Origin of the sequence: Pseudomonas sp. NBRC 111132 (assembly GCF_001320565.1) — a bacterium.
GTDB classification, from domain to species: Bacteria; Pseudomonadota; Gammaproteobacteria; order Pseudomonadales; family Pseudomonadaceae; genus Aquipseudomonas; species Aquipseudomonas putida_P.
The window spans coordinates 1-46730 of the sequence record NZ_BCBI01000052.1; the positions used below are offsets into that span (position 1 = coordinate 1).

The 46730-nt window shown below is 63.3% G+C and carries 40 protein-coding genes and 1 riboswitch; of the genes, 22 read left to right on the forward strand and 18 right to left on the reverse strand.

The window, feature by feature from the left end; genetic code table 11:
* The 5 genes from APH35_RS21515 to trhA form a co-directional block, all read left to right on the forward strand.
* Positions 1-450 (forward strand): chemotaxis protein CheW (locus APH35_RS21515; RefSeq protein WP_060515454.1); only part of this gene is annotated, 450 nt, incomplete at its 5' end.
* A gap of 47 nt (positions 451-497) precedes the next feature.
* Positions 498-2522, forward strand: a complete 2025-nt coding sequence (locus tag APH35_RS21520; RefSeq protein ID WP_223296421.1) for a methyl-accepting chemotaxis protein — start codon at positions 498-500, stop codon at positions 2520-2522.
* Positions 2523-2544: 22 nt separating this feature from the next.
* Positions 2545-7488: a hybrid sensor histidine kinase/response regulator gene (locus APH35_RS21525; protein ID WP_060515455.1), complete on the forward strand. Its 4944-nt coding sequence runs from the start codon at positions 2545-2547 to the stop codon at positions 7486-7488.
* Entirely contained in the window at positions 7481-7954 is a 474-nt protein-coding gene (locus tag APH35_RS21530; RefSeq protein ID WP_012274547.1) for a chemotaxis protein CheW, read from the forward strand. The genes APH35_RS21525 and APH35_RS21530 overlap by 8 nt, the downstream gene beginning before the upstream one ends.
* A gap of 61 nt (positions 7955-8015) precedes the next feature.
* Positions 8016-8633 (forward strand): PAQR family membrane homeostasis protein TrhA, encoded by a 618-nt coding sequence (gene trhA, locus APH35_RS21535; RefSeq protein WP_012274546.1) that lies wholly within the window; start codon positions 8016-8018, stop codon positions 8631-8633.
* On the opposite strand, the gene APH35_RS21540 is transcribed toward trhA, so the two are convergent.
* The 3 genes from APH35_RS21540 to APH35_RS21550 all read right to left on the reverse strand — a co-directional run bounded on the left by APH35_RS21540 (position 8634) and on the right by APH35_RS21550 (position 11503).
* Positions 8634-9353: a 16S rRNA (uracil(1498)-N(3))-methyltransferase gene (locus APH35_RS21540; RefSeq protein ID WP_012274545.1), complete on the reverse strand. Its 720-nt coding sequence runs from the start codon at positions 9351-9353 to the stop codon at positions 8634-8636.
* Between the two features lie 172 nt (positions 9354-9525).
* The gene (locus tag APH35_RS21545; protein WP_012274544.1) at positions 9526-10932 is read right to left on the reverse strand and encodes an adenosylmethionine--8-amino-7-oxononanoate transaminase; all 1407 of its coding nucleotides are present in this window, start codon (positions 10930-10932) and stop codon (positions 9526-9528) included.
* A gap of 79 nt (positions 10933-11011) precedes the next feature.
* Positions 11012-11503 (reverse strand): hypothetical protein, encoded by a 492-nt coding sequence (locus APH35_RS21550; protein ID WP_060515456.1) that lies wholly within the window; start codon positions 11501-11503, stop codon positions 11012-11014.
* A gap of 210 nt (positions 11504-11713) precedes the next feature.
* Between APH35_RS21550 and APH35_RS21555 the strand changes: the two genes are divergently transcribed.
* From APH35_RS21555 to APH35_RS21565, 3 genes are all read left to right on the forward strand, one after another.
* Positions 11714-13564, forward strand: coding sequence for a flavin monoamine oxidase family protein (locus APH35_RS21555; protein WP_060515457.1), 1851 nt, complete (start codon positions 11714-11716; stop codon positions 13562-13564).
* 201 nt (positions 13565-13765) lie between these two features.
* Positions 13766-14317, forward strand: a complete 552-nt coding sequence (locus tag APH35_RS21560) for a cytochrome b (protein WP_060515458.1) — start codon at positions 13766-13768, stop codon at positions 14315-14317.
* A 32-nt stretch (positions 14318-14349) separates the two neighbouring features.
* Positions 14350-14928: a YceI family protein gene (locus APH35_RS21565; protein ID WP_012274540.1), complete on the forward strand. Its 579-nt coding sequence runs from the start codon at positions 14350-14352 to the stop codon at positions 14926-14928.
* Positions 14929-15013: 85 nt separating this feature from the next.
* Here APH35_RS21565 and APH35_RS21570 read toward each other — a convergent pair whose 3' ends face one another.
* The 5 genes from APH35_RS21570 to ahcY all read right to left on the reverse strand — a co-directional run bounded on the left by APH35_RS21570 (position 15014) and on the right by ahcY (position 21511).
* Positions 15014-16906 carry a DEAD/DEAH box helicase gene (locus tag APH35_RS21570; RefSeq protein ID WP_060515459.1) on the reverse strand — a complete coding sequence of 631 codons (1893 nt, stop codon included), beginning with the start codon at positions 16904-16906 and terminating at the stop codon, positions 15014-15016.
* Between the two features lie 217 nt (positions 16907-17123).
* A complete protein-coding gene (locus APH35_RS21575) occupies positions 17124-17912 on the reverse strand; it encodes a substrate-binding periplasmic protein (protein ID WP_012274538.1) in 789 nt (262 codons plus the stop codon).
* A gap of 51 nt (positions 17913-17963) precedes the next feature.
* On the reverse strand, positions 17964-19040 hold the full coding sequence (locus tag APH35_RS21580) for a hypothetical protein (protein ID WP_060515460.1): 1077 nt from the start codon (positions 19038-19040) through the stop codon (positions 17964-17966).
* Positions 19041-19133: 93 nt separating this feature from the next.
* A complete protein-coding gene (gene metF / locus APH35_RS21585; RefSeq protein WP_012274536.1) occupies positions 19134-19979 on the reverse strand; it encodes a methylenetetrahydrofolate reductase [NAD(P)H] in 846 nt (281 codons plus the stop codon).
* A 122-nt stretch (positions 19980-20101) separates the two neighbouring features.
* Positions 20102-21511, reverse strand: a complete 1410-nt coding sequence (ahcY, locus tag APH35_RS21590) for an adenosylhomocysteinase (protein ID WP_012274535.1) — start codon at positions 21509-21511, stop codon at positions 20102-20104.
* 20 nt (positions 21512-21531) lie between these two features.
* Positions 21532-21628, reverse strand: a riboswitch (S-adenosyl-L-homocysteine riboswitch).
* Between the two features lie 179 nt (positions 21629-21807).
* On the opposite strand from ahcY, the gene APH35_RS21595 reads away from it, so the two are divergent.
* Positions 21808-22209: an acyl-CoA thioesterase gene (locus tag APH35_RS21595; RefSeq protein ID WP_012274534.1), complete on the forward strand. Its 402-nt coding sequence runs from the start codon at positions 21808-21810 to the stop codon at positions 22207-22209.
* A 32-nt stretch (positions 22210-22241) separates the two neighbouring features.
* Here APH35_RS21595 and APH35_RS21600 read toward each other — a convergent pair whose 3' ends face one another.
* Entirely contained in the window at positions 22242-23477 is a 1236-nt protein-coding gene (locus tag APH35_RS21600; protein WP_060515461.1) for a cation:proton antiporter, read from the reverse strand.
* A gap of 180 nt (positions 23478-23657) precedes the next feature.
* Between APH35_RS21600 and APH35_RS21605 the strand changes: the two genes are divergently transcribed.
* Positions 23658-24491, forward strand: a complete 834-nt coding sequence (locus tag APH35_RS21605) for an EamA family transporter (RefSeq protein ID WP_012274532.1) — start codon at positions 23658-23660, stop codon at positions 24489-24491.
* Between the two features lie 27 nt (positions 24492-24518).
* Positions 24519-24905, forward strand: a complete 387-nt coding sequence (locus tag APH35_RS21610) for an MAPEG family protein (RefSeq protein ID WP_012274531.1) — start codon at positions 24519-24521, stop codon at positions 24903-24905.
* Positions 24906-24955: 50 nt separating this feature from the next.
* Here APH35_RS21610 and mltA read toward each other — a convergent pair whose 3' ends face one another.
* Positions 24956-26107 (reverse strand): murein transglycosylase A, encoded by a 1152-nt coding sequence (mltA, locus tag APH35_RS21615; protein WP_012274530.1) that lies wholly within the window; start codon positions 26105-26107, stop codon positions 24956-24958.
* A 119-nt stretch (positions 26108-26226) separates the two neighbouring features.
* Between mltA and APH35_RS21620 the strand changes: the two genes are divergently transcribed.
* Complete coding sequence (locus tag APH35_RS21620; RefSeq protein ID WP_012274529.1) at positions 26227-26685, forward strand: c-type cytochrome; 459 nt, start codon at positions 26227-26229, stop codon at positions 26683-26685.
* 70 nt (positions 26686-26755) lie between these two features.
* Here the strand turns inward: APH35_RS21620 and APH35_RS21625 are convergent, their stop codons facing one another.
* From APH35_RS21625 to APH35_RS21640, 4 genes are all read right to left on the reverse strand, one after another.
* Positions 26756-27148, reverse strand: a complete 393-nt coding sequence (locus APH35_RS21625; RefSeq protein ID WP_012274528.1) for a DUF1090 domain-containing protein — start codon at positions 27146-27148, stop codon at positions 26756-26758.
* A gap of 131 nt (positions 27149-27279) precedes the next feature.
* On the reverse strand, positions 27280-28980 hold the full coding sequence (gene ligB, locus APH35_RS21630) for an NAD-dependent DNA ligase LigB (protein ID WP_060515462.1): 1701 nt from the start codon (positions 28978-28980) through the stop codon (positions 27280-27282).
* 145 nt (positions 28981-29125) lie between these two features.
* Positions 29126-30316 (reverse strand): methionine adenosyltransferase, encoded by a 1191-nt coding sequence (gene metK / locus APH35_RS21635; RefSeq protein ID WP_003249375.1) that lies wholly within the window; start codon positions 30314-30316, stop codon positions 29126-29128.
* A gap of 18 nt (positions 30317-30334) precedes the next feature.
* Positions 30335-31327: an ArsR/SmtB family transcription factor gene (locus APH35_RS21640; protein ID WP_012274526.1), complete on the reverse strand. Its 993-nt coding sequence runs from the start codon at positions 31325-31327 to the stop codon at positions 30335-30337.
* 227 nt (positions 31328-31554) lie between these two features.
* On the opposite strand from APH35_RS21640, the gene tkt reads away from it, so the two are divergent.
* The 9 genes from tkt (at position 31555) to APH35_RS21685 (ending at position 40977) form a co-directional block, all read left to right on the forward strand.
* Positions 31555-33552, forward strand: coding sequence for a transketolase (gene tkt, locus APH35_RS21645; RefSeq protein WP_060515463.1), 1998 nt, complete (start codon positions 31555-31557; stop codon positions 33550-33552).
* 190 nt (positions 33553-33742) lie between these two features.
* On the forward strand, positions 33743-34804 hold the full coding sequence (gene epd, locus APH35_RS21650; protein ID WP_012274524.1) for an erythrose-4-phosphate dehydrogenase: 1062 nt from the start codon (positions 33743-33745) through the stop codon (positions 34802-34804).
* 12 nt (positions 34805-34816) lie between these two features.
* A complete protein-coding gene (locus APH35_RS21655; protein WP_012274523.1) occupies positions 34817-35980 on the forward strand; it encodes a phosphoglycerate kinase in 1164 nt (387 codons plus the stop codon).
* Positions 35980-36231 carry a hypothetical protein gene (locus APH35_RS21660; RefSeq protein WP_016489511.1) on the forward strand — a complete coding sequence of 84 codons (252 nt, stop codon included), beginning with the start codon at positions 35980-35982 and terminating at the stop codon, positions 36229-36231. Before APH35_RS21655 ends, APH35_RS21660 begins: the two co-directional genes overlap by 1 nt.
* A gap of 63 nt (positions 36232-36294) precedes the next feature.
* A complete protein-coding gene (locus APH35_RS21665) occupies positions 36295-36624 on the forward strand; it encodes an MliC family protein (protein WP_012274521.1) in 330 nt (109 codons plus the stop codon).
* Between the two features lie 100 nt (positions 36625-36724).
* On the forward strand, positions 36725-37789 hold the full coding sequence (gene fba / locus APH35_RS21670; RefSeq protein WP_012274520.1) for a class II fructose-bisphosphate aldolase: 1065 nt from the start codon (positions 36725-36727) through the stop codon (positions 37787-37789).
* Positions 37790-38001: 212 nt separating this feature from the next.
* Entirely contained in the window at positions 38002-40128 is a 2127-nt protein-coding gene (locus APH35_RS21675) for a putative bifunctional diguanylate cyclase/phosphodiesterase (RefSeq protein ID WP_060515464.1), read from the forward strand.
* Between the two features lie 39 nt (positions 40129-40167).
* Positions 40168-40668, forward strand: a complete 501-nt coding sequence (locus APH35_RS21680) for a M48 metallopeptidase family protein (RefSeq protein ID WP_041166610.1) — start codon at positions 40168-40170, stop codon at positions 40666-40668.
* 12 nt (positions 40669-40680) lie between these two features.
* Positions 40681-40977 carry a winged helix-turn-helix domain-containing protein gene (locus APH35_RS21685; RefSeq protein ID WP_012274517.1) on the forward strand — a complete coding sequence of 99 codons (297 nt, stop codon included), beginning with the start codon at positions 40681-40683 and terminating at the stop codon, positions 40975-40977.
* 71 nt (positions 40978-41048) lie between these two features.
* Here APH35_RS21685 and APH35_RS21690 read toward each other — a convergent pair whose 3' ends face one another.
* On the reverse strand, positions 41049-41501 hold the full coding sequence (locus tag APH35_RS21690) for a GNAT family N-acetyltransferase (RefSeq protein WP_012274516.1): 453 nt from the start codon (positions 41499-41501) through the stop codon (positions 41049-41051).
* Between the two features lie 153 nt (positions 41502-41654).
* Between APH35_RS21690 and APH35_RS21695 the strand changes: the two genes are divergently transcribed.
* A complete protein-coding gene (locus APH35_RS21695) occupies positions 41655-42392 on the forward strand; it encodes a substrate-binding periplasmic protein (RefSeq protein WP_060494362.1) in 738 nt (245 codons plus the stop codon).
* A gap of 33 nt (positions 42393-42425) precedes the next feature.
* Here APH35_RS21695 and yccS read toward each other — a convergent pair whose 3' ends face one another.
* From yccS to APH35_RS21710, 3 genes are all read right to left on the reverse strand, one after another.
* Positions 42426-44609, reverse strand: a complete 2184-nt coding sequence (gene yccS, locus APH35_RS21700; protein ID WP_060515465.1) for a YccS family putative transporter — start codon at positions 44607-44609, stop codon at positions 42426-42428.
* Positions 44610-44692: 83 nt separating this feature from the next.
* Complete coding sequence (locus APH35_RS21705; RefSeq protein WP_060515466.1) at positions 44693-45874, reverse strand: NAD(P)/FAD-dependent oxidoreductase; 1182 nt, start codon at positions 45872-45874, stop codon at positions 44693-44695.
* Between the two features lie 128 nt (positions 45875-46002).
* Positions 46003-46730: DbpA RNA binding domain-containing protein (locus tag APH35_RS21710; RefSeq protein ID WP_177335384.1), on the reverse strand; the 728-nt coding region annotated here is incomplete at its 5' end.

Genomic DNA, 46730 nt, shown 5'->3' on the forward strand with positions numbered 1-46730 from the left:
TGCCTGCAGCAGTGGAGCGGCATCGGTTTTCGCATTGCCGGGCAGTGGTTCGTCGCGCCCATGGGCGAAGTGGCCGAGGTGTTGCGCGAACCGCGCAGTAGCCGTGTTCCCGGCGTGCAGCCGTGGGTGTGCGGGGTGGCCAACCTGCGTGGCCGGCTGTTGCCGGTGATGGACCTGAGCAGCTTCTTCGGCCTGGGCCACGCCGCCCCAGGCAAGCAGCGGCGGGTGCTGGTGCTGGACCACGATGACCTGTTCGTCGGCCTGCTGGTGGACGAGGTACTGGGCCTGCAGCACTTTGCCCTCGACAGCTTGCAACTGTCGCCACCGCAACCACTGATCCGGGCCGCTGCACGCTTTGTGCAGGGGCACTTCCCGCGTGAACGCAACTGGGCGATCTTCAGCCCCTTCGCCCTGGCCCAGGCGCCGGGCTTTCTCGATGTGGCGTTATAGGACCTGCGAACGTGAACAAGCCTGCCACCCCCGTCACTGCCACCACCGTGACCCCACGTACCCGCAGCATCGCGCAGATCACCGTGCTGTTCCTGATCCTGATCCTGTCGATCATCCTGCTGTTCGCCAACTTCGCCTACCTCAATACCCAGTCCAACTACGACAAGCAGTACATCGGCCATGCCGGCGAGCTGCGTGTGCTGTCGCAACGCATTGCCAAGAACGCCACCGAAGCGGCCACCGGCAAGGCGTTGGCGTTCAAGCTGCTGTCGGATGCGCGCAACGATTTCGAGCGTCGCTGGGGCTACCTGCGTCAGGGTGACAAGTCCACCGGCCTGCCGCCTGCGCCACCCTCGGTGCGTGACGAGATGGAGTCGGTACGCCGTGACTGGGAAAACCTGCGTAAGAACACCGACATCATCCTGGCCAGCGAGCAGACCGTGCTGTCGTTGCACCAGGTGGCGGCGACCCTGGCCGAGACCGTGCCGCAGTTGCAGGTGGAATACGAAAAAGTGGTCGAGATCCTGCTGCAGAGCGGTGCCCCGGCCAATCAGGTGGCGGTGGCCCAGCGCCAGCTGTTGCTGGCCGAGCGTATTCTCGGCTCGGTCAACACGGTGTTGGCCGGTGACGACAGCGCAGCCCAGGCGGCCGATGCCTTTGGCCGCGACGCCGGGCGCTTTGGCCAGGTGCTGGAGGGCATGCTCAATGGCAATGCGACCATCCAGGTAACCCGCGTCGAGGACGCCGACGCCCGCGCACGGCTGGCCGAAATTGCCGAACTGTTCCAGTTCGTTGCAGGTTCGGTCGATGAAATTCTCGAAACTTCGCCCGAACTGTTCCGTGTGCGTGAAGCCGCAGGCAACATTTTCAGCCTTTCGCAAACCTTGCTCGACGAAGCCTCGCACTTGGCCAACGGTTTCGAGAACCTGGCCGGTGGGCGCACCCTCGACACCGTTGGCGGTTACGCCCTGGGCCTGCTGGCGCTGGCCTCGATCATCCTCATCGGCCTGGTCATGGTGCGTACCACCAACCGCCAGTTGCGCGAGACCGCAGAAAAGAACGAACGCAACCAGCAGGCGATCATGCGCCTGCTCGACGAAATCGAAGAGCTGGCCGACGGCGACCTGACCGTGACCGTGTCGGTGACCGAAGACTTCACCGGCGCCATTGCCGACTCGATCAACTATTCCGTGGACCAGCTGCGCGACCTGGTCGCCACCATCAACCACAGCGCCATGCAGGTTGCCGCCGCTGTGCAGGACACGCAGAACACCGCTCGCCAACTGGCCAAGGCCTCCGAGCACCAAGCCGCACAAATCAGCGAAGCGTCCGAGGCGGTTGGCGACATGGTCGAGTCGATCGATCGGGTGTCGGCGCATGCCTATGAATCGGCCAAGGTGGCCGAGCGCTCGGTGGCTATTGCCAACAAGGGCAACGAGGTGGTGCATAACACCATCAACGGCATGGACAACATTCGCGAGCAGATCCAGGACACCGCCAAGCGGATCAAGCGCCTGGGCGAGTCTTCCCAGGAAATCGGCGACATCGTCAGCCTGATCGACGACATTGCCGACCAAACCAACATTCTCGCACTCAACGCTGCGATCCAGGCCTCGCTGGCCGGTGAGGCCGGCCGCGGGTTTGCCGTGGTCGCCGACGAGGTACAGCGCCTGGCCGAACGCTCGTCGTCGGCTACCCGCCAGATCGAGGCACTGGTGCGCACCATTCAGGCCGACACCAACGAAGCGGTGATCTCCATGGAGCAGACCACCGCCGAAGTGGTGCGCGGCGCCCGCCTGGCCCAGGATGCCGGGGTGGCGCTGGCCGAGATCGAAGGGGTATCGCAGAACCTTGCCGACCTCATCCACAGCATTTCCGACGCTGCCCAGTTGCAGACTTCTTCGGCAGGGCAGATCTCCCATACCATGGCGGTGATCCAGCAGATTACCGCGCAAACCTCCGCAGGCTCGGGTGCCACCGCCGACAGTATTCGCCACCTGGCCCGCATGGCCAGCGAGATGCGCCGTTCGGTGTCCGGTTTCACCCTGCCGCCACCGGCAGAACCCAAGTGAAGCGCCGCGCAGAGGAGTGCCCATGGCTGTCGCTGCTGTAAGCCCCGAGCGCCACGAAACGGTGGCGCTGGCCTGGACCAAGGCCGCCATTCTCGATTGCCTGGGCCAGGCACGGCAGGCGCTGGAGCGCTTCGCCGGCGAACCGGGCGACTTGTCGATGCTGGCCTTCGTGGTCGACAACTTGCACCAGGTGCATGGCTGCCTGCGCATGCTCGAGCTGCGCGGCGCCACGCGCCTGGCAGAGGAACTGGAGCTGTTCGCCAAGGCGTTGGCCGATGGCCAGGTCAGCCCACGGGGCGATTGCCTGGGTGCGCTGTTCCGTGGTCTGGAGCAGTTGCCGTCGTACCTTGAGCGCTTGCGCGGCGCCCGCCACGATCTGCCGTTGGTGATGCTGCCACTGCTCAACCAGCTGCGCGCCTGCCGTGGCATCGAGCCGCTAGCCCAGGCAAGCCTGATAAGTGGTGCTGCGCAACGCTTTGCCGGGTCCGACGACCTGGCCAACCTCGACCTGTCGTTGGGCAACTGGCGCGATCAATTGCAGGCCGGGCCGGGCCGCGATGCCCTGCGCTCGGTGGTGACCGCGCTCTGCGACGACCTCATGCGCATCAAGGAGCGCCTGGACCAGTTCGTGCGCAGCGATCGTCAGCACAGCGAGCAGCTCGATGCCCTGCTGGCGCCGCTGCGCCACGTGGCCGATACCCTGGCTGTACTGGGCTTCCAACAACCACGGCGGGTGATCATCGACCAGGTGCTGGCGCTGCAGGCCTTGGCCCAGGGCGAGCGGTCGGTGGACGATGCGGTGCTTATGGATGTGGCGGGGGCCTTGCTGTACGTGGAGGCTTCGCTGAACGGCATGGTCGGCCCACTGGAGGAAAACGGCCAGGGTAGCCTGCCGGGTTCGGACCTGGCCGAGATACGCCAGCTGGTGCTGAGCGAGTCGCTGAATGTATTGCAGCAGGCCAAGGACCTGATCGGCGACTACCTGGAGTCCGACTGGCCTCGGCAGCGCCTGCAACCTTTGCCAGGGCTATTGCAGCAGGTTCGCGGGGCTTTGGCCATGTTGATGCTGCCCGCCGTGGCCGAGCTGTTTGCCGGCTGCGCAAGTTATGTGCAGCGTTGGTTGCAGCACCTGGACGAAGAGCCGCCCGCCGATGAGCTGACGCACCTGGCCGAGGCGCTGAGTGCTGCCGAGTGTTACCTGCAATGGCGGGTGGCCGACCCGTTGGCGGATGGCCAGCCCTTCATCGACAGGGCGCGTGCCAGCCTGGCGGCGCTGGGCGTGCACTGTGCGCAGGCTGACGCCCGAGCGGGCCTGGGAGCCGATGGCGATGGCATCGACGACGAACTGCGCGAAGTGTTTCTCGAGGAAGCTGGCGAGTTGCTTCCGGAAATCGAGCGTCACTGGCTGCGCTGGCGTGCGGACAACCAGCAGCGTGGGGCGCTGGGGGAAGTACGTCGTGCGTTGCATACCCTCAAAGGCAGCGGTCGCATGGTGCATGCCGAGGCGGTGGCTGAACTGGCTTGGGGCGCCGAGCACCTGCTGAACCGGGTACTGGAAGGCCGCAGCGTGCTCAGCCCGGAGGGCGTGGTGGCCCTGCAGCAGGTGTTTGTCCATCTGCCCGATTTGCTGGCCGACTTTGCCGCCGGCCAGCTGCCGCAACTGACCGAAATCGAGCAACTGGCTGGGCACCTGCACGCCCTGGCTGAAAACGACGCACCAGCCACGGCCAATATCGATGGCCTGGATCCGCAGTTACTGGATATTTTCCGCAGTGAAGCGCAGGGCCACTTGGCCAGCCTCGATGCCTTCCTGCAGGGCGCCGATGGTCACGATACGCCGGTCAGCGATGGCCTGCAGCGTGCCCTGCACACGCTCAAAGGCAGTGCCGCCATGGCCGGGGTGATGCCGGTCGCCGAACTCGCCACCGCCTTCGACCGCTTGGCCCGTGAGTACAAGGGGCATCAACTGCCGCTGCAAATGGCCGAGATGGAATGGTTGGAAGGCGCGCGCTCGCTGTTTCATCTGGGCCTGGCGCAACTTGACAGCACGCCGCTGGCTGCCATTCCCGGCGCTGCGGAGCTGATCGAGCAGGTTGGCCAGGCAGTGGACGGCCGCCTGGCCAGCTTGCATGACGACCCGCAGCACGCGCGGCGCAGCAAGCGCGACCCGCAGTTGGTCGCCAGTTTCCTGGCCCAGGCCATGGACATTCTGCTCAATGCCGAGTCGGTGCTGTCGCGCTGGCAGCAGCAGCCAGGTCAGCGTGACGCACTGGACACCCTGCTTGATGAAATGACCACCCTGGGCCATGCCGCTCACCTGGCTGACCTGTGGCAGATGGATGATGTGTGCGAGGCCTTGCTCGACCTGTACGGTGCAGTAGAAGAGGGCAGCCTGCCCGCCGATGCACGCTTCTTCGCCCAGGCGCAGCACGCCCATGAAGCCCTGCTGGACATGCTCGACGAAGTGGCGGCTGGACAGGATCTGGCGCCGCGCCCAGAACTGGTTGGCAGCCTGCGCAACCTGTTGGACCAGGCCCTGCCCCCGGATGCAACCGGCCTTGTGGGCATTGATACGGTCACACCGCTGCACCCGGACATGGACCTGACCGATACCTTGGGGCTGGGGCACCCGTCGTTGCTGCCGGGGGCCGCCGAGCCGCTGGTCGAGAAGCCGGAAAACCCCGGCGAAGAACTGCTGGAAGTGTTCCTCGAAGAAAGCTCGGACATCGTCGAAAGCGCCGCAGCAGCCCTGGCGCGCTGGCAGGCCGACCCGCGCAACAGCGTCGAGGTGGACAACCTGATGCGCGACCTGCACACCCTCAAGGGCGTGGCGCGCATGGTCGAAATCGCCCCGATCGGCGACCTGGCCCACGAACTGGAGTTTCTCTACGAACTGTTGGCCGCCGGCCGTTTGCCACCGAGCGCGCCGCTGTTCGCCCTGCTACAGAACTGCCACGACCGTCTGGCGCACATGCTCGATGCCGTGCGCCTGGGGCAGCCGCTGCATGCTGCCACGGCGCTGATCGACTACATTCGCAATTTCAGCAGCGCGGCACTGACCGACAGTGCCGCGGGCCAGGGAGCGCTGGAGGCTGCAACCGCCGAAGTGCCGGCAGCGGCGCCAGAGCGGGCGCCGGGCGACATGGTCAAGGTCGATGCCGAGCTGCTCGACGACCTGGGTAACCTGGCCGGCGAGCACTCGATCATTCGTGGGCGCATCGAGCAGCAGGTCAACGATGCGCAGTTCACCCTCAACGAGATGGAAACCACCCTCGAGCGCATGCGCGACCAGTTGCTGCGCCTGGACGTCGAGACCCAAGGGCGAATTTCCAGCCGTCAGCAGTTCGAAGGCGATGCCTATGACGATTTCGACCCGCTGGAAATGGACCGCCATTCGCAGCTGCAGCAACTGTCGAGGGCCCTGTTCGAGTCTGCCTCGGACCTGCTCGACCTGAAGGAAACCCTGGCCCAGCGCGCTCAGGAGGCGTATAGCCTGCTGCAGCAGCAGGCGCGGGTGAACAGCCAGTTGCAGGAAGGCCTGACCGCCACCCTGATGGTGCCGTTCGAACGCCTGGTGCCGCGCTTGCAGCGCGTGGTGCGGCAGGTGGCCAGCGAGCTGGGCAAACAGGTGGAGCTGGTGGTCGGCAATGCCGAGGGTGAGCTGGACCGCAGCGTGCTCGAACGCATGGTGGCGCCGCTGGAGCATATGCTGCGCAACGCCGTCGACCATGGCCTGGAAAGCCGCGAAATGCGCCTGGCTGCCGGCAAGCCGGAGCAGGGCACCATTCACCTGAATTTGTTGCACGAAGGTGCCGATATCGTCATCGAAATGACCGATGACGGTGCCGGCGTGCCACTGGAGGCGGTGCGGCGCAAGGCCATCAAACGCGGCCTGCTGGACCCGCAGGCCCAGTTGAGCGATCACGAGATCCTGCAGTTCATCCTGCGCCCGGGCTTTTCCACCGCCGAAAAGATCACCCAAATTTCCGGTCGCGGGCTGGGCATGGATGTGGTGCATGAGGAGGTCAAGCAACTGGGGGGCTCGATGAGCATCGAGTCGGCCCAGGGCAAAGGCGCGCGCTTCTTGATCCGCCTGCCGTTCACGGTGTCCATCAACCGCGCGTTGATGGTGCACCTGGGCGAAGAGCAGTACGCAATTGGGCTCAATACCATCGAAGGTATCGTTCGTGTGCCGCCGGCCGAGCTGGCGGCGTGCTACCAGTTGGACGCGCCACGTTATGTCTACGCCGGCCACGAATACGAGCTGCGCTACCTGGGCGAGTTGCTGCAAGGTGTGCCACGCCCGACGCTACTGGGGCAGAGCGTGCCATTGCCGGTGCTGCTGGTGCATGCCAAGGAGCAATCGTTCGCCATCCAGGCCGACGGCCTGTCGCCCAGCCGCGAGATCGTGGTGAAAAGCTTGGGGCCGCAGTTTGCCGCGGTTGCCGGGTTGTCGGGGGCAACGTTGCTGGGCGATGGTCGGGTGGTGTTGATTCTTGACCTGCTGGGCCAGCTGCGCGGCCAGCAGCGACGGCTGGCTCGCCTGCCCGCTGGTGGCAGCCAACGCCAACTGCTTGGCCCGGCACCACGCCGCCCCTTGCTGGTGATGGTGGTGGACGATTCGGTAACCGTGCGCAAGGTCACCAGCCGCCTGCTGGAGCGCCACGGCATGAGCGTGCTCACAGCCAAAGACGGTGTTGACGCCATGGCCTTGCTGGAAGAGCACCGGCCCGACGTGTTGCTACTGGACATCGAGATGCCACGTATGGATGGTTTCGAGGTGGCTACACGTATCCGCCGTGACGCCCGCCTGAAGGACCTGCCTATCATCATGATCACTTCGCGTACCGGGCAGAAGCACCGCGACCGCGCCATGGCCATCGGCGTCAACGAGTACCTGGGCAAGCCGTACCAGGAGTCGCTGTTGTTGCAGAGCATCGCCCATTGGAGCCAGACCCATGCTTGAACTGATTGCCGGCCAACGCAGCAGCCTGACCGGGCTGTTGCTGCCGTTGGGTGACCGCACCCTGGTGCTGCCCAACGTGGCGGTGGCCGAGTTGAGCGGGCAGCGCAACCTGGTGTGTCAGCACGGTGATCCCGCTTGGCACCTGGGCTGGATCGACTGGCGCCAGCAACGCTTGCCGCTGATTGGTTTCGAGGCGGCGTGCGGTGGCGAGACGCCGTGCGGTGAGCGGGCACGCGTAGTGGTGCTCAATGCCTTGGGCGATACCGGGCTGCGTTACCTGGCGCTGTTGCTGCAGGACATCCCGCGTTCATGCAAGCTCGACAGCCAGCTCAACTATGTGGACGTGGCACTGGGGCGCCTGGAGTTGGCGGCGGTGCAGGTGGGCGAGCAGGTGGCAAGGGTGCCGGACCTGGTTGCATTGGAAAGGCTGGTGCGTGACGCGGATCTGCAACCTGATCTTGGGTAGGATGTAAGGCCGAAAAAGACTGCTTCAGGAACCCAGCCCACCTCGGGAGGTCTGTGTTTGCATGTATTACGGTGAACGCTTCAACGCCTGGACTCACCTGGTCGGTGCTGTCCTCGCCTGTATCGGTGCCATCTGGCTGATCGTGGTCGCGGGCCTGCAAGGCGACCCGTGGAAGATCGTCAGTTTCTCCATCTACGGCAGCACGCTGCTGTTGCTGTACAGCATTTCCACCCTGTATCACAGCACCCGCGGGCGGGCGAAGGTGATCATGCGCAAGCTCGATCACCTGTCGATCTACCTGTTGATCGCCGGCAGCTACACGCCGTTTTGCCTGGTCAGCCTGCGCGGCCCGTGGGGCTGGAGCCTGTTCGGTGTGGTCTGGGGGCTGGCGGTGATCGGCATGTTGCAGGAGATCAAGCCGCGCTCCGAGGCGCGGATCCTGTCGATCATCATTTATGCCGTGATGGGCTGGATCGTGCTGGTTGCAGTCAAGCCATTGCTCAATACGCTGGGCACCGCAGGTTTTACCTGGCTGGCGGCCGGCGGGGTGTTCTACACCGTCGGCATCATCTTCTTCGCCTTCGATAGCCGTTTCCGCCACTGGCACGGCATCTGGCACCTCTTCGTAATTGCCGGCAGCCTCATGCACTTCGTGGCGGTGTCGTTCTATGTGCGTTAGTTAAAAGTCGCCCCACAGCTGCTGTGCCACCGACAGCGCCACCACCGGCGCGGTTTCGGTGCGCAGCACGCGTGGGCCAAGGCGTGCTGCGTGGAAACCGGCGGCTTTGGCCTGTTCGACTTCGGCTTCGCTAAGGCCGCCTTCGGGGCCGATCAGGAAGGCCAGGCCTGCAGGCTTGGCATGACTGGTGAGCGGTTCGGCCACCGGGTGCAGGACCAGCTTCAGGTCAGCCTGAGTGCTGCTCAGCCACTCGGTTAGGGGCACGGGTGGGTGGATGACCGGCAAGGTTGAGCGCCCGCATTGTTCGCAGGCACTGATCGCCACTTGGCGCCAGTGGGCCAGACGTTTGTCGGCACGTTCGTCCTTCAGGCGCACTTCGCAGCGTTCGCTGACGATCGGGGTGATTTCGTTGGCGCCCAGTTCGGTGGCCTTCTGGATCGCCCAGTCCATGCGTTCGCCGCGCGACAGGCCTTGGCCGAGGTGCACGTGCAGCGGTGAGTCGGCCTGGCCGGTGAGGGCTTGGTCGAGGCTGACACGCACGGTTTTCTTGCCCACTTCAAGCAGTTGGCCGAGGTATTCCTGGCCGCTGCCGTCGAACAGCTGCACGGCGTCGCCGGGGGCCATGCGCAGCACGCGGCCGATGTAGTGGGCCTGGGCCTCGGGCAGGTCGTGTTCGCCAAGGCTCAGGGGGGCGTCGATGAAGAAGCGGGACAGTCTCATGGGGTGCTCGTTTTAAAGGTTTACTCGCCCGTTGTAGGAGCGGCCTTGTGTCGCGAAAGGGCTGCGCAGCGGCCCCAGGGTTTCAGCGGCGATGCATGAATTGCTGGGGCCGCTGCGCGGCCCTTTCGCGACACAAGGCCGCTCCTACAGGGGTCGGCGCGGGCTTTCGGGCTTAGCCCGGATCGCGGAAGTCGGGGTGGAAGTTGGCCGGCACGGCAACGCTGACGCTATCGCGGGTGGCTATGTCGATGCCTTCACTGGCCACCTCGGCAAGGAAGTCGATCTGCTCCGGGGTGATCACATACGGCGGCAGGAAGTACACCACACTGCCCAGCGGCCGCAGCAGGGCGCCGCGGGTCAGGGCGTGTTCGAATACCTTCAGGCCACGCCGCTCTTGCCAGGGGTAGGCAACCTTGCCAGTCTTGTCTTTCACCATCTCGATGGCCAGGGCCATGCCGGTCTGACGAATTTCGGCAACGTGAGCATGGTCGGCCAGGTGCGCAGTGGCTGTGGCCATACGCGTGGCAAGAGCCTTGTTGGCCTCGATCACGTTGTCCTGCTCGAAGATGTCCAGGGTCGCCAGCGCCGCTGCGCACGCCAGCGGGTTGCCGGTGTAGCTGTGCGAATGCAGGAACGCACGCAAGGTCGGGTAGTCATCGTAGAAGGCCTGGTACACCTTGTCGGTGGTCAGGCAGGCGGCCAGCGGCAGGTAACCGCCGGTCAGGGCCTTGGACAGGCACAGGAAGTCTGGGCGGATGCCGGCCTGCTCGCAGGCGAACATCGTGCCGGTACGGCCGAAGCCCACGGCGATCTCGTCGTGGATCAGGTGCACGTCGTAGCGGTCGCAGGCCTCGCGCAGCAGCTTGAGGTAAACCGGGTGGTACATGCGCATGCCGCCTGCACCTTGGATCAGCGGCTCGACGATCACAGCGCTGATCGAGGCGTGGTGCTCGGCCAGGGTCTGTTCCATGGCCTGGAACATGTTGCGCGAGTGCTCTTCCCAGCTCATGCCCTCGGGGCGCAGGTAGCAATCGGGGCTGGGCACCTTGAGGGTGTCGAGCAGTAGCGCCTTGTAGGTTTCGGTAAACAGCGGCACATCGCCTACCGACATGGCGGCAATGGTTTCGCCGTGATAGCTGTTGGTCAGGGTGACGAAGCGCTTCTTGTCCGGTTTGCCGACATTCTGCCAGTAGTGGAAGCTCATCTTCAGCGCCACTTCGATGCACGACGAGCCATTGTCGGCGTAAAACACCCGGTCGAGGCCGGCCGGGGTCATGGCCACCAGGCGCTCGGACAACTCGATGACCGGCTGGTGGCTGAAACCGGCCAGGATCACGTGTTCCAGCTGATCCACCTGGTCCTTGATGCGCTGGTTGATGCGCGGGTTGGCGTGGCCGAACACATTGACCCACCAACTGCTCACCGCGTCCAGGTAGCGCTTGCCTTCGAAGTCCTCCAGCCACACACCTTCGCCGCGTTTGATCGGGATCAGCGGCAGCTGCTCGTGGTCTTTCATCTGGGTGCAGGGGTGCCACAGGACCTTGAGGTCGCGTTGCATCCACTGATCATTGAGGCCCATCGGCACTTCTCCTGGCTTTACGGCGTGGTTCGACCGCGTAAGCCTAAGCAATGCCGCAGGGCAGGACAACCGCTGCCGTTCAATGGCGGTGGGTGCCGGTCCATTCGAGGCGACGGATGTGCACGGTGCCAGCCTGCGAGGTGGAAATGGTCAGGCGCCGGAATGGCCCTTCGATCAGCTGGTAGTAGGGGTGTGTGGCGATGGGGCCGGGGCGCAGGTCGCGCAAGCCGTTGCCTTCCAAGGTAAGCCAGTAGAAGTTGAGCAGCGTCGGTGCAGCCAGGTCATGGCCTTGGTTCTCGGCATCGAACAACATGTGCAGGTCGTCGCAGAGAAAATCGCTGACCACATAGTATTCCAGCCGCAAACATTCGATTTCCTGGGCGAAGGTGATTTCCACGTCGCTGTGTTCACCAATCACCAGTTCGGTGCCGTCTTCACCCTTGAACGCTTCATGAAAGCCGGTCCAGGAGGTGCTGTTGGAGCGGATAGTCAGCCCGGATGCCATATGAAGCGTGTGCTTGTGCCACAGATACTGCCGTTCGACGTGTTGGAAGTGCTCCTCGAAGATCATGCGTATGCCCTCCTGGCGGGGCTGCTGGCCAACTTCGCCAGCTTTACCTGCCATCGTGTGACATGGCTACTGGCAAAAATGTCAGTTGCCAAAAGGACTTGATGTCACTGCGCTGGCAGGGTGGTCGGACCTGACGTATTCTTAACGCATCTTCCTGGGGCATCCCTGCCTCTCCCCGTTTCTGTAACCTCTGACTCGGAGTTCGCCAACATGGCTGCTGCTTGGGTGCGCCTGTGCGCGTTGGTATTGATTGGTGTGTCCAGCGGCGCCGCGCTGGCAAAGGACAAGACGCCTACGGCAATTGTCGTGGGTGGCGGCCTGGCAGGCCTGACGGCCGCCTACGAGTTGCAGAACAAAGGCTGGCAGGTAACGCTGCTGGAGGCCAAGGCGGGCATGGGCGGGCGTTCTGGCCTGGCAACCAGCGAGTGGATCGGCAATGCCAAGGCGCAGCCGGTGCTGAACCAGTACCTGGACCGTTTCAAGCTTGAAACACTGCCAGCGCCGGAGTTCGTGCGTACCCCCGGTTACCTGATCGACGGCGAGTACTTCAGTGCCACCGACCTGGCCACCAAGCAGCCGGCTACCGCCGAGGCGCTCAAGCGTTACGAGAAAACCCTCGACGACCTGGCCCGTTCGATCGACGACCCGCTGAACCCGCAAGCAAACAGCACGTTGTTCGCCCTCGACCAGATCAACGTCTCCACCTGGCTGGACAAACTGCAACTGCCGACCACCGCCCGCCAGCTGGTCAACCAGCAGATCCGTACGCGCTACGATGAACCGTCGCGCCTGTCGTTGCTGTACTTCGCCCAGCAGAACCGCGTGTACCGCGGCGTCAGCGACCGCGACCTGCGCGCCGCGCGGCTGCCCGGTGGCAGCCCGGTGCTGGCCCAGGCCTTCGTCAAGCAATTGAAAACCATCAAGACCAGCTCGCCGGTCACCGCCATTGTCCAGGACAAGGACGGCGTCACGGTAAAAGTCGGCAGCGTCGGCTACCAGGCGGATTACCTGGTAATGGCCGTGCCGCTGCGCGCCCTGGCCAAAATCCAGATGACCCCAGGCCTGGACAGCCAGCACCTGGCCGCGCTCAAGGGTACCAACTATGGCTGGCGCGACCAGCTGATGCTCAAGTTCAAGAAGCCGGTATGGGAAAGCCGCGCGCGCATGTCGGGCGAAATCTTCAGTAACGCCGGCCTTGGCATGCTGTGGATCGAGCCGGCGCTCAAGGGCGGCGCCAACGTGGTCATCAACCTGTCCGGCGACAACGCCCGCCTGCTGCAGGCGTTTGGCGACAAGCAGATGGTCGACCAGGTGCTGATACGCCTGCATGCCTTCTACCCGCAGGCCCGTGGTGCCTTCACCGGTTACGAGGTCAAGCGCTACAGCACCGACGCCGGTACCGGCGGCGCCTATCTGGCCTATGGCCCAGGGCAGATCAGCAAGTACTGGCGCCTGTGGGAGCGCCCGGTGCAGCGCATCACTTTTGCTGGCGAGCACACCGACGCCCTGTATCCAGGCACCCTGGAAGGCGCCCTGCGCAGCGGCCAGCGTGCGGCCAGCCAGGCCCAGGATCTGCTGGCCGGCAAGTCGTTTGACCCTGCCAAGGCGGCACCGGTCGCAGCGGCGGCGGCGGGTTCGGCGGCCGCCAAGGCGAGCAAGGGTGGGTTCTTCTCGAACATGTTTGGTGGTTCGTCTGACAAGGCTGACAAGCCTGACGCGGCGCCTGCCAAAGCTGAGTCGAAGCCTGTCGATGAGGCCAAGCAGGACAAACCTGGCTTCTTCAAGCGTCTGTTTGGTGGGGCGGACACGCCCGAGGTGAAGGCAGAGCCGATTGCCAAGGCTGAAGCAGTGGCGCAAGCCCCAGCGCCTGTTCCCCAAGCCGCGCCCGCCCCGGTCGCGCCTGCACCTGCAGTGAAGGAAGCGGCTGCCAAGCCTGCGGCCACCAAGGCGGCACCGGCCAAGCATGCGCCGACGCACAAACCTGTTGAGGCCAAGAAAGCGACAGCCAAGTCCGAGCCTGCGAAGAAGGCTGTGGCCAATACCCAGGCCAAGGCTGGCTGATCGATCGCCAGTACCGGCCGCTTCGCAGCACGAGGCCGGTACTGGCAACCTCTATTTCCCCGGCTATCGTTAATGTTTCCTTAATGGGAAGCTTACAGAATACATATCGGATTTCTCGATAATCCGAAGCAATTTTTTCCGCTTTTATTCGATACGTTACGCGTTAGTCTGTGCACAGCTTTCACGGAGAAACACGCCAACATGCAACTGCGCAATTCACCCTCTCGCTACGGCGTGGTCAGTATCGTCCTGCATTGGGGCGTGGCGCTGGCAGTCTTCGGCCTGTTCGGCCTGGGCCTGTGGATGGTCGGTCTCGACTACTACAGCCCCTGGCGCAAAGCCGGGCCGGACCTGCACAAGAGTATCGGCCTGGTGTTGCTGGCAGTGATGTTGCTGCGGGTGGTCTGGCGTTTCATCAGCCCCCCACCTCCGGCGCCCGCCAACCATGGCGCGGTCACACGCCTGGCGGCCAAGCTGGGCCATTTGGCCCTGTACCTTGGGCTGTTTGCGGTGATGGCGGCCGGTTACCTGATTTCCACCGCCGACGGCGTCGGCATTCCGGTGTTCGGCCTGTTCGAAGTGCCGGCACTGGTCAGCGACCTGCCCGACCAGGCAGATGTGGCGGGAGTGATTCATCTGTGGCTGGCATGGGGCCTGGTGATTTTTGCCGTGCTGCATGCCCTGGCAGCGCTCAAGCACCATTTCATCGACCGTGACGCGACCCTGACCCGTATGCTGGGCCGCAAAGCTTGACTCTCAACCTCAATTGCATAGGAAGGAACAGGATGTTGAAAAAGACTTTTGCCGCTCTGGCGCTCGGTACCGCTCTGCTCTCCGCTGGCCAGGCCATGGCTGCCGAGTACAAGATCGACAAGGAAGGCCAGCACGCGTTCGTTGACTGGAAAATCAGCCACCTGGGCTACAGCTTCATCCACGGTACCTTCAAGGACTTCGACGGCAACTTCACCTGGGACAGCGCCAAGCCTGAAGCCAGCAAGATCAGCGTCGACCTGAAGACCGCCAGCCTGTGGTCGAACCACGCCGAGCGTGACAAGCACATCGCCAGCGCCGACTTCCTCGATGTGAAGAAGTATCCTGAAGCCAAGTTCGTCTCTACTGCCGTCAAGTCGACTGGCGAAAAGACTGCTGACGTTACGGGCGACCTGACCATGCACGGCGTAACCAAGCCGGTCACCTTCAAGGCAACCTTCAACGGTGAAGGCAAGGACCCATGGGGCGGTGAGCGCGCTGGTTTCAACGCCACCACCACCCTGAACCTGAATGACTTCGGCATCAAAGGCCCAGGCGCTACTTCGCAGACGCTGGACCTGGATATCAGTGTCGAAGGTGTGAAGCAGAAGTAAGCATTGCCTTGGCAATGAAAAACGCCGCCCATTGGGCGGCGTTTTCGTTTCCCGTGGAGTGCCCTGAAATCGGGCTACTCCGGGTTCAGCCTTTTCGGGTCAACAAGGCCGGGCGCTCACCGCGTGGTCGGGTCGGCACGTCATCCAACTGCTCAGGCGTCGGGTAACGGTCGAGCTTGGATTCCTTGCGGATGATCACCGGTTGTTTTTCTGGCTGGCGTGGGTTACGCACGGCAGGCTCCTGCCGGGCTGCGTCATCACGGGCTGGGCGACCACGGCCACCGCCGTCACGACGGGCACCGCCACCGTTGTTGGCGCGGGCAGGGCGCTTTTCGCCGCCACCACCGCTGCCGCCACTACGCTGCTGGCCGCCAGTGCGAGCTTGGCCCTGGCCCCCAGCGTTGCTGCGTTGACCGCTATTCTGGCCCTGGCCTGCACCGCCACCCGGGCGGCGATTGCGGCCTTGGTTCTTGCCTTGGTACGGGCTGACGTAGTCGGCACGGTTACCGAAGTTGTCGACATCGTCGTCCAGGAATTCTTCCGGGTCGCGGTCGGCCGGTACTTTCGGCACGCTGTTGCTGCTGGCCTGCTGCTGTTGGCGTGGCTTCTTGTCACGCGGCTTGCGCGGCTGCTGTTGCTTGTCGCCGCTGTTTTCCTTGTCGGCCGGCTTTTCTGCAGCTTGCTGCTTGGCCTTGCCTTTGTCCTTGCCCTTGTCCTTGCGGCCGCCGTTGGCGTCTTTACCGCCTTCGCCGCGGCCCTGCTGGTTGCGGCCACCGCGGCCGCTGTTCTGCGGGCGCTCGCGCACTTCAGGCTTTTCGGCTTCTACCTGGCTGGCGTCGAAGCCCATCAGGTCGCCATCCTGGATGCGTTGCTTGGTCACCCGCTCGATGCTCTTGAGCAGCTTCTCTTCATCTGGCGCGACCATGGAAATGGCTTCGCCCGAGCGTCCGGCACGGCCGGTACGGCCGATGCGGTGAACGTAATCTTCCTCGACATTCGGTAGCTCGAAGTTGACCACGTGCGGCAGTTGGTCGATGTCCAGGCCACGGGCGGCGATGTCGGTGGCGACCAGCACGCGCACACTGTTGGCCTTGAAATCGGCCAGGGCTTTGGTGCGGGCGTTCTGGCTTTTGTTGCCGTGGATTGCAGCGGCGGTCAGGCCGTGCTTTTCCAGATACTCGGCCAAGCGGTTGGCGCCGTGCTTGGTCCGGGTGAACACCAGTACCTGTTCCCAGGCGCCCTGGGTGATCAGGTGTGCCAGCAGTGCACGCTTGTGGCTGGCGGGCAGGCGATAGACGCGCTGCTCGATACGCTCGACGGTGGTGTTCGGCGGCGTGACCTCGATACGCTCCGGGTTGTGCAGAAGCTTGTCGGCGAGGTCGGTGATGTCCTTGGAGAAGGTGGCCGAGAACAGCAGGTTCTGGCGCTTGGCCGGCAGGCGGGCGAGGACCTTCTTGACGTCGTGAATGAAGCCCATGTCGAGCATGCGGTCGGCTTCGTCGAGCACCAGGATTTCCACGTGGGCCAGGTCGACCTTGCCTTGGCCGGCCAGGTCGAGCAGGCGGCCTGGGCAGGCGACCAGCACGTCAACGCCTTTGGCAATGGCCTGGATCTGCGGGTTCATGCCAACGCCGCCGAAGATGCAGGCGCTGACCAGTGGCAGGTCACGGGCATAGACCTTGAAGCTGTCATGCACCTGGGCTGCCAGTTCGCGGGTCGGGGTCAGGACCAGCACGCGGGGCTGGCGCGGGCCGTGACGCTGCGACTTGTCGGGGTGGCCGGCCGGGAACAGGCGCTCGAGGATCGGCAGGGCGAAGCCGCCGGTTTTACCCGTACCTGTCTGTGCGGCAACCATCAGGTCGCGGCCTTGCAACACGGCGGGAATGGCCCGCTGTTGCACGGGGGTCGGCTGGGTGTAGCCCGCAGCCTCGATAGCGCGGACAAGAGCCTCGGAGAGACCGAGGGAAGCAAAGGACATGGGCGATCCTGTTCTCGTGTGGGCTGGGCCCGTTGGGATGTTCTGCCTGGCGCGACGGGCATCGGTGGGATGCGATCGCGTCCGGTCCAGCTGGGCTTTCACTGCACATCCGGGAAACGGGGGCTGGACGCGAGGGGCGTCTGTGCCGATCGGGATGCCTGTTGCGAGGCCGAGCGTCCGGGCGTGAGCCGGGCGGGAAGGCCCGAGTATAACAGAGCTATCGCGCTGTGCTGCTTTCCTGCTGCTCAACGGCGTTGAGAATGTTTCCAATGTCGCCTGTGTAGCGGTTGCTGATCGCTGCATAGGCCGGTTCTTGCTTGAACCGCTGCAGTTCTTCGGCAAAGGCCAGGGCCAGTGCTTCCCGCCCGGGCTTGCGCACCAACCCCAGATACTGGGTCTGGCGGCTGATCACCAACGGTAATTCCTCGACTTGCTGTTGCAGGCCCAGCTGATGGAGCAGGTAATGCCCAACCCTACGGTCGGTGATCGCCAGGTCGATGCGGCCCAGCATCAATTTGCCGAAATTGGCCTCGAGAGTAGGCGCGGGTTCGCGTGCGAAATAGGGGGCGTCGTTGAACGCTGCACCATAGGCGTAGCCGGGCGATGTGCCGACGGTGAGGCCGGCGAGGTCCTCCAGGTGGGCTACGCCATGGCGACGTGCACGCGCCTGGAACAGGACGAATTCGACGTCCGACATAGGCTCGGGGGCGTACACCAGGTAGGGCTGACGCGATTCGGTCTGGAAGATGTCGAGGATGCCATCGGCCAAGCCTTGTTCGACCATGGCCAGGCAGCGTTTCCACGGCAGGAACTGCCACTCCACTTCTACGCCGAGGCGCTTGAAGACCTGGCTGGTGACTTCGTAGTCGATACCGCGCGGTTGGCCGTTGTGCTGATACACATAGGGTGCCCAGTCGTCGGTCACCAGGCGCAGGCGCTCGCCCAGAGCCAACGGGCTCAGGCAGGCGAGCAGCAGGATCCAGAACAGGCGGGCGATGTGTGGCATGGCCGGAGATTACGCGGTCGGCCGGCCCAAGGCCAGTGCCCCTCGAATGTCTCAGCCTTGCGATGTTTGCAGCAGATGCGCCTCGACATCCTTGCGCCGCTCACCCAGCGACAACCGCAACCCTGGGTGGCGCAGGCATTGTCGCAGTCGCTCGGGTTCCATGTGGCCATGGCGGGCATTGAGGTTTTCCAGGGCCTTGTCCCACCAGGCCGGCGCGCAGGCACGGTCGAATTCGTTGGGGTAGGGGTAGCAGCCATACAGTAATTCGCGGGCGAATTGGCGCTCTTGGCTGGGCAACGTCAGGCTCAGTGCCTTGTAACCCAGGCGGTGCAGGGTGGGTGGCCGCGGCAACTGGTCGTTGACCAAACTAACGTCGGCCAACGCTGCCGGGCTCAGTGGGTCGTGGCCGTGCTTGCGCAGCCAGGCCTGAATCTTGGCGCGGAACTGCGCCTTGCGGCTCCAGTAGTGATGGATGACGTCGGTGCACTCGGCCAGTTCCAGCTTGCGATAAGCCGCCACTGCCAGGCAGAACTCCTCGAGGGTGTAGGCTTCGCGCGCCAAGGGATAGAACTCGTCCATCATGGCGATGGAGCGGTCCAGGGTGTTGCTGTCTTCGGCAGTAAGGCCGATCAACCCGGAGTTGATCAGTGGCATCTGGCAATCGGCCAGGCCCCGTGAGCCGAGAATGGCCAGCAGGTTTTTGTACAGCAGGCACTTCTGGTCGGCGCCATAGCGCGGGCCGATGGCGTTGCACAGTAGGCGGCCGGGCGCCACGCGCGCGAACAGTTGCAGTGGCGAAGTGCGGAAGAACGTGTCGGTGTCGATCAACACTGCCAGCGGGTGTTGCTGCAGTACCTGGCGCAGCAGTACATGCTTGCTGCGAAAGTGATAACCGTGCGGGGCGTTCCATGCCTGGCGGGTGGCCTCGTCCAGCAGGTGCACGGTGACGGGCAGGCTGGCGTAGGGCTGCGGATTGTCGGTGTAAACCTGGATGCCTATGGCGTCGCTGGCTGCGCTGCCCAGTTGGGCGAGGGCGCTGATGATGCTGAAGCAGGCTTCCTGATGATAGGTGGCTGGGCCGAAAGCCAGGTAGACAAGCTGTGGGCGCGAAGGCTGGGGGTGCTGCATGGCAGGCAAGACCTGTTTAACCCGAAAATGAATAAGGCTTTAGTCTATGACCAAAGCCTTAATCATTTCTTAAGCAGACTTTGCCAAAAGATTTCAGCGTGGCAGCTTCAGGTTGTTCCAGATCGCCAGGCTCGGTTCGGCTTGGTTCAGGGTATAGAAGTGCAGGCCCGGTGCGCCGCCTTGCAGCAGCTGTTCGCACATGCGGGTAATCACTTCTTCGCCGAAGGCCTGGATGCTGGCGGTGTCGTCGGCATAGGCTTCCAGCTGCTTGCGGATCCAACGTGGGATCTCGGCGCCGCAGGCATCGGAGAAGCGGGCCAGCTTGCTGTAGTTGGTAATCGGCATGATGCCCGGTACTACCGGGATGTCCACGCCCAGCTTCTGCGCGCGCTCGACGAAGTAGAAGTAGCTGTCGGCGTTGAAGAAGTACTGGGTGATGGCGCTGTCGGCACCGGCCTTGACCTTGTGCACGAAGTTGGCCAAGTCGGTTTCGAAGTTGCGCGCCTGTGGGTGCATTTCTGGGTAGGCGGCCACTTCCAGGTGGAAGTGATCGGCGGTTTCCTGGCGGATGAACTCGACCAGGTCACTGGCGTAGCGCAATTCGCCACTGGCCATGCCCATACCCGACGGCAGGTCGCCACGCAGGGCGACAATGCGCTTGATGCCGGCAGCCTTGTATTCGGCCAGCAGGGCGCGCAGGTCGTCCTTGGAGTCACCCACGCATGACAGGTGCGGCGCGGCAGGCACCTTCACTTCGTTTTCCAGCTGTAGCACGGTGTTCAGCGTGCGGTCGCGGGTCGAGCCACCGGCACCGTAGGTGCAGGAAAAGAAGTCCGGGTTGTAAGTGGCCAGCTGGCGGGCGACGCCCATCAGCTTTTCGTGACCGGCATCGGTCTTGGTCGGAAAGAACTCGAAACTGTAGCGGCGTTCTTGTGACATCACTCGTTCCTCAAGCAGCCAGCTGCTAGCGGCAAGCTGCAAGTAAAAGCCAGATCGGTGATGGCCGATCTGGCTTGGGCATCGTTCATGAACCTTGAAGCTCGATGCTTCAAGCTTGCCGCTTAGTAGCGGTAGGCGTGTGGCTTGAACGGGCCTTCGACGGTCACGCCGATGTAGTCGGCTTGCTGCTTGGTCAGTTTGGTGACCACGCCGCCGAAGCCGCGGACCATTTCCAGGGCCACTTCTTCGTCGAGCTTCTTCGGCAGCACTTCAACGGTCAGGCGCTCGGCTTTCTTCTCGGCCGACAGGTCGGCGTACTTCTGCTCGAACAGGAAGATCTGTGCCAGTACCTGGTTGGCGAACGAACCGTCCATGATGCGGCTTGGGTGGCCAGTGGCGTTGCCCAGGTTGACCAGGCGGCCTTCGGCCAGCAGGATCAGGTAGTCGTCGTTCTGCGGGTCGAAGCTGCCAGCGCCGGTGCGGTGGATCTTGTGCACCTGCGGCTTGACCTCTTCCCAAGCCCAGTTCTTGCGCATGAAGGCGGTGTCGATCTCGTTGTCGAAGTGGCCGATGTTGCAGACCACGGCACGCTTCTTCAGGGCCTTGAGCATGTTGGCGTCGCAGACGTTGACGTTACCGGTGGTGGTCACGATCAGATCGATCTTGCCCAGCAGGGCCTTGTCGATGCTGGCTTCGGTGCCGTCGTTGATACCGTCGATGAACGGCGAGACCAGCTCGAAGCCGTCCATGCAGGCCTGCATGGCGCAGATTGGGTCAACTTCGGTGACCTTGACGATCATGCCTTCCTGACGCAGGGACTGGGCCGAACCCTTGCCCACGTCACCGTAGCCGATCACCAGGGCTTGCTTGCCCGACAGCAGGTGGTCGGTACCACGCTTGATGGCGTCGTTCAGGCTGTGACGGCAGCCGTATTTGTTGTCGTTCTTGCTTTTGGTGACCGAGTCGTTGACGTTGATCGCCGGGACTTTCAGCTCGCCCTTGGCCAGCATGTCCAGCAGGCGGTGCACGCCGGTGGTGGTTTCTTCGGTCACGCCGTGAACACGGTCCAGCACCTGTGGGTACTTCTTGTGCAGCAGTTCGGTCAGGTCGCCGCCGTCGTCGAGGATCATGTTGGCGTCCCATGGCTGGCCATCTTTCAGGATGGTTTGCTCCAGGCACCACTCGTACTCTTCTTCGGTTTCACCTTTCCAGGCGAATACCGGGATGCCGGCGGCTGCGATCGATGCGGCGGCCTGGTCTTGAGTCGAGAAGATGTTGCAGGACGACCAGCGCACTTCGGCACCCAGGGCAACCAGGGTTTCGATCAGTACGGCGGTCTGGATGGTCATGTGGATGCAGCCCAGGATCTTCGCACCCTTGAGCGGTTGCTCGGTCAGGTACTTGCGACGCAGGCCCATCAGGGCTGGCATTTCCGATTCGGCAATGATGGTTTCGCGACGGCCCCAGGCGGCCAGGGAGATGTCAGCGACTTTGTAATCGGTAAAACCAGCAGGCATGTTTGCAGCGCTCATGAGAGCCTCCATTCGTAGTGTGCGAATGGGCGCCGTTGTGCGTTAAGCGCCCGCGAGAGCGAGCAACGCCCCATCCGAGCCTGACAGGCCTAGCCTGCTGCAGCGCCCCTCGGACAGGTGGCGGGCATGGCCCCGCTGTGGGCAGCCATGTAAAGCGGCGCAGATTATAGCCGCGAGCGGCACCTTCACCCAAGGTTTTCTGTCGATTAATCGCGACGATAGTCGATGTTCAATGGAGCGATGGCGGCCGCTCTGCCATCATTGCTACACGTTAGCCAAGCAGGTCAGGAGTACAGATGAACTTTCACACCCGCAAATGGGTTAAACCCGAAGACCTCAACCCCAATGGCACCCTGTTCGGTGGCAGCCTGTTGCGCTGGATCGACGAAGAGGCGGCGATCTACGCCATCGTCCAGCTGGGCAACCAGCGCGTGGTGACCAAGTACATGTCGGAAATCAACTTCGTCAGTGCGTCGCGCCAGGGCGACATCATCGAGCTGGGCATTACCGCCACCGAGTTCGGCCGCACCTCGATCACCCTCAAGTGCGAAGTGCGCAACAAGATCACCCGCAAGAGCATCCTGACCGTCGACAAGATGGTGTTCGTAAACCTGGGTGAAGACGGCTTGCCGGCAGCCCATGGGCGCACCGAGATCAAGTACGTGCAGGACCAGTTCCCGGATTCGGCAGTAGAGTGATTTTCTGGGGCCGCAAAGCGGCCCCAAAAACCTCACGGCTGGGCGCTGACCTTGCGCACCACCCGCCCGATGCTCAAACCCTGCACCAGAATCGACGACAACACCACGATGTAGGTGATCGACAGCAGCAGGTCACGCTCCTCGCCCAACGGCAGCGACAGTGCCAGGGCCACCGACACCCCGCCGCGCAGGCCGCCCCAAGTCAGCACCCGTACCGTGCCCTTGGGCACAGGGCGCCAGCGGCGCAGCAGCACGATCGCCGGGGCTACGGTCAGCAACCGCGACAGCAGCACCGCCAGCGCCAGCACGCCGCCGGCCGCCAGGTGCATCCAGTTGAACGGCAGCAGCAACAGCTCCAGGCCGATCAAGGCGAACAGCAAGGCATTGAGCATGTCATCGATCAGCTCCCAGAAACCGTCCATGTAGCGGCGCGTCATGTCATTCATCGCCAGGTTTCGCCCCAGGTTACCGATGATCAGGCCGGCCACCACCATGGCGATCGGTGCCGACACGTGCAGCTCGTAGCACATCGCCGAGCCACCGATAACCAGTGCCAGGGTCAGCATGACCTCCACCTGGTACTGCTCGATGCTCTTGATCATGCGGTACGTGGCATAGCCGATCAGGCCGCCGAATACCACGCCGCCAATGGCCTCGCGGGCGAACAGGATCGCCGTGTCGGTCATGCTTGGCGTTTCACCCAGCTGGATGATGCCCAGCAACACGGTGAACACCACGACCGCCGTGCCGTCGTTGAACAGCGATTCGCCAACGATGGTGGTTTTCAGCGGTTTGGACGCATTGGCGGTACGCAGCGCGCCCAGTACGGCAATCGGGTCGGTGGGCGAGATCAGCGCACCGAACAGCAGGCAGTAGATCAGCGGTACCTGCCAGCCGAACAGGGCGAATACCCAGTGCGACAGGTAGCCAATGACCACGGTAGCGATCAGCACGCCCAAGGTGGCCAGCAGGCCAATGGGCCAGCGGTAGCTGCGCAGGTCGCTGAGGTTGACGTGCAATGCACCGGCAAACAGCAGGAAGGCCAACATCCAGTGCATCAGCAGGTCGTTGAAATCGATTTGGTTCATCAAGCCTTCGACACGTTCTTCCAGGCCAGGGAAGCCGATCAGGCTAAGGCCCTGCAGCATCAGGGAGAACAGCAGTGCCGTGACCATCACGCCGATGGCGGGTGGCAGGCCGATGAAGCGGTAATTGACGTAGGTAAGGAGGGTGGTGAGGCAGATAAACGCGGCAACTAATTCAAGCATCCCGAATCCTGTAACAGTGGCTTCCAAGTCGTAACCCGAATGGCTCGGGCAGCTCTTTGATGACCTGGCGCGGGGTTCGGGACACAGGGTTTGACCGGAATCTCTGTAATCGTTCCCATGCAGTGGCCCTCTGGAATGCCATATATTCAACCCTTGAACACCGCACAAGGATAAGAAGGCGTGTTGGCAACATCCCTGGTGCTGGTCGCCGCCCTGCTGCATGCGACCTGGAATACCCTGATCAAATTCAGCGGTGAGCGCTTGCTGGTCATCGCCAGCATGGACACGGTGGCGCTTGCGTTCGCGTTGCTGGCCGTGCCTTTCGTCGATGTGCCACCTGCCGAAATCTGGCCCTGGCTGATCGCCTCCGCGTTGGCCGAGCAGCTGTACCGCTATTTGCTGATCCAGGCCTACCGCGTGGGTGACCTGGGGCTGGTCTATCCTCTGATGCGCGGGCTGTCGCCGCTGGTGGTGCTGGGGCTGACCCTGGCCTTTGCCGGGGAATCGCTGAGCCAGCAGCAGATCATCGGTATCCTGCTGATCCCCTGCGGCATGGCGTGCCTGTTGTGGCAGGGCGGCGGCGGTGACCGGCTGCCCTGGTCGATGCTGCCGGTAGTCGCCTTGATTGGCCTGTGCATCGGCTGCTACACCTGGTTCGACGGCCAAGCCGTGCGCCTATGGGGCAAACCGTGGGATTACCTGGTGTGGCTGACCCTGCTCAGCGCCTGGCAGTTCCCGTTGCTGGCCAGCGTGGCGCGGCGAGCACCGTTCGTCCTGTTTTGGCGAACGCAATGGCGTTTGGGTTTGGCGGTTGGGTTTTGCGTATTGTTCAGTTATGCCCTGGTGTTGTGGGCCATGCACCTGGGGTCGGTGGCCGAGGCGGCAGCGTTACGGGAACTGAGCGTGATTCTGGTGGTGCTGCTGGGTATGCGCTACCTCAAAGAACCTTTTGGCGGGCCGAGACTCCTAGCTTGCGGGCTGGTCCTGGCAGGCACGCTGGTGATGAAGCTCTAACCCATTTTCGAACAAGGAGTCTTGAGCATGACCGTTGCCTTGTGGTGCATCCTGATCGCGCTGCTGTTGAACCCGCTTTGTGCCTTGATCGCCAAGGTGAGCAGTGGCCGGTTCGGCCTAAAGGACAATCACGATCCGCGTGCCTTCCTCGATACCTTGTCGGGCCTGCCACGGCGCGCCCATGCTGCGCAGCAGAACGGCTATGAGGCGTTTCCGGCATTTGCAGCGGCGGTGCTGGTGGCGGATATCGTCGGCAATGCCGAGCAGGTGACCCAGGATGTGTTGGGGGTGATGTATATCACCAGCCGCCTGCTATACATCATCTGCTACCTGGCCGACTGGGCGGCCTTGCGCTCGCTGGTGTGGTTTGCCGGATTGGCAATTATCGTATCGTTCTTCGTGGTTTCCATCTGAAGCCGCGTTGCCTGCTTCGCGGGCAACGCCCGCGAAGAAACCAACGCCGATCAAAGTACTTTAGGTACTTCTGGCAGTGGTTGGCCCTTGGGCCACAACATCCAGATCTGCCCTTGCTGCTTCATGTTCCCGGCCAACTCGCCGGCTTCCGGCCCGGTGCCCCAGAACAGGTCTGCACGCACTTCACCCGTAATCGCCCCGCCGGTGTCCTGTGCGCCTACCGGTCGTACCACGGGTGAACCGTCCGGGCGTGTGGTAGACAGCCATAACAGGCTCCCCAGCGGAATCACCTTGCGATCGATGGCCACGCTGTAGCCGGCGGTGAGCGGCACGTTCAGCGAACCGCGCGGGCCTTCATTGCTGTCCGGCCGGGTGCTGAAGAACACGTAGCTGGGGTTGCTGGCCAGCAGTTCCGGTACGCGCTGCGGGTTGGCCTGGGCCCAGGCATGAATGGCACCCATGCTTACTTCCTCTTTCTTCAGCTGGCCCTGTTCCACCAGCCAGCGGCCGATCGGCCGGTAAGGGTGGCCGTTCTGGTCGGCGTAGCCCAGGCGCAGTTGGCGGCCGTCTTCCAGTTGAACCCGGCCGGAGCCCTGGATCTGCAGGAACTGCAGGTCCATTGGATCAGTCAGCCAGGCCAGCACAGGCGCCTTGACGCCATTGCGGTTGATCACTTCGGCTGTGTCGTACGGTTTGAGCACCCGGCCATCGAGCCGACCGCGCAGGCGTTTACCCTTGAGCTCGGGGTACACGCTGGCCAGGTCCACCACAATCATGTCATCCGGGATGCCGTAGACCGCCACATGGTTGCTCGCCGATTGCCTCAGGCTGCCGGGGTAGACCGGCTCGTAGTAACCGGTAATCAGACCGTTGGCATTGTTCTCGGCGGAGCGCAGGCCGTAAACCTGCAAGTTCTGCTCAAGGAAGGTACGCACCTGGGCGGCGCTGGCTGTGGCGTTGCCGGCGGCTTCGCAGGTGGCGGCCCACACCGCGTCACGCTTGAGCTTTTCGCAGCCGCTGCGCCAGGCGTAGAAACCGGCCAGCAAGTCTTCATCGCTGACCGCGGGCAGGTCTTTCCAGTTGGCCGGGGCGTAGGTGGCGATGGCATGGGGCTCGGGCTTGGCGTTTTCGCCGCCGTTGCAACCGGCCAGCAAAGCCAGCACTGGCAGTGTCCAGGCCAGATGGCGCAGGGCAGATTTCATGTGTGCATTCCTGTCATGGGCGAACATGAAGATTCGCCCCTGTTTTTTATGTGGCTATTGGTCTTTGGCCCTTGGGCAGCGATACTGACCGCCCATTTGCGTAGGCCGAAGTGAGTGTGATGTTGAAGCGATTGACCGTTGTTGTTCTGGCCGCACTGGCCCTGGGCGGTGCCCTGAGTGGGTGCGATAGGGTCGACCCCAACTCGCCGCTGGGCAAGCGCAAGGTAATTTTCAAGGACATGCTCAAGACCAGCGAAGACCTGGGCGGCATGTTGCGTGGCCGGTTGCCGTTCGACGGGGTGAAATTTGCCGACGGTGCGTTGAAGCTGGACGGTCTTGCGCACCAGCCCTGGCAGCACTTTCCACAGGTACGCGATGGGGGTGACAGCGCCGCCCGTGCCGAAGTATGGGTGCGTCAGGCGCGCTTTCATGACCTGGCCCGTCAGCTGGAGGGTGTTACCGGCGAACTGGTCGAGGTAACCCGCAGCCAGCCGCTGGATGCTGCGCAGTTGAAAGTGCCGATGGACAAGGTCGAAGCGGCTTGCAAGGCGTGCCATACCGAGTTTCGTAATCATTGATGGCCTGCGCTGCCCTCTGTGGAACTGTCTTGAATTCCTGTAGGGCGGCCGCGCTTATCCGTCGGATGCCTCAGCGGTCGAGGTCGTCGACCGCTTCCTGCAGCTCTTTACGCGATTCGGCCAGCTTGTCCTTGCGCTTGTTGATCTTCTCCGCGTCGCCTTTCTTCTCGGCTTTCTTCAGGTCCTTTTCCCGCTGCGCCACTTCGTGACGTGCATCGAGCACCTTCTGCTCACGCTCTTTGCGCAGGCTGGCATCCGTGCAGTTGTCTACGCCGCGCAGCGCTTCTTCCAGCCCCGCGACTTGGTCGCTGTTACCGTGGTCACGGGCAATTTTCAGCTGGTTCTCGATGGCGCTGCGTTTGGCGGCGCAACCGGTCAGGCCAGGGTCCGGCTGGGCCGCTTGCACGGCGCCTGCAGCCAAACCCAGCGATGCGAGCAGGAAAAGAGTCGAAATGCGTTTCATGAAAAGCCTCCTGAACGGGGCGGGGCAGCAAAAGTTGCTGGAAATCCTGCCTTGGTTTTGCCCATTTAGAAACCCTTGGTGAGGTTTTCCGGTTGAATCCCGGGTTTTCCTGCAGGCTTTTTGGTAAAAAATCATTGCTCGATGCGCTCGGGGGGGGGCGAAAACCCTTCAATGCCGGATTCCGCCAACCGTGTGGCAATGGCTTGCACCTCCGCGGCCGCGAAGAAACCCACAAGCTGACGCGAGCGTTTTACGCCGATGTCGGGCACTGTTTGCCATTGACCCGCGCTGCGCGAAGCCATTTCTTGCCAGCCGCCTGTCAGTTGCAAATGCTTGCCAATGGGCGCGCCAAGGCCGCGCAGCCACTGATCGAAGGGGCGTGAGCGGGCTTGGTCGAAACTGCCCAGCAGTTGGGCCGCTGTAAGGCTGCTGATGCCGGGCACCTGCTGTAAGCGTTCGGTATCGAGCTGCAGCCAATCGGTCATCGAAGTTACCAGGCCAGCATCGACTAGCCGACGCCATGTGCCGGGCCCGGTACGTGGGAGGGCCAAGCCCTGTTTGCCGCTGAGCCAGGTGAGCCGGGCAATGAATTGTTCCTCGCAGCCCTCGCTGGGCTGCCAGCAACTGAGGGCATGATGCCGACCGGGTGCAGGCGCGCCCAGTGGTTGGCGTTCGACCGCGCGGTGCACGACGTGCTCAAGGCGAGGGATGGTCAGCCCGGCGAGGCTGATAGCGACCTGGTCACCGGGGCGAATATCCAGGGCTTGCCAACGCGCCAGCGAGCCGAGGCTGACCTGGGTGATGCGCCGGTCATCGAGGGTTACCGGCTGCACATGCGCAATGGGCGTGATCCTGCCAGTGCGGCCAACCCGAAAGCGCACGTCGCGTACTTCGGCCAACGCTTGTACATAGGGGTATTTCCAGGCGGCGATCCAGTACGGCGCCTTGGCCTGCCAGCGCTCGGCAGGCGGCCGGCTGCCCAGGCGCAGGATCACGCCGTCGCTGGCAAAGGGCAGGGGTGAACGGTACCAGTGCTCACGCCAGCGCGCTGCATCCTCCAGCGTGTCGACGGCGATACTGTAATGATGGCTATCCGGGAAGCCCAGTTGTGCCAGCTGCGCGAGGCGATCGGCCTGTCGCTCGGGGCCATGCGGCCAGCCCCACACGAACAGGCCGATCGTGTTCCCTTGCTCGCGAGTCAGTTGTTTGCGTGCGAGCAGCCCGGCCACGGTACCGCGAGCGTTGGCACTGCCTGCCTTGGCCTGTACGTGTTCGTTCAGGCGCAGGTACAGCTCACCCTGCAAGTGCAGGTCAATCGCCTGAGGCAACTGTCGGGTGACTGCATCGAGCTGGGGAATGTGCCTGCTCCAGTCATGCCCCTGCAGCCCGTCCCCCCGGCTGATCAGCTGTACCAATTGGCCTTGTCGATAAATGAGGGAAGCTGCGACACCGTCGACCTTGGGCTGTACCCATACCCCGGTTTTCCCGGCCATCCAGCGTGCCACGGCCTGGCGGTCCGCCAGCTTGTCGACACCGGTATGCGGCACGGGGTGAGGGAGTGGACCGCGAGCGCTGGTCAAGGGTGACGGGCTGGGCGCGAGGCCAAAGCACTGCTGCAGGTGCACCAGGCGCTGGCGGCTCTGGTCGTAAAGCTCATCAGCCACCAGCGCGATACCCTGGCGATGGTAGTGCTCGTCCCAGCCGGTAAGGGTGGCCTGTAGTTGCGCGGCTTCAGCCTCGGCCTTTTGCGGGGTCCAGTCGGGGCATGAGGCGGCCCAGGCCAGTGGGGTATTTAGCGCAAACAGCATGGCGAACAACAGCAGGTACGGCATGGCCAGCATCCTTGCATGGCAGGTAGGAACCCCCAGACTAGGCAGGTTCTCTGGCGCTTGCTGAAACACCATTGTCAGCCGATATGTCACAAAAAAGCCCCTGCCGATTGCTCGGCAGGGGCTTTCGCCTGGTGCTGTAGGAAACTTACAGGCCGGCAGCGTCACGCAGCGACTGGGCGCGGTCGGTGCGCTCCCAGGTGAAGGTGGTGAAGGTGTCGTCGCCGACAGTCTTCTGCTGCGGGGTACGGCCGAAGTGACCGTAGGCAGCGGTTTCCTGATACATCGGGTGCAGCAGGTCGAGCATGGTGGTGATGGCGTATGGACGCAGGTCGAAGCACTCGCGCACCAGCTGGATGATCTTGTCGTCGGAAACCTTGCCGGTGCCGAAGGTGTTGATCGAGATGGAGGTCGGCTGGGCCACGCCAATGGCGTACGACACCTGGATCTCGCAGCGCTCGGCCAGGCCGGCGGCAACGATGTTCTTGGCCACGTAGCGGCCGGCGTAGGCGGCGGAGCGGTCGACCTTGGACGGGTCCTTGCCGGAGAACGCGCCACCCCCGTGGCGGGCCATGCCGCCGTAGGAGTCGACGATGATCTTGCGGCCGGTCAGGCCGCAGTCACCCACCGGGCCACCGATGATGAAGTTGCCGGTCGGGTTGATATGGTACTGGGTGCCTTTGTGCAGCAGTTCGGCCGGCAGGGTGTGCTTGACGATCAGCTCCATCACGGCTTCTTGCAGGTCTTTCTGCGACACTTCCGGGTTATGCTGGGTCGACAGCACCACGGCGTCGATGCCGACTACCTTGCCATTTTCGTAGCGGCAGGTGACCTGCGACTTGGCATCCGGACGCAGCCATGGCAGCAGGCCGGACTTGCGCGCTTCGGCCTGGCGCTCGACCAGACGGTGCGAGAAGCAGATCGGCGCCGGCATCAGCACTTCGGTTTCGTTGCTGGCGTAGCCGAACATCAGGCCCTGGTCACCGGCGCCCTGGTCTTCTGGCTTGGAGCGGTCCACGCCCTGGGCGATGTCTACCGACTGCTTGCCGATGATGTTCATCACGGCGCAGGTGGCACCGTCGAAACCGACGTCGGAGCTGTTGTAGCCGATGTCGATGATGACTTTGCGCACCAGGTCTTCCAGGTCGACCCAGGCCGAAGTGGTGACTTCGCCGGCGATGATGGCGACACCGGTCTTGACCAGCGTTTCGCAGGCTACGCGGGCGTACTTGTCCTGGGCGATGATGGCATCGAGGACAGCGTCCGAAATCTGGTCGGCGATCTTGTCCGGATGCCCTTCGGACACGGACTCGGAGGTGAAAAGGGAGTATTCGCTCATCTCGAAGGTTCCTGAAATTTACCGATGGTGTATGTCGTCAGCCGTCCGCTGGAAATGGCGGACCTGGATCTGGAAACCGTTACGCAAGCCCACGTACAGGCTGTCCCCATGGGCCAGCCCGGCAGCGTTGGCCCAGCGCGCCAGGTCGTCCTGCTCAAAGCCAAGCCACAGGTCGCCGCAGGCTTCGCGCGCCCACCCCTGGTCATGGCTGCACAGTTCGGTTACCAGCAGGCTGCCGCCTGCCTTCACCCGTTTGGCCAGCTGGCGCAAGGCCAGGGCCGGGTCGCTGAAATGGTGCAGCACCATGTTCAGCACAACGCAGTCGGCGGCCACATCCGTTGCACCCAGTGCATCGGCCAACTGCAGGTTCACGTTTTCGAGCCCTTCGCGCTGGCACACCTGGCGCGCCAGTTCGAGCATGGTCGGGCTGTTGTCCAGGGCGGTGACCTGGGCGAAGCGCCGTGCCAGGTCAGGCAGGAAGCCACCGTCACCGGGGCCGACCTCAAGCGCGCTGGCAGCCGGGTCGAAATGCAGCTTGTCGAGCAGCGCCAGCAGGCTTTCGCGGTACTGCGGCAGGCCGGCGATCAGGTCTTGCTGGGCGCGGAACTTCTCTTCCACGCGCAGGAAGAAGTCCTGGCTGGTGGCCGCGCGGCGTTGCTGCACTTGGGCGATGCGTGCCTGCACATCGGGCGGCAGGGCCAGGTCGTCGACTTCTTCGAGCAGCGCCACATGCAGCCGACCGCCCAGACGCAGGCCGTCAGGCAGGGCGCGGCGGTAGAAGATGGCGTTGCCTTCGCGCCGGGTTGCCACCAGCTCGGCCTGGGCCAGCACCTTCAGATGGTGACTCATGCCCGACTGGCCGATGTCGAAAATCTGCGCCAGTTCCAGCACGCCGAACGAATCGTTGGCCAGGGCGCGCAATACGTTCAGGCGCAACGCATCGCCACTGGCTTTGCACAGGGCGGCCAATGCTTCGCGTTGCTCGGGTGTCGATTGCGCGCGCAGGTTCATGGGGCGGCAGTCTAGACAGGCATCGATGCCCTAGCAAGGCCAATATCAAAAAGTTTTGATATTGAGTGATGAGCGGGGCGGCTAACCCGGTTTTGCCCCGAATTGAATGCCAATCACAGGAAAATCCCCCGACTGCGACCATACGTCATTGCCCCAAGCCCCCCAGTGGGCGAAAATGGCCGCCTTTTTCGTGACACCACCTATTCAAGCCCCCCAGGAGATCAGCGATGCCCAGCCGTCGTGAACGTGCCAACGCCATTCGTGCCCTCAGCATGGATGCCGTGCAAAAGGCCAACAGCGGCCACCCAGGTGCCCCTATGGGCATGGCGGATATCGCCGAAGTACTTTGGCGCGACTATCTGAAGCACAACCCGAGCAACCCGAACTTCGCCGACCGTGACCGCTTCGTGCTGTCCAACGGCCATGGCTCGATGCTGATCTACTCGCTGCTGCACCTGACCGGCTACGACGTCACCATCGATGACCTCAAGTCGTTCCGCCAGCTGCACAGCCGTACTCCGGGCCACCCGGAATTCGGCTACACCCCGGGTGTGGAAACCACCACCGGCCCGCTGGGCCAAGGCCTGGCCAACGCCGTGGGCTTTGCCCTGGCCGAGAAAGTACTGGGCGCCCAGTTCAACCGTGAAGGCCACAACATCGTCGACCACAACACCTATGTGTTCCTGGGCGACGGTTGCATGATGGAAGGCATCTCCCACGAAGTCGCCTCGCTGGCCGGCACCCTGGGCCTGAACAAGCTGGTTGCCTTCTATGACGACAACGGCATCTCCATCGACGGTGAAGTGGAAGGCTGGTTCACCGACGACACGCCGAAGCGTTTCGAGTCCTACAACTGGCTGGTGATCCGCAACGTCAATGGCCATGACGCCGACGAGATCCGTACCGCCATCGAGACCGCCCGCAAGAGCGATCGTCCGACCCTGATCTGCTGCAAGACCATCATCGGTTTCGGCTCGCCGAACAAGCAGGGCAAGGAAGACTGCCACGGCGCTCCGCTGGGCAACGACGAAATCGCCCTGGCCCGCAAGGAACTGAACTGGAACCACGGTCCGTTCGAAGTCCCTGCCGACATCTACGCCGAGTGGGATGCCAAGCAAGCCGGTGCCAAGGCCGAAGCCGAATGGAACACGCGTTTCGACGCCTACGCCGCCGCCTTCCCAGAACTGGCCAGCGAGCTCAAGCGCCGCCTGAGCGGTGAGCTGCCGGCCGACTTCGCGGAAAAAGCCGCTGCCTATATTGCTGAAGTCGCGGCCAAGGGCGAGACCATTGCCAGCCGCAAGGCCAGCCAGAACACCCTGAACGCCTTCGGCCCGCTGCTGCCGGAATTGCTGGGCGGCTCGGCCGACCTGGCCGGTTCCAACCTGACCCTGTGGAAAGGTTGCAAGGGCGTCAGCCATGAAGATGCCAATGGCAACTACATGTACTACGGCGTGCGCGAGTTCGGCATGACCGCCATCATGAACGGCGTTGCCCTGCACGGTGGCCTGGTGCCTTACGGCGCGACCTTCTTGATGTTCATGGAATACGCCCGCAACGCCGTGCGCATGTCTGCACTGATGAAGCAGCGTGTGATCCACGTCTACACCCATGACTCCATTGGTCTGGGCGAAGACGGCCCGACTCACCAGCCGATCGAGCAGCTGGCCAGCCTGCGCAGCACGCCGAACCTGGACACCTGGCGCCCGGCCGACGCGGTGGAATCCGCCGTGTCCTGGAAGCACGCCCTGGAGCGCAAGGACGGCCCTTCGGCGCTGATCTTCTCGCGCCAGAACCTGCAGCACCAGGTACGCAGCGATGCACAGATCGCCGACATCGCCCGTGGCGGTTACGTGCTCAAGGACTGCGCTGGCGAGCCTGAGCTGATCCTGATCGCTACCGGTTCCGAAGTGGGCCTGGCCGTTCAGGCCTTCGACAAGCTGACCGAGCAAGGCCGCAAGGTGCGGGTCGTGTCGATGCCGAGCACCAGCGTGTTCGACGCCCAGGACGCAGCCTACAAGCAGTCCGTGCTGCCGCTTGAAGTGGGTGCGCGCATCGCCATCGAAGCCGCCCACGCCGACTTCTGGTACAAGTACGTCGGCCTGGAAGGTCGTATCATTGGCATGACCACCTACGGTGAGTCGGCGCCAGCTTCGGCACTGTTCGAAGAGTTTGGTTTCACCCTGGAGAACATCCTGGGTACTGCCGAAGAGCTGCTGGAAGACTGATGTAACAATGGAGGGCAGTGACGCCCTCCAGGTCGTGCAAGGGGAGGGCTTCGCCCTCCATCGCGACGCAAGGCCGCTCCTACAGGTACCGCGCAACCCCGATGTTGCCGCGGTACCTGTAGGAGCGGCCTTGTGTCGCGATGGGCCGCAACGCGGCCCCAAAAGCCATCATGCGTTAGCGAGCCAACGAATGCCCCACCTGCGTCCCTACAAAGTTGCACTCAACGGTTATGGCCGCATCGGCCGCTGTGTCCTGCGCGCGCTGTTCGAGCGGGGGGCAAAGGCCGGTTTCGAGATCGTCGCGCTGAACGACCTGGCCGACCAGGCCAGCTTGGAATACCTGACCCGCTTCGACTCCACCCACGGGCGTTTCCCCGGCGAGGTGAAGGTCGACGGCGACTGTCTGCATATCAATGGCGACTGCGTGAAGGTGATGCGCAGTGCCACCCCCGAAGGCATCGACTGGGCCGCGCTGGGCATCGACCTGGTGCTGGAGTGCTCCGGTGCCTACAACACCCGTGCCGATGGCCAGCGCTTCCTCGATGCCGGTGCGCCCCGGGTGCTGTTCTCGCAGCCGATGGCCAGCGAGGCCGACGTTGACGCCACGGTGGTCTATGGCATCAACCAGGCCTGCCTGACCGGCAGCGAGCGCCTGGTGTCCAACGCCTCGTGCACCACCAACTGCGGCGTGCCACTGCTGCGGGTGCTGGACCAGGCGTTCGGCATCGAATATGTGCAGATCACCACCATCCACTCGGCCATGAACGACCAGCCGGTGATCGACGCCTACCACCACGAAGACCTGCGCCGCACGCGCTCGGCCTTCCAGTCGGTGATCCCGGTGTCCACTGGTCTGGCGCGTGGCATCGAACGCCTGCTCCCGGAACTTGCCGGGCGAATCCAGGCCAAAGCGGTACGGGTACCGACCGTCAACGTCTCGTGCCTGGACATCACCCTGCAGACCGCCCGCGACACCAGCGCGGCCGAGGTCAACCGGGTGCTGCGCGAGGCCGCGCTGGAAGGCCCGCTGAAAGGCCTGCTGGCCTACACCGAGCTGCCGCACGCCAGCTGTGATTTCAACCATGACCCGCATTCGGCGATCGTCGATGCCAGCCAGACTCGTGTTTCCGGCCCTCGCCTGGTGAACCTGCTGGCCTGGTTCGACAACGAATGGGGTTTTGCCAACCGTATGCTCGACGTTGCAGAACACTTTCTGCACGTCGTCCACCCAACCCGCAACAAACAGCCCTGAAGGACTGCATTCATGACCGTGTTGAAGATGACCGACCTCGACCTGCAAGGTAAGCGCGTACTGATCCGCGAAGACCTCAACGTGCCTGTGAAGGACGGTGTGGTAGCCAGCGACGCGCGTATCCTGGCAGCGCTGCCGACCATCAAGCTGGCCCTGGAGAAGGGCGCGGCGGTAATGGTCTGCTCGCACCTGGGCCGCCCGACTGAAGGCGAATTCTCTGCCGAGAACAGCCTCAAGCCGGTTGCCGACTACCTGAGCAAGGCCCTGGGCCGTGATGTGCCGCTGGTTGCCGACTACCTGGACGGTGTCTCGGTACAGGCCGGTGAGCTGGTGCTGTTCGAGAACGTGCGCTTCAACAAGGGCGAGAAAAAGAACGCCGACGAGCTGGCGCAGAAATACGCCGCCCTGTGCGATGTGTTCGTCATGGACGCTTTCGGCACCGCGCACCGCGCCGAAGGTTCGACCCATGGCGTAGCCAAGTTCGCCAAAGTCGCTGCTGCTGGCCCGCTGCTGGCGGCCGAGCTGGATGCCCTGGGCAAGGCCCTGAAGGCCCCGGCCAAACCGATGGCGGCCATCGTTGCCGGCTCCAAGGTTTCCACCAAGCTGGACGTGCTGAACAGCCTGAGCAGCGTCTGTGACCAGCTGATCGTCGGCGGCGGTATTGCCAACACCTTCCTGGCCGCTGCTGGGCACCCGGTGGGCAAGTCGCTGTACGAGCCGGACCTGGTCGATACTGCAAAAGCCATCGCTGCCAAGGTCAGCGTACCGCTGCCAGTCGACGTGGTGGTCGCCAAGGAATTCGCTGAAACCGCCGAAGCCACCGTCAAGGCCATCGCCGACGTTGCCGCCGACGACATGATCCTGGACATCGGCCCGCAAACCGCAGCCAACTTCGCCGAACTGCTGAAGTCGTCGAAGACCATCCTGTGGAACGGCCCGGTCGGCGTGTTCGAGTTCGACCAGTTCGGCAACGGCACCAAGGTGCTGGCCAAAGCCATTGCCGACAGCGCCGCGTTCTCCATCGCCGGTGGCGGTGACACCCTGGCAGCCATCGACAAATATGGCGTCAGCAAGGAAATCTCCTACATTTCTACCGGGGGTGGTGCCTTCCTCGAATTCGTCGAAGGCAAGGTTCTGCCAGCGGTGGCAATCCTGGAAGAGCGGGCCAAGGCCTGATGACGTCGGCGCTTGGCAAAGGGAGTGGCCTGATGGTCAAGCAGTTGCCTGTGATGATGCTGGCTGGCCTGCTGAGCGCCTGCTCGGGTAGCCCGGCCTCCGATGGCGACCCGGCGCACCCGCCCAAGGGCGGGTGCTACCAGTCCGAGTGGCAGGCCGAAACCGTGCCGGTCATCAGCAAGCGCGTGGGCCCGGAAGGCCTGGAAAAGTACGACGAAGACCACCAGCGCAAGGCGCCAGGCTGCCCTTGAACCCGGCGTTTCGTCGGCTCAGGCAACCAAGCGGCCGCTGTGTGGTCAGCTAGAGGATATGCAATGAAAGCGCTTTTGGCCGTGACGGCCCTGGCGACACTGGCAGGATGCTCACTGCTGCAGCCGGCGCAACCCGCCCCGGCAGACAACTGGACCCGTTGGGTCTGCGACACCCAGGCCGAAGTGCTGTGGCGCTTCGCCGATGCACAACGCGACCAGGTCGACGTGCGCCTTGGCGGCGGTGACCAGGTCTACCGGCTCAAGTCCGAGCCGGGTGCTTCGGGTGCGCTGTACAGCGATGGCATGCTGGCCTTCCACACCAAGGGCGAAGAAGGCCTGGTGTACTGGGTGGCAACCAACGATCTGATTGGGCGGGGCTGCAAGGCACCGTGACTGGCCGGGCCGCGAGGGTGGCCCACACTACTTGAACAGCAACCGCCCCTGCGGCAGGCTTGCACGAAACAAACGACGCTTGTCGGGAGAGAGATACACAATGGCACTCATTAGCATGCGCCAGATGCTGGACCACGCCGCCGAGTTCGGTTACGGCGTACCAGCTTTCAACGTCAACAACCTCGAGCAGATGCGCGCCATCATGGAAGCGGCCGACAAGACCGATTCCCCCGTGATCGTCCAGGCTTCGGCCGGTGCCCGCAAATACGCCGGCGCCCCGTTCCTGCGCCACCTGATCCTGGCTGCCATCGAAGAGTTCCCGCATATCCCGGTGTGCATGCACCAGGACCACGGCACCAGCCCTGACGTCTGCCAACGTTCGATCCAGCTGGGCTTCAGCTCGGTGATGATGGACGGCTCGCTGGGTGAAGACGGCAAGACCCCGACCGACTACGAGTACAACGTCCGCGTTACCCAGCAGACCGTTGCCATGGCGCACGCCTGCGGCGTTTCGGTAGAAGGCGAGCTGGGCTGCCTGGGTTCGCTGGAAACCGGCATGGCCGGTGAAGAAGACGGTATCGGCGCCGAAGGCGTGCTGGACCACAGCCAGATGCTGACCGACCCGGAAGAGGCCGCCGACTTCGTCAAGAAGACCCAGGTCGACGCCCTGGCGATTGCCATCGGTACCAGTCACGGTGCCTACAAGTTCACCAAGCCACCTACCGGTGACGTGCTGGCCATCGACCGCATCAAGGAAATTCACAAGCGCATCCCCAACACCCACCTGGTGATGCACGGTTCGTCCTCGGTACCGCAAGAGTGGCTGGCGATCATCAACCAGTACGGCGGCGACATCAAGGAAACCTACGGTGTACCGGTCGAAGAGATCGTCGAAGGCATCAAGTACGGCGTGCGCAAGGTCAACATCGATACCGACCTGCGTCTGGCCTCTACCGGTGCCATGCGCCGCCTGATGGCGACCAACCCGAGCGAGTTTGACCCGCGCAAGTTCTTCGGTGAAACCGTCAAGGCCATGCGTGACGTGTGCATCGCCCGTTACGAAGCCTTCGGCACCGCTGGCAATGCCTCGAAGATCAAGCCGATCTCCCTGGAAGGCATGTATCAGCGTTACCTGAAAGGTGAGCTGGCCGCCAAGGTCAACTGATCGACAGGCAGCCCTGAAAAACCCGCAGCGATGCGGGTTTTTTTATGGGCAAAGAAAGCCTGCGCATAATTTCGGCAGACCGACCGTTAGTCGGCTACCGTACAGTTGAGCCACTGATAGCGTTCTGATTGCATTGCGCGTTACAGCCTCGGGTCTAGAGTATTGATGGATCCAACCGTATTTTGAAGTCGGTCACATAACAGAGAAGCAGCATGGATGGCGCTCACCCTCAACCACAGCCACTGGATGGCAGCTCGGTTCTTCTGGTAGTAGACGACTACCCCGAGAACCTGATCAGCATGCGGGCCTTGCTGGCCCGGCAGGATTGGCAAGTGTTGACGGCAAGCTCGGGGATGGAAGCCTTGAGTGCGTTGCTTGAACACGAAGTCGACCTGGTGCTGCTGGATGTACAGATGCCGGAAATGGACGGTTTTGAGGTTGCCCGGCTGATGCGCGGCAGCCAACGCACCCGGCTGACCCCGATCATTTTCCTCACCGCCAACGAACAGTCCGAAGCGGCCGTGCTCAAAGGCTACGCCAGCGGCGCCGTGGACTACATGTTCAAACCGTTCGACCCGCAGATTCTCAAACCCAAGGTTCAGGCGCTGCTCGACCAGCAGCGCAACCGTCGCATGCTGCAGCGGCTGAGCCGTGAGCTGGAAGCGGCCAGGGCCTTCAACGCGTCGATCCTGGAAAATGCCGCCGAAGGCATCCTGGTGGTAGATGCCGAAGGCACCATCAGTTTTGCCAACCCGGCCATCTCGCGCTTGCTGTCGTCCCCGGTGCAGCAGCTGCAGGGCGCCCACCTGCTCGACCTGATGCAACTGGCCAGTGCCAGCCTGTGGCGCGAATCGGACTTCTACCAGGCCTATCTGGGGCGCCAGATTTTCCGTGTACACGATGCCCAACTACGCACACAGGGGGGCGAACTGGTGCCGGTGGCGCTGTCCTGCGCACCGTTGCCCGTCGACCAGCAGGCCATGGTGGTGACCGTGCTGGACATGTCGGTGGTGCGCAACCTGCACCAGCAACTGGAGTACCAGGCCATTACCGACCCGCTCACCGGTCTGCTCAACCGTCGCGGTTTCTATCAGGCCGCCGAAGGTGCGCTGTTGCGCAACGAGCGCTCGGACAAGGCGCAGGCGTTGATGTACATGGACCTGGACGGCTTCAAGCGTATCAACGACTCGCTTGGCCATGATGCGGGCGACCGGGTGCTGCGCTGGGTGGCCGAGCAGCTCAAGGACTGCCTGGGCAGTGAGGCTTTGCTGGCGCGCATGGGCGGGGATGAGTTCACCGCACTGTTCGACAGCTTGCCTTACCCGGAGCAGGCCGGGCGTTATGCCGAACGGCTGCTCGAGCGTGTTTCCATCAGCCATGAGGTAGACGGGCTCGACGTATGCCTTGGGGTGAGCATCGGCATCGCCACCTACCCGGACTGCGGCGCCAATGTAGAAGGCCTGCTACGCGCAGCCGATGCCGCGATGTACGCGGCCAAGCGGGCCGGCCGCCAGCAATATCGCTTCTACGATCAGGAACTCAATGGAAGGGCGCGCTCGCGGTTGATGCTTGAGGACGGTGTGCGCACGGCCATCGAGCAGCAAGACTTCACCTTGGTGTACCAGCCGCAGGTCTCCTTCAACGATGGCCGTCTGCGAGGGTTCGAAGCCTTGCTGCGCTGGCAGCACCCCAGTGTTGGCGATGTGCCGCCGGGGCTGTTCATCCCGTTGCTGGAGGAGGCGCGGTTGATCAACCGCCTGGCCAGCTGGATCTACCGCCAGGGCGCGGCCCAGCGGCAGGCCTGGTACGAACGCTTTCCGGCAGACCTTGTGCTTGGCATCAGCTTGAGCCGCGCGCAGTTCGTGATGCCAGGCCTGGTCGAAGAGCTGCAGCGGGTCATCCAGCTTTACCAGCTTGTCCCGGCGCAGCTGGAGGTGGAGGTGGCGGAAACCTCGCTGATGTACAACATCGATGCGGCCGTCAAACAGATACACCGCTTGCGCGAGCTTGGCGTGCGGGTGGCCCTGGATGACTTTGGTGCGGGCGACTGTTCGCTGCGCATGCTGCGTGACTTGCCGATCGACACCTTGAAACTCGACCGTCACCTGGTAGCGCGCTTGCCCGACTCGGCAGTGGATGCCGCCCTGGTGCGCAGCGTTATCGGGCTGTGTGCCGACTACAGCATCACGGTGATCGCCGAGGGTGTGGAAACCCCGGCACAGGCGGCCTGGCTCAAAGCCAATGGTTGTGAATACGTTCAGGGTTTCCTGGTGGCTTATCCGATGACTGCCGCGGACGCCAGCGGCTTCCCGGCGATTTTCTCCTGGCCAGGGCCATGATTGGCTAGAATCGGCATTCGTTACGCCGACTACAGCGCCATGACCGTATTACGTTACTTGCAAGCCTACCCGCCGCACCTGCAGCAGCAGGTGCGGCAGATGATCGACAGTGACCGCCTGGGTGAGTACCTGCAGCGCCGCTATCCCGACCGCCATGACGTGCAAAGCGACAAGGCGCTGTACGGCTATGCCCAGGATCTGCGCCAGCAGTACCTGCGCAGCGCGCCGGGCCTGGACAAGGTGCTGTTCGACAGCCGCCTCGACCTGACCCACCGTGCCCTGGGCCTGAACACGGCAGTGTCCCGGGTGCAGGGCGGCAAGCTCAAGGCGAAGAAGGAAATCCGCATTGCTTCCTTGTTCAAGGAGGCCGCGCCACAGTTCTTGCGCATGATCGTGGTGCACGAGCTGGCGCACCTGCGCGAGCGCGATCACAACAAGGCGTTCTACCAGCTCTGCCAGCACATGGAGCCGGACTATCACCAACTGGAATTCGACCTGCGCGTCTACCTGACCTACCGGGAGCTGCCGGGCAACCTCTAAGGAACATGCAGCATGGAAGTGAGCAAGACCAAGAGCAGCTTCTACCGGCGCCTATACGTGGCCTGGCTGATCGACAGCCAGACCGCGACCAGCGTGCCCGCCCTGATGGAGGCCACCGGCATGCCCCGGCGCACAGCCCAGGACACCATCGCCGCCCTGGCCGACCTGGACATCGTCTGCGAGTTCGAGCAGCTGGAAGGCGCACGCAACCACGCCGGGCATTACCGCATCCATGAGTGGGGGGCGATCGACAAGCAGTGGATCATCCGACACCTGCGGCAGATCCGCGAAGTGCTGGGTTACCCCTGATCAAGCGGGTGGCCGCAGTGCCCTGTGGGCGCGGCCTTGTGTCGCGAAAGGGCCGCTCCCACACGGTTGGCTCAACCCTTGCGCATCCCGATATGCGGAATGTCGTCTTCCAGGTATTCCTCGCCCACCACCGCAAACCCATGGCGTGCATAAAACCCCTGCAAATGAGCCTGCGCTGACAGGTATACCGGTACTCCCGGCCAGCAATGTTCAGCCGCTTCCAGGCCTTTGAGCAGCAACGGGTGCCCCAGCTTTTGCCCACGTGCCTCGGGTGCGGTAACCACGCGTCCGATCACCACGTCCCCGCCCTGTGACTGCGGGTCGAGCAGCCGCAGGTAGGCCACCAGCTTGTCTTCCTGCCAGGCCATCAGGTGCAAGGTATCGCCGCTCAGGTCCTGGCCATCGACTTCCTGGTACGCGCAACGCTGCTCGACCACGAACACTTCGGTGCGCAATTGCAAAATGGCATAGAGCTGGTCCTTGCCGAGGTCGGTGTGGTGCTTGCAGAGCCAGTCGATGGACATTGGCGAACTCCTTGAATGGGCTGTCGATCATCGCACGTCATCTGTGCTTCGGCCAAAATAGAGGCTAAATGACACTATTGGCCGCTGCCCTCGGCAACGGCTTTGTGTAATCTCATCGGCAGTGTGCGCCCCCCATTGCGAAAGGACGTGAGCATGCGGCCACTGCTTTGTGTTCTGGGATTACTGGCAATGATGCTGGCAACACCCGCCTCGGGTCACGACAGGCTACGCCTGGTGGCCGACAACTGGCCACCGTTCACCGATGCCAACATGGCGGGTGGCGGCCTGGCGACCAGCATCGTCACCACGGCATTGGCCCGTGCCGGCTACGCCAGCGGCTATGAAGAAGTGCCGTGGGCGCGGGCGTTGCTGGGGGTTGGTGAAGGGCGCTACGACGTGCTGATCAATGCCTGGTACAACGACTCACGCGCCAACATCGGGCAATTTTCCAAAGCCTATCTGAGTAACCGCATTCGCCTGCTGCAGCGCAAGGGCGAAGCGTTCCACTACAAGCACCAGTCTGACTTGTACCCCTACAGCATCGCCGTGGTGCGTGATTACGCCTACTCACCAGAATTCGACGGCGATACTCGCCTGCACAAGGTGCCGGTGCGCAACTTCTCTTCCGCGGTGCGCATGCTGGCGGCAGGGCGGGTGAACCTGGCGGTGGAGGACGAGTACGTGGCGCGTTACAACCTGCAGCGCGAGCCGCAGGACGTGCGTGATGGGGTGATGCTGGTGGAGCCGCCGTTGGGGGAAAACACCCTGCACATCCTGGTCAGCCTGAAGCACCCGGAGCATCAGCGAATCGTCGAGCGTTTCGAGCAGGCGATTGCGGCGATGAAGGCCGATGGCAGCTATGCCCGGCTGCTGCGCCAACATGGCTTTTGACTTCTGAGGCCCGCACCGGCTTATCGAGCAAAATCAGGCCGGCGCACCTTCCTTGATCAGGTGCGCCGCCAAGGTCCTCAATGGCCCCAACTGCCGGCAGATCAATGCCAACTGCGTCTGCACCAGCCGCTGATGCTCATCCAGTTCTTCCGGCATTTGCTCCAGGGCATTGGCCAGTGCTTCTTCGGCATCACTGTGAATCGCGATCGGCAGCCGCGCCGCCAAACCGTTGGCGATCTCGTCCAGGCTGCTGGCCAGGCTTTGCCCGGCACCTTCGATCAACTGCTCCTGCACCTGCGCCGGCAACGCCGTGTCGCGGTGCGCGCCCAGCCCCGAGAGGTAGCTGAGCAAGGTGTGCGACAGTACCAGGAAGCGGAAGCCAACGTCGGCCTCCTTACGGAAATGTCCCGGCTCCATCAGCATGTTGGCCAAGGTGGTGGACAGTGCCGCGTCGGCGTTGTGAGCATTGCGCCGGGCCAGGCGGTAAGCCAGGTCGTCACGCTTGCCATGGGCATACTGCTGCATGATCTGGCGCAGGTACACGCTGGCGCAGGCCAGGGTATTGGCCAGCGCCTTGTTCAGCCGTCGCCCTTGCCAGTCAGGCAAGAACAGGAACACCGCAAGGATGGCGATCAGGCTGCCCACCAGGGTATCGAACAGGCGTGGCAGGAACAGGCCGTAGCCATCGCCGATCTGGTTGAAGCAGAACAGCACCATCAGGGTGATCGCGGCCGTGGCCAAGGTGTAGCGGGTGGTGCGGTTGACGAAGAACACCACCCCGGCGACCACGGCGAACAGCGACTGGATGACCGGGTTGGGGAACAGGTCGAACAAGGCCCAGCCCACCGTCAGGCCGACAGCGGTGCCGAAGATGCGCTGCACCAGCTTGCGCCGGGTTGCGCCGTAGTTGGGCTGGCACACGAACAGCGTGGTGAGGATGATCCAGTAGCCCTGGGTCGGGTGAATCAGGTGCACCATGCCGTAGCCGATCGACAGCGCCAGCGGCAGGCGCAAGGCGTGGCGGAACAGCAGCGAGGTCGGTGTGAGCTGGGTGCGCAGGCGCGTCCACACGTCCTTCAGCGAGCGTGGCGAGCGGTCGAGCAGGCTGCTGTCGCTGGCGTCGGCCAGGCTGTCCGGGTTGCTGGCGGCACTGAGCTGGCGGTCCAGCGTTGCCAGGTTGGCGGCCAACGCCCGCAGCGAGCGCAACAGGCCGCGCCAGGCCGGGTTGCTCTGGATACGCAGGTGCTCAAGCGAAGCGTTGAGGTCCTCGAGGGCTTCGGGATAACCGCTGGCCAGCACGAATGGCTGGCGCAGGCGGATCGAGCGGGCCAGCTCCTGGCAGGATGAACCCTGCTTACGCAGCAGGCGCTGGCAGCGGAACATCACATCACTGTGGAAAAACGCCTCGGTCAAGGCGTTGTAGGGGTAGTGCGAGGCACTGACCCGTTCGTGAATGTCCTGGGCCAGGAAGTACAGCTTGAGGTAACGGCTGACCTTCGAGTTCGGTTGGCTGTTGCCCACCCGGTGCAGGATGATTTCCTTGGCTGCGTTCAGCGCGGCCACCACCTTGCCGTTCTGTTGGGCCAGCTCCAGGCGCCGGGCCTCGACGTCGAGGGTGCGGATCGGTTCGAACAGGCTGGCCTTCAGCTTGAGGTAGCTGCCCAGTTCGTAGAACAGCTTGGCCAGGCTCTGCTGCACCGGCTGGTTGGAAAACAGCGCCTGCCAAAGTACTGAAAGCAGCCCGTACCAGGCCGCACCCGCCACCAGCAGCAGCGGCTCGTGCCAGAAGTCCGTCACTTGGCCGCCGCGCTGGTCCACACCGATCATGGTGTAAACCGCCGTGATCAGTGTCGCCGAGGCAATCGCACCATAGCGCTCGCCCAAGGCGCCGAGCATGGTCAGGCCAAACGCCGCGAGGGCCAGGGCGACGGCAAAGACCCAGGGGTAGGGGAACAGTAGTTCGACCGCCAGCGCAGCGATGGCGAAACACACCAGGGTAACGGCCAAGGCGCTAAGGCGGCCTTGCCAGCTGTCGTCGGTTTCGGCCAGGGCGCTGGCGATGATGCCGAGGAATAGCGGAATCAGCAGGGCCATCTCGTTCTGGTACCAGCACAGGGCCAGGCTGCCGGTGAGGGCGATGGTGACCCGGATGCTGTAGCTGAACTTGTCTTGGCCCCACAGGCGACGCAGTGACTGACGGAACGAGCTCGATGACATGATGGCCTGCTAGGCAGTGAGCGAAGAATGCAGTGCAGCACGGGCCAGCAAGAAGCGTTCCGTGCTGCTGAATGGATTCTACTCTACACGAACTGCGCTGCGGCGTTGGCCGATGCCCAGGCCCACTGGAAGTTGAAACCGCCCAGGTGGCCGGTGACGTCCAGCACTTCGCCGATGAAGTACAGCCCAGGGCTTTTCAGCGACTCCATGGTCTTGGACGACACTTCGCGGGTATCGACGCCGCCCAAGGTCACTTCGGCGGTGCGATAGCCTTCGGTGCCGGCCGGCACCACTTGCCAGTTCGCCAGCTTTTCGGCAATTTGCGCCAGCTCCGCAGGGGTGTACTGCTTCATCGGCTTGGACTCGAACCACTGCTCGGCCAGCAGGTTGGCCAGCTTGCGAGTGAACACTTCGCCCAGCACGGTCTTCAGTTCGGCGTTGGCGCGTTCGGCCTGCATCTGTTGCAGCCAGGTCAGCGCATCGCGGTCGGGCAGCAGGTTGATCTCGACCGTGTCGCCGGCTTCCCAGAACGACGAGATCTGCAGGATTGCCGGGCCGCTCAGGCCGCGGTGGGTGAACAGCAGGTTCTCGCGGAAGCTGGTGCCATTGCAGCTGGCGGTGCAATCCAGCGAGGTGCCGGACAACTCGGTGCACAGTGCCTTGAGTTGGGGCTCGGTGATGGTGAACGGCACCAGGCCGGCGCGGGTCGGCAGCAGCGCGTGGCCAAACTGGCGCGCCACTTGGTAGCCGAAGCCTGTGGCGCCCAGGGTCGGAATCGACAGCCCGCCAGTGGCGATCACCAGCGACTGGCAGGCGAACTGGCCGCCGCTGGTCTGCAGCAGGTAGCCGTCTTCGGTCTTTTCGATCTGTTCGATGCTGGTATGCATGCGGATCTCGGCGCCGGCCTCATCGCATTCGGCCAGCAGCATGTCGAGGATGTCGCTGGCCTTGTTGTCGCAGAACAGCTGGCCAAGTTTCTTCTCGTGGTACGGTACGCCGTGTTTGCACACCAGCTCGATGAAGTCCCACTGGGTGTAGCGGGCCAGGGCCGACTTGCAGAAGTGCGCATTCTGCGACAGGAAGTTGGCTGGCTCGGTGTACATGTTGGTGAAGTTGCAGCGCCCGCCGCCGGACATGAGGATCTTCTTGCCTGGCTTGTTGGCGTGGTCGAGCAGCAGTACCCGGCGGCCACGGCGGGCGCTGAGCTGGGCGCACATCAGGCCGGCGGCGCCGGCGCCGAGGATGATCACGTCGGTGGAGTGCACGGTATAAACCTATCTGGATTCGTAATGGCTACGCCGAACCTGTGGGAGCGGGTTTACCCGCGAATAGGGCGGTGCACGCACCATCGCATTCGCGGGTAAACCCGCTCCCACAGGGACCTTGCCTGGCTTTAGATAATGCGGACTTTCAGGGCGCGACCCTTGATCTTGCCGCTGTTCAGCCGCTGCATGGCCTGTTTGGCCAACGCCCGCTCCACGGCCACGAACGCCTGGAAGTCGAAGATGGCGATCTTGCCCACCTGCTTGCCCGGGATCCCGGCATCACCGGTCAGCGCACCGAGAATGTCGCCAGGGCGCAGCTTGTCCTTGCGGCCAGCGGCAATGCACAGCGTGGTCATCACCGGCAGCAGTGGTTCGCCGCCCTTGTTCTTCAGGCTGTCCAGCGAGTCCCAGCGCAGCGGGCTTTTCTGCAGGTCTTCGATGGCTTGGGCACGGTGGCCTTCGGCCGGTGCCACCAGGCTGACCGCGATCCCTTTCTCGCCAGCACGGCCAGTACGGCCCACGCGGTGCACGTGGATTTCCGCATCACGTGCCAGTTCCACGTTGATGACCATGTCCAGGCCATCGATGTCCAGGCCACGCGCGGCCACGTCGGTCGCCACCAGCACCGAGCTGCTGCGGTTGGCGAACATGGTCAGCACCTGGTCGCGGTCACGTTGCTCCAGGTCGCCGTGCAGGGCCTGGGCGACGATGCCCTTGGCGGTCAGGTGGGCAACCACATCCTCGCACTGCTGCTTGGTGAAGCAGAACGCCACGCAGGACTGCGGGCGGTAGTGGCCGAGCACGCGGGTGACGGCCTCCAGGCGGTGCTGCGGGTCGATCTCGATGAAGCGCTGCT

Bases quoted from the DNA above. Each gene is read 5' to 3' on its own strand.
- APH35_RS21675 (WP_060515464.1), top strand. From the start codon at position 38,002: ATGGATGGCGCTCACCCTCAACCACAGCCACTGGATGGCAGCTCGGTT.
- trhA (WP_012274546.1), top strand. From the start codon at position 8,016: ATGTATTACGGTGAACGCTTCAACGCCTGGACTCACCTGGTCGGTGCT.
- APH35_RS21620 (WP_012274529.1), top strand. From the start codon at position 26,227: ATGTTGAAGCGATTGACCGTTGTTGTTCTGGCCGCACTGGCCCTGGGC.
- epd (WP_012274524.1), top strand. From the start codon at position 33,743: ATGCCCCACCTGCGTCCCTACAAAGTTGCACTCAACGGTTATGGCCGC.
- APH35_RS21695 (WP_060494362.1), top strand. From the start codon at position 41,655: ATGCGGCCACTGCTTTGTGTTCTGGGATTACTGGCAATGATGCTGGCA.
- APH35_RS21530 (WP_012274547.1), top strand. From the start codon at position 7,481: ATGCTTGAACTGATTGCCGGCCAACGCAGCAGCCTGACCGGGCTGTTG.
- APH35_RS21570 (WP_060515459.1), bottom strand. From the start codon at position 16,906: ATGTCCTTTGCTTCCCTCGGTCTCTCCGAGGCTCTTGTCCGCGCTATC.
- APH35_RS21595 (WP_012274534.1), top strand. From the start codon at position 21,808: ATGAACTTTCACACCCGCAAATGGGTTAAACCCGAAGACCTCAACCCC.
- fba (WP_012274520.1), top strand. From the start codon at position 36,725: ATGGCACTCATTAGCATGCGCCAGATGCTGGACCACGCCGCCGAGTTC.
- APH35_RS21525 (WP_060515455.1), top strand. From the start codon at position 2,545: ATGGCTGTCGCTGCTGTAAGCCCCGAGCGCCACGAAACGGTGGCGCTG.
- APH35_RS21640 (WP_012274526.1), bottom strand. From the start codon at position 31,327: ATGAACCTGCGCGCGCAATCGACACCCGAGCAACGCGAAGCATTGGCC.
- APH35_RS21575 (WP_012274538.1), bottom strand. From the start codon at position 17,912: ATGCCACACATCGCCCGCCTGTTCTGGATCCTGCTGCTCGCCTGCCTG.
- APH35_RS21690 (WP_012274516.1), bottom strand. From the start codon at position 41,501: ATGTCCATCGACTGGCTCTGCAAGCACCACACCGACCTCGGCAAGGAC.
- APH35_RS21550 (WP_060515456.1), bottom strand. From the start codon at position 11,503: ATGATCTTCGAGGAGCACTTCCAACACGTCGAACGGCAGTATCTGTGG.
- APH35_RS21665 (WP_012274521.1), top strand. From the start codon at position 36,295: ATGAAAGCGCTTTTGGCCGTGACGGCCCTGGCGACACTGGCAGGATGC.
- APH35_RS21600 (WP_060515461.1), bottom strand. From the start codon at position 23,477: ATGCTTGAATTAGTTGCCGCGTTTATCTGCCTCACCACCCTCCTTACC.
- ligB (WP_060515462.1), bottom strand. From the start codon at position 28,980: ATGCCGTACCTGCTGTTGTTCGCCATGCTGTTTGCGCTAAATACCCCA.
- APH35_RS21680 (WP_041166610.1), top strand. From the start codon at position 40,168: ATGACCGTATTACGTTACTTGCAAGCCTACCCGCCGCACCTGCAGCAG.
- APH35_RS21580 (WP_060515460.1), bottom strand. From the start codon at position 19,040: ATGCAGCACCCCCAGCCTTCGCGCCCACAGCTTGTCTACCTGGCTTTC.
- APH35_RS21660 (WP_016489511.1), top strand. From the start codon at position 35,980: ATGACGTCGGCGCTTGGCAAAGGGAGTGGCCTGATGGTCAAGCAGTTG.
- APH35_RS21685 (WP_012274517.1), top strand. From the start codon at position 40,681: ATGGAAGTGAGCAAGACCAAGAGCAGCTTCTACCGGCGCCTATACGTG.
- yccS (WP_060515465.1), bottom strand. From the start codon at position 44,609: ATGTCATCGAGCTCGTTCCGTCAGTCACTGCGTCGCCTGTGGGGCCAA.
- APH35_RS21610 (WP_012274531.1), top strand. From the start codon at position 24,519: ATGACCGTTGCCTTGTGGTGCATCCTGATCGCGCTGCTGTTGAACCCG.
- APH35_RS21555 (WP_060515457.1), top strand. From the start codon at position 11,714: ATGGCTGCTGCTTGGGTGCGCCTGTGCGCGTTGGTATTGATTGGTGTG.
- metK (WP_003249375.1), bottom strand. From the start codon at position 30,316: ATGAGCGAATACTCCCTTTTCACCTCCGAGTCCGTGTCCGAAGGGCAT.
- ahcY (WP_012274535.1), bottom strand. From the start codon at position 21,511: ATGAGCGCTGCAAACATGCCTGCTGGTTTTACCGATTACAAAGTCGCT.
- tkt (WP_060515463.1), top strand. From the start codon at position 31,555: ATGCCCAGCCGTCGTGAACGTGCCAACGCCATTCGTGCCCTCAGCATG.
- APH35_RS21540 (WP_012274545.1), bottom strand. From the start codon at position 9,353: ATGAGACTGTCCCGCTTCTTCATCGACGCCCCCCTGAGCCTTGGCGAA.
- APH35_RS21625 (WP_012274528.1), bottom strand. From the start codon at position 27,148: ATGAAACGCATTTCGACTCTTTTCCTGCTCGCATCGCTGGGTTTGGCT.
- APH35_RS21545 (WP_012274544.1), bottom strand. From the start codon at position 10,932: ATGGGCCTCAATGATCAGTGGATGCAACGCGACCTCAAGGTCCTGTGG.
- mltA (WP_012274530.1), bottom strand. From the start codon at position 26,107: ATGAAATCTGCCCTGCGCCATCTGGCCTGGACACTGCCAGTGCTGGCT.
- APH35_RS21560 (WP_060515458.1), top strand. From the start codon at position 13,766: ATGCAACTGCGCAATTCACCCTCTCGCTACGGCGTGGTCAGTATCGTC.
- APH35_RS21565 (WP_012274540.1), top strand. From the start codon at position 14,350: ATGTTGAAAAAGACTTTTGCCGCTCTGGCGCTCGGTACCGCTCTGCTC.
- APH35_RS21655 (WP_012274523.1), top strand. From the start codon at position 34,817: ATGACCGTGTTGAAGATGACCGACCTCGACCTGCAAGGTAAGCGCGTA.
- metF (WP_012274536.1), bottom strand. From the start codon at position 19,979: ATGTCACAAGAACGCCGCTACAGTTTCGAGTTCTTTCCGACCAAGACC.